This window comes from Devosia sp. GW821-FHT12F11 (assembly GCF_058806655.1).
Genome location: NZ_JBXAPX010000009.1, coordinates 104,424 through 161,250, shown reverse-complemented (window position 1 = coordinate 161,250; position 56,827 = coordinate 104,424). Strand labels below are relative to the sequence as shown.

The 56,827-nt window shown below is 65.5% G+C and carries 56 protein-coding genes (2 of these 56 only partly in view); 21 read left to right on the top strand and 35 right to left on the bottom strand.

From position 1 onward, the window contains the following. The 3 genes from AC1ROK_RS24060 to AC1ROK_RS24050 form a co-directional block, all read right to left on the bottom strand. Window positions 1–507: the 5' portion of a YqiJ family protein gene (locus tag AC1ROK_RS24060; RefSeq protein WP_492851996.1), read on the bottom strand. 147 nt of this gene lie to the left of the window's left edge; only the first 507 of its 654 coding nucleotides appear in the window; it begins with the start codon at window positions 505–507; the stop codon falls past the left edge of the window. 398 nt (window positions 508–905) lie between these two features. Then, the gene (locus AC1ROK_RS24055) at window positions 906–2,222 is read right to left on the bottom strand and encodes a replication-associated recombination protein A (RefSeq protein ID WP_492851663.1); all 1,317 of its coding nucleotides are present in this window, start codon (window positions 2,220–2,222) and stop codon (window positions 906–908) included. Next, window positions 2,222–3,682, bottom strand: a complete 1,461-nt coding sequence (locus tag AC1ROK_RS24050) for a DegQ family serine endoprotease (RefSeq protein ID WP_492851661.1) — start codon at window positions 3,680–3,682, stop codon at window positions 2,222–2,224. The genes AC1ROK_RS24055 and AC1ROK_RS24050 overlap by 1 nt, the downstream gene beginning before the upstream one ends. A 232-nt stretch (window positions 3,683–3,914) precedes the next feature. Here AC1ROK_RS24050 and AC1ROK_RS24045 point away from each other — a divergent pair, with 232 nt between their 5' ends. Continuing rightward, the gene (locus tag AC1ROK_RS24045; protein ID WP_055881439.1) at window positions 3,915–5,093 is read left to right on the top strand and encodes a type III PLP-dependent enzyme domain-containing protein; all 1,179 of its coding nucleotides are present in this window, start codon (window positions 3,915–3,917) and stop codon (window positions 5,091–5,093) included. 321 nt (window positions 5,094–5,414) lie between these two features. On the opposite strand, the gene AC1ROK_RS24040 is transcribed toward AC1ROK_RS24045, so the two are convergent. From AC1ROK_RS24040 to tpiA, 8 genes are all read right to left on the bottom strand, one after another. Then, window positions 5,415–5,894 (bottom strand): glutathione peroxidase, encoded by a 480-nt coding sequence (locus AC1ROK_RS24040; protein WP_492851659.1) that lies wholly within the window; start codon window positions 5,892–5,894, stop codon window positions 5,415–5,417. Between the two features lie 89 nt (window positions 5,895–5,983). Continuing rightward, on the bottom strand, window positions 5,984–6,649 hold the full coding sequence (locus AC1ROK_RS24035; protein ID WP_492851657.1) for a LuxR C-terminal-related transcriptional regulator: 666 nt from the start codon (window positions 6,647–6,649) through the stop codon (window positions 5,984–5,986). A 34-nt stretch (window positions 6,650–6,683) separates the two neighbouring features. Then, window positions 6,684–6,875 carry a DUF4169 family protein gene (locus AC1ROK_RS24030; RefSeq protein WP_492851655.1) on the bottom strand — a complete coding sequence of 64 codons (192 nt, stop codon included), beginning with the start codon at window positions 6,873–6,875 and terminating at the stop codon, window positions 6,684–6,686. Window positions 6,876–6,971: 96 nt separating this feature from the next. Further along, window positions 6,972–7,475, bottom strand: coding sequence for a GNAT family N-acetyltransferase (locus AC1ROK_RS24025; protein ID WP_492851653.1), 504 nt, complete (start codon window positions 7,473–7,475; stop codon window positions 6,972–6,974). A 26-nt stretch (window positions 7,476–7,501) separates the two neighbouring features. Then, on the bottom strand, window positions 7,502–7,999 hold the full coding sequence (locus tag AC1ROK_RS24020) for a GNAT family N-acetyltransferase (protein ID WP_492851651.1): 498 nt from the start codon (window positions 7,997–7,999) through the stop codon (window positions 7,502–7,504). Continuing rightward, window positions 7,999–9,627, bottom strand: a complete 1,629-nt coding sequence (gene pyrG / locus AC1ROK_RS24015; protein ID WP_492851649.1) for a CTP synthase — start codon at window positions 9,625–9,627, stop codon at window positions 7,999–8,001. Before pyrG ends, AC1ROK_RS24020 begins: the two co-directional genes overlap by 1 nt. 127 nt (window positions 9,628–9,754) lie before the next feature. Beyond that, window positions 9,755–10,255: a preprotein translocase subunit SecG gene (gene secG / locus AC1ROK_RS24010; protein ID WP_492851647.1), complete on the bottom strand. Its 501-nt coding sequence runs from the start codon at window positions 10,253–10,255 to the stop codon at window positions 9,755–9,757. A 103-nt stretch (window positions 10,256–10,358) separates the two neighbouring features. Continuing rightward, window positions 10,359–11,114, bottom strand: a complete 756-nt coding sequence (gene tpiA / locus AC1ROK_RS24005) for a triose-phosphate isomerase (RefSeq protein ID WP_492851645.1) — start codon at window positions 11,112–11,114, stop codon at window positions 10,359–10,361. A 133-nt stretch (window positions 11,115–11,247) separates the two neighbouring features. On the opposite strand from tpiA, the gene AC1ROK_RS24000 reads away from it, so the two are divergent. The 9 genes from AC1ROK_RS24000 to AC1ROK_RS23960 all read left to right on the top strand — a co-directional run bounded on the left by AC1ROK_RS24000 (window position 11,248) and on the right by AC1ROK_RS23960 (window position 20,787). After that, window positions 11,248–13,122 carry a peptidylprolyl isomerase gene (locus tag AC1ROK_RS24000; RefSeq protein WP_492851643.1) on the top strand — a complete coding sequence of 625 codons (1,875 nt, stop codon included), beginning with the start codon at window positions 11,248–11,250 and terminating at the stop codon, window positions 13,120–13,122. Further along, window positions 13,119–14,630 (top strand): anthranilate synthase component I, encoded by a 1,512-nt coding sequence (gene trpE / locus AC1ROK_RS23995; protein ID WP_492851641.1) that lies wholly within the window; start codon window positions 13,119–13,121, stop codon window positions 14,628–14,630. The genes AC1ROK_RS24000 and trpE overlap by 4 nt, the downstream gene beginning before the upstream one ends. Window positions 14,631–14,727: 97 nt before the next feature. Beyond that, entirely contained in the window at window positions 14,728–15,324 is a 597-nt protein-coding gene (locus AC1ROK_RS23990) for an anthranilate synthase component II (protein WP_492851639.1), read from the top strand. Continuing rightward, window positions 15,321–16,340, top strand: coding sequence for an anthranilate phosphoribosyltransferase (gene trpD / locus AC1ROK_RS23985; protein ID WP_492851637.1), 1,020 nt, complete (start codon window positions 15,321–15,323; stop codon window positions 16,338–16,340). Before AC1ROK_RS23990 ends, trpD begins: the two co-directional genes overlap by 4 nt. A gap of 3 nt (window positions 16,341–16,343) precedes the next feature. After that, complete coding sequence (gene trpC / locus AC1ROK_RS23980; protein WP_492851635.1) at window positions 16,344–17,135, top strand: indole-3-glycerol phosphate synthase TrpC; 792 nt, start codon at window positions 16,344–16,346, stop codon at window positions 17,133–17,135. Next, entirely contained in the window at window positions 17,135–17,599 is a 465-nt protein-coding gene (moaC, locus tag AC1ROK_RS23975; RefSeq protein ID WP_492851633.1) for a cyclic pyranopterin monophosphate synthase MoaC, read from the top strand. Before trpC ends, moaC begins: the two co-directional genes overlap by 1 nt. Then, complete coding sequence (locus AC1ROK_RS23970) at window positions 17,596–18,801, top strand: molybdopterin molybdotransferase MoeA (protein WP_492851631.1); 1,206 nt, start codon at window positions 17,596–17,598, stop codon at window positions 18,799–18,801. Before moaC ends, AC1ROK_RS23970 begins: the two co-directional genes overlap by 4 nt. A gap of 64 nt (window positions 18,802–18,865) precedes the next feature. After that, window positions 18,866–19,312, top strand: coding sequence for a Cu(I)-responsive transcriptional regulator (cueR, locus tag AC1ROK_RS23965; protein WP_492851629.1), 447 nt, complete (start codon window positions 18,866–18,868; stop codon window positions 19,310–19,312). Window positions 19,313–19,401: 89 nt separating this feature from the next. Continuing rightward, entirely contained in the window at window positions 19,402–20,787 is a 1,386-nt protein-coding gene (locus AC1ROK_RS23960) for an MFS transporter (RefSeq protein WP_492851627.1), read from the top strand. Window positions 20,788–20,827: 40 nt separating this feature from the next. Here the strand turns inward: AC1ROK_RS23960 and cysW are convergent, their stop codons facing one another. The 8 genes from cysW to AC1ROK_RS23920 form a co-directional block, all read right to left on the bottom strand. Continuing rightward, entirely contained in the window at window positions 20,828–21,673 is an 846-nt protein-coding gene (gene cysW, locus AC1ROK_RS23955; protein ID WP_492851625.1) for a sulfate ABC transporter permease subunit CysW, read from the bottom strand. Then, window positions 21,654–22,499: a sulfate ABC transporter permease subunit CysT gene (gene cysT, locus AC1ROK_RS23950; RefSeq protein ID WP_492851623.1), complete on the bottom strand. Its 846-nt coding sequence runs from the start codon at window positions 22,497–22,499 to the stop codon at window positions 21,654–21,656. Before cysT ends, cysW begins: the two co-directional genes overlap by 20 nt. Window positions 22,500–22,565: 66 nt before the next feature. Continuing rightward, on the bottom strand, window positions 22,566–23,564 hold the full coding sequence (gene cysP / locus AC1ROK_RS23945; protein ID WP_492851621.1) for a thiosulfate ABC transporter substrate-binding protein CysP: 999 nt from the start codon (window positions 23,562–23,564) through the stop codon (window positions 22,566–22,568). 187 nt (window positions 23,565–23,751) lie between these two features. Next, entirely contained in the window at window positions 23,752–23,907 is a 156-nt protein-coding gene (locus AC1ROK_RS23940; protein WP_492851619.1) for a hypothetical protein, read from the bottom strand. A 93-nt stretch (window positions 23,908–24,000) separates the two neighbouring features. Then, complete coding sequence (locus AC1ROK_RS23935) at window positions 24,001–25,518, bottom strand: tripartite tricarboxylate transporter permease (protein ID WP_492851617.1); 1,518 nt, start codon at window positions 25,516–25,518, stop codon at window positions 24,001–24,003. Then, the gene (locus AC1ROK_RS23930; RefSeq protein ID WP_492851615.1) at window positions 25,518–26,072 is read right to left on the bottom strand and encodes a tripartite tricarboxylate transporter TctB family protein; all 555 of its coding nucleotides are present in this window, start codon (window positions 26,070–26,072) and stop codon (window positions 25,518–25,520) included. The genes AC1ROK_RS23935 and AC1ROK_RS23930 overlap by 1 nt, the downstream gene beginning before the upstream one ends. Window positions 26,073–26,080: 8 nt before the next feature. After that, the gene (locus tag AC1ROK_RS23925; protein WP_492851613.1) at window positions 26,081–27,031 is read right to left on the bottom strand and encodes a Bug family tripartite tricarboxylate transporter substrate binding protein; all 951 of its coding nucleotides are present in this window, start codon (window positions 27,029–27,031) and stop codon (window positions 26,081–26,083) included. 254 nt (window positions 27,032–27,285) lie between these two features. Next, window positions 27,286–28,353 (bottom strand): ABC transporter substrate-binding protein, encoded by a 1,068-nt coding sequence (locus tag AC1ROK_RS23920; RefSeq protein ID WP_492851611.1) that lies wholly within the window; start codon window positions 28,351–28,353, stop codon window positions 27,286–27,288. An 89-nt stretch (window positions 28,354–28,442) separates the two neighbouring features. Here AC1ROK_RS23920 and AC1ROK_RS23915 point away from each other — a divergent pair, with 89 nt between their 5' ends. The 9 genes from AC1ROK_RS23915 to AC1ROK_RS23875 all read left to right on the top strand — a co-directional run bounded on the left by AC1ROK_RS23915 (window position 28,443) and on the right by AC1ROK_RS23875 (window position 38,078). Next, on the top strand, window positions 28,443–29,114 hold the full coding sequence (locus AC1ROK_RS23915) for a response regulator (protein ID WP_492851609.1): 672 nt from the start codon (window positions 28,443–28,445) through the stop codon (window positions 29,112–29,114). Continuing rightward, a complete protein-coding gene (locus AC1ROK_RS23910) occupies window positions 29,114–30,487 on the top strand; it encodes a sensor histidine kinase (protein WP_492851607.1) in 1,374 nt (457 codons plus the stop codon). Before AC1ROK_RS23915 ends, AC1ROK_RS23910 begins: the two co-directional genes overlap by 1 nt. A gap of 58 nt (window positions 30,488–30,545) precedes the next feature. Then, window positions 30,546–31,304: a DeoR/GlpR family DNA-binding transcription regulator gene (locus tag AC1ROK_RS23905; protein ID WP_492851605.1), complete on the top strand. Its 759-nt coding sequence runs from the start codon at window positions 30,546–30,548 to the stop codon at window positions 31,302–31,304. Between the two features lie 25 nt (window positions 31,305–31,329). Beyond that, window positions 31,330–32,490 carry an MFS transporter gene (locus AC1ROK_RS23900; RefSeq protein ID WP_492851603.1) on the top strand — a complete coding sequence of 387 codons (1,161 nt, stop codon included), beginning with the start codon at window positions 31,330–31,332 and terminating at the stop codon, window positions 32,488–32,490. A 198-nt stretch (window positions 32,491–32,688) separates the two neighbouring features. Beyond that, entirely contained in the window at window positions 32,689–33,411 is a 723-nt protein-coding gene (gene lexA / locus AC1ROK_RS23895; protein WP_492851601.1) for a transcriptional repressor LexA, read from the top strand. A 311-nt stretch (window positions 33,412–33,722) separates the two neighbouring features. After that, window positions 33,723–34,628, top strand: coding sequence for a 2-dehydro-3-deoxygalactonokinase (locus tag AC1ROK_RS23890; protein ID WP_492851599.1), 906 nt, complete (start codon window positions 33,723–33,725; stop codon window positions 34,626–34,628). A gap of 3 nt (window positions 34,629–34,631) precedes the next feature. Then, window positions 34,632–35,243, top strand: coding sequence for a 2-dehydro-3-deoxy-6-phosphogalactonate aldolase (locus AC1ROK_RS23885; protein ID WP_492851597.1), 612 nt, complete (start codon window positions 34,632–34,634; stop codon window positions 35,241–35,243). Then, complete coding sequence (locus AC1ROK_RS23880) at window positions 35,240–36,112, top strand: SMP-30/gluconolactonase/LRE family protein (protein ID WP_492851595.1); 873 nt, start codon at window positions 35,240–35,242, stop codon at window positions 36,110–36,112. The genes AC1ROK_RS23885 and AC1ROK_RS23880 overlap by 4 nt, the downstream gene beginning before the upstream one ends. A gap of 7 nt (window positions 36,113–36,119) precedes the next feature. Further along, window positions 36,120–38,078 (top strand): beta-galactosidase, encoded by a 1,959-nt coding sequence (locus AC1ROK_RS23875; RefSeq protein WP_492851593.1) that lies wholly within the window; start codon window positions 36,120–36,122, stop codon window positions 38,076–38,078. Here AC1ROK_RS23875 and AC1ROK_RS23870 read toward each other — a convergent pair. Then, on the bottom strand, window positions 38,047–40,182 hold the full coding sequence (locus tag AC1ROK_RS23870) for a ComEC/Rec2 family competence protein (protein ID WP_492851591.1): 2,136 nt from the start codon (window positions 40,180–40,182) through the stop codon (window positions 38,047–38,049). The genes AC1ROK_RS23875 and AC1ROK_RS23870 overlap by 32 nt on opposite strands. A 140-nt stretch (window positions 40,183–40,322) precedes the next feature. On the opposite strand from AC1ROK_RS23870, the gene gltX reads away from it, so the two are divergent. After that, the gene (gltX, locus tag AC1ROK_RS23865; protein WP_492851589.1) at window positions 40,323–41,738 is read left to right on the top strand and encodes a glutamate--tRNA ligase; all 1,416 of its coding nucleotides are present in this window, start codon (window positions 40,323–40,325) and stop codon (window positions 41,736–41,738) included. Window positions 41,739–41,953: 215 nt separating this feature from the next. Next, complete coding sequence (locus AC1ROK_RS23860; RefSeq protein ID WP_492851587.1) at window positions 41,954–43,246, top strand: citrate synthase; 1,293 nt, start codon at window positions 41,954–41,956, stop codon at window positions 43,244–43,246. Here AC1ROK_RS23860 and AC1ROK_RS23855 read toward each other — a convergent pair. The 15 genes from AC1ROK_RS23855 to dnaE form a co-directional block, all read right to left on the bottom strand. Then, complete coding sequence (locus AC1ROK_RS23855) at window positions 43,222–44,367, bottom strand: lipid-A-disaccharide synthase (protein WP_492851585.1); 1,146 nt, start codon at window positions 44,365–44,367, stop codon at window positions 43,222–43,224. The two genes, AC1ROK_RS23860 and AC1ROK_RS23855, sit on opposite strands and share 25 nt — an antisense overlap. Beyond that, the gene (gene lpxI, locus AC1ROK_RS23850) at window positions 44,360–45,178 is read right to left on the bottom strand and encodes a UDP-2,3-diacylglucosamine diphosphatase LpxI domain-containing protein (protein ID WP_492851583.1); all 819 of its coding nucleotides are present in this window, start codon (window positions 45,176–45,178) and stop codon (window positions 44,360–44,362) included. The genes AC1ROK_RS23855 and lpxI overlap by 8 nt, the downstream gene beginning before the upstream one ends. Further along, window positions 45,178–45,987 (bottom strand): acyl-ACP--UDP-N-acetylglucosamine O-acyltransferase, encoded by an 810-nt coding sequence (gene lpxA / locus AC1ROK_RS23845; protein ID WP_492851581.1) that lies wholly within the window; start codon window positions 45,985–45,987, stop codon window positions 45,178–45,180. Before lpxA ends, lpxI begins: the two co-directional genes overlap by 1 nt. Next, window positions 45,984–46,421 carry a 3-hydroxyacyl-ACP dehydratase FabZ gene (gene fabZ / locus AC1ROK_RS23840; protein ID WP_492851994.1) on the bottom strand — a complete coding sequence of 146 codons (438 nt, stop codon included), beginning with the start codon at window positions 46,419–46,421 and terminating at the stop codon, window positions 45,984–45,986. Before fabZ ends, lpxA begins: the two co-directional genes overlap by 4 nt. Before the next feature lie 47 nt (window positions 46,422–46,468). Then, window positions 46,469–47,497, bottom strand: coding sequence for a UDP-3-O-(3-hydroxymyristoyl)glucosamine N-acyltransferase (gene lpxD, locus AC1ROK_RS23835; RefSeq protein ID WP_492851579.1), 1,029 nt, complete (start codon window positions 47,495–47,497; stop codon window positions 46,469–46,471). A 91-nt stretch (window positions 47,498–47,588) separates the two neighbouring features. Next, window positions 47,589–49,757 carry an outer membrane protein assembly factor BamA gene (gene bamA / locus AC1ROK_RS23830; protein ID WP_492851577.1) on the bottom strand — a complete coding sequence of 723 codons (2,169 nt, stop codon included), beginning with the start codon at window positions 49,755–49,757 and terminating at the stop codon, window positions 47,589–47,591. A 254-nt stretch (window positions 49,758–50,011) separates the two neighbouring features. Continuing rightward, on the bottom strand, window positions 50,012–51,145 hold the full coding sequence (gene rseP, locus AC1ROK_RS23825) for an RIP metalloprotease RseP (protein WP_492851575.1): 1,134 nt from the start codon (window positions 51,143–51,145) through the stop codon (window positions 50,012–50,014). A gap of 84 nt (window positions 51,146–51,229) precedes the next feature. Further along, complete coding sequence (locus AC1ROK_RS23820; protein WP_492851573.1) at window positions 51,230–52,117, bottom strand: phosphatidate cytidylyltransferase; 888 nt, start codon at window positions 52,115–52,117, stop codon at window positions 51,230–51,232. Further along, on the bottom strand, window positions 52,114–52,875 hold the full coding sequence (gene uppS / locus AC1ROK_RS23815) for an undecaprenyl pyrophosphate synthase (protein ID WP_492851571.1): 762 nt from the start codon (window positions 52,873–52,875) through the stop codon (window positions 52,114–52,116). The genes AC1ROK_RS23820 and uppS overlap by 4 nt, the downstream gene beginning before the upstream one ends. Before the next feature lie 36 nt (window positions 52,876–52,911). Next, window positions 52,912–53,472: a ribosome recycling factor gene (gene frr / locus AC1ROK_RS23810; protein WP_055881578.1), complete on the bottom strand. Its 561-nt coding sequence runs from the start codon at window positions 53,470–53,472 to the stop codon at window positions 52,912–52,914. Window positions 53,473–53,498: 26 nt separating this feature from the next. Next, entirely contained in the window at window positions 53,499–54,212 is a 714-nt protein-coding gene (gene pyrH / locus AC1ROK_RS23805) for a UMP kinase (protein WP_055881581.1), read from the bottom strand. Between the two features lie 110 nt (window positions 54,213–54,322). Beyond that, window positions 54,323–55,249, bottom strand: coding sequence for a translation elongation factor Ts (gene tsf, locus AC1ROK_RS23800; protein ID WP_492851568.1), 927 nt, complete (start codon window positions 55,247–55,249; stop codon window positions 54,323–54,325). Between the two features lie 74 nt (window positions 55,250–55,323). After that, window positions 55,324–56,106, bottom strand: a complete 783-nt coding sequence (gene rpsB, locus AC1ROK_RS23795) for a 30S ribosomal protein S2 (protein ID WP_055049206.1) — start codon at window positions 56,104–56,106, stop codon at window positions 55,324–55,326. A gap of 197 nt (window positions 56,107–56,303) precedes the next feature. Then, window positions 56,304–56,561, bottom strand: a complete 258-nt coding sequence (locus AC1ROK_RS23790) for a hypothetical protein (RefSeq protein ID WP_492851565.1) — start codon at window positions 56,559–56,561, stop codon at window positions 56,304–56,306. Window positions 56,562–56,649: 88 nt separating this feature from the next. After that, on the bottom strand, window positions 56,650–56,827 hold the end of the coding sequence (gene dnaE, locus AC1ROK_RS23785) for a DNA polymerase III subunit alpha (RefSeq protein WP_492851563.1). 3,296 nt of this gene lie beyond the right edge of the window; the window shows 178 of its 3,474 coding nt (coding positions 3,297–3,474); its start codon lies off the right edge, out of view; its stop codon occupies window positions 56,650–56,652.

Below are 56,827 nucleotides of genomic sequence, written 5' to 3'. Positions count from 1 at the left end.
GGTCTTGGCTTCGGCGGGCTGGCCCTGCCTGGCCTCGCCGCGAATGATGGTGGCGTAACTGCCGACCAGTTCGGCGCGGCTGGCCGCCTCGGATTGATCCCGGGGAAAAATGTCGCCGAGCCAGCGCCCGAGATAGCGCGTCGCATAGCCGGCGCCGATCAGCGCCGGGACCGCGGCGATCCACGGGTTGAGAGCGCTGCCTGTGGCGCTATTGGCGGCCCATTGGACGATGTAGCCGCTCAACCCGAAGCCGGTAAGGAAAATCACCAGCAGCGCCAGGAACGGTAGCCGCCCGACCGAGAACCAGCTGAGCACATGCGAGAGCGGGCCGACTTCGGCGCCGCTGAGTTCCGGCGCTTCGAGGTCGGGAACATCGACGCCGGGCAGCGCCGCCTCGATCGAAGCGGAGGGCGAGAAGCCGATGAGAAGGGATAGCAACTCGATCACGCCGATCGCCAGCATGACGATCAATGCAACGGTGAACGGTGCGAATTCCGGCGCGAACAGTTCTATCTTGCCCCTCCCCTGATCCCTTCAGGTCATATGGGACTGTTGTGACAGTTTTCCATGGGGCGCAAGGACTTCAGGGCACCGTTTTTCGGTATGGCTAATCTTGGTTGCTCAGATGGCGCCAAGCAACGGCGGGTACGCGGGATCGTTTCGCGGTCGAGCGGCCAAGCTGTGGGCTTGATCTTTGACCACCCACCGGCTGTCATCCCAGCGAAAGCGGACCCAACTCCCAGCCCGCGCAAATGGATGCCGGACGAGGGCAGAGCCCTCTCCGTGGGGTCCCAGCTTTCGTTGGGATGACATCGCAACTTGGGGGGGCGGGGCGCAGTGGATCAGTTCGGCGACAGCGCCCCACCTATCCAGCAGCAAGGTGGTTCAACTCAATCCGTGAGTTGCTAGTTGTCGCCTTCGTCCTCGCGGCGCTGTTCGCGGCGGCCGGACCAGAAGTCGAGGCGCTTGATTACCTCACGCTCGAAGCCGCGCTCGTTCGGTTGGTAGAACTCGGGGCGGCGATCGCCGGCCAGTTCGTCCGGGAAGAACTCCTGCCCCGAGAACGCGTCCGGATAGTCGTGGTCGTAGCGGTAGCCCTTGTTGTAGCCGAGCTCTTTCATCAGCTTGGTCGGGGCGTTGAGGATGTGCTTGGGCGGCGGCAGCGAGCCCGTCTGCTGGGCCAGCGCCTTGGCATTGGCGAAACCAACCATGGCGGCGTTGGATTTCGGCGCCGTGGCCACATAGGCGATCGCCTGCGCCATGAACAGCTCGCCCTCCGGCAGGCCGGTACGTTCGAAGGCGTTCCAGGCAGTGATCACCTGCACCATGGCCTGCGGGTCGGCCATGCCGACATCCTCCGAGGCGGCGCAGGCGAGACGGCGGAAGATGGTGTCGGGGTGCTCGCCACCCACCAGCATGCGCTGCGCCCAGTACATCGCCGCCTGCACATCGGAGCCGCGCAGGCTTTTGTGGAAGCAGCTGAGCAGGTTGTAATGCTCCTCCTGCCCCTTGTCGTAGACCGGTGCCCGCTTCTGCACCGTCTCGGCGAGGCCGGAGACATCGAGCATCGCGTCCTCCGGCAAGGCGAACAGCTCCTCGGCCAGGCCGATAAGGTAGCGGCCATCGCCATCAGCCATCTCGAGCAGCGCGTCGCGTGCTTCGGCGGTGATCGGGAGCTTCCTGCCGACATGCGCCTCGGCCCGCTCGGCGAGGATGGCGAGGTCGGGCTTCTCGAAGCGGCGGAGCGTGTAGACCTTGGCGCGGGACAACAGCGCCGCCACCATCGAGAAACTCGGGTTCTCGGTGGTAGCGCCGATCAGGATCACGGTGCCGTCCTCAACATGCGGCAGCAATGCGTCCTGCGTGGTGCGGTTGAAGCGGTGCAGCTCATCGACGAACATCACCGTCTGCCGCCCTGCCCCGAGGCGCAGCGCCTTGGCGTCAGCGATCACCTTGCGGAGGTCGGCCACGCCGGACAGCACCGCGCTCAGCTGTACGAAATCGAGCCCGACTTCCTTTGCCACCAGCCGCGCAATGGTGGTCTTCCCCACGCCCGGCGGCCCCCACAGGATGAACGACGAGACCCGGCCGGCCGTGACCATGCGGCCGATCGGGCCATTGGGCCCGAGCAGATGATCCTGTCCGATGACGTCGGCGAGCCGCTGCGGCCTCAGGGCCTCGGCGAGCGGACGCGGCGCGGCATCATCGAACAGCGAAAGCATCAACCACTCACCTCGGCCCGGACAATCCGGCCGCCCCGCTGTAGCACAACGCGCCAGCTCTGCGGACGGTCATTGGCGAGCTTGCCGAAGCGCTCGGCATCGTCGGTCGCCTGGCCGTTGAGGCTGATGATCAGGTCACCCGCCCTGAGGCCCATATCGTCGGCCGGCGAACCGGACTCGACGCGCCGCACCAGCACCGCGTGGGTGTCGTAAGGCAGCCCCAGCTCCTGCGCTACCGCTGGCGTCACGGTTTCCACCGTGGTCCCGGCGAAGCGGGTATTGCCGGAGACGCTGACTGGCTTGCCGGCACCCGGAGGCGCTTCGAGGGTGATGACCTTGTCCTCGGTCTTGCCGGCGCGGAAATACTGCAGGTCCGCCGTGGCACCGACCGGCTTGGTGGCAAGGCGGAAATCGAAGGCGCTGGGCTGCTCGATGTTGAAGCCGTCGACGGCAAGGATCACGTCGCCATCGGCGAAGCCGGCCTTCTCGGCCGGCCCACCCGGGGCGATCTCGCTGATCAGTGCGCCCCGCGCCTGGCCAAGCCCGAGGCTGTCGGCGAGATCGGCGGTCACCGGTTGCATGCGGGCGCCGAACCATGGCCGCACCAGCGCGCCACCGGCAATGCCGGTTTCGGCGACGAGCTTGGCCATGTTGGCAGGGATGGCAAAGCCGATGCCGACCGACCCGCCGGAGCGCGAGACGATGGCGGTGTTGACCCCGACCAGCCGGCCCTGCAGGTCGACCAGCGCACCACCGGAATTGCCCGGATTGATCGCCGCGTCGGTCTGGATGAAGAACTCGTAGTTCGAGCTTTCGACGCCGGTCCGCGCCAGCGCCGAGACGATCCCTGACGTGACGGTCTGGCCGACGCCGAACGGATTGCCGATGGCGAGCACCAGGTCGCCAACCTCGAGCTGGTCGGAATCGGCGAAGGCCAGGGCCGGGAAGGTGGCGCCCTTGGGGTCCTTGACCTTAAGCACGGCGAGATCGGTCTTGGGATCGTCGAGCACCAGGTCGACCGGGTACTCGTGTCCGTCATTGGTCGAGATCCGAATATCCGTCGCGCCTTCGATGACGTGATGGTTGGTGAGGATGACGCCGGCGCCATCGACGATGACACCGGAGCCGAGCGACTGTGATTTCTGCGGCCGGCTGTCCATGAACGGGCCATCGCCCCCGAAGAAGCGCTGGAAGAATGGATCATCGAGGAACGGCGAGGTGGCGCGCTGGCTGATCGTCGTGGCGTAGACATTGACCACCGAGGGGGTCACTGACTTGACCACCGGCGCGAAGCTGAGCTGCATCTCGGTGCGGGTGGCGGGAACGGTCCGCGTTTCGGCAGTGGCCGGTTCGGTGGCGTGCGCGGCGCTGACCATAGCCGGTGGCTCAACTGTGCGACTCGAAATCTCGGCGTAGCCGAATACCAGCGCGGCGCCGGCGGCGACGCCTCCGAGAGCCAAGATCAACCCCTGTTTCGACATCGTCATATCCTCAGGCGATAATGCGCCGCGAACCGTGGGCGCGATGGCCCGACAAACGCCGCGAATCTGGCGCCTTTTAGGTGCTGGGCTTACCGATTGGTAATCCGCGAAATATGACGTTGCCCAGTAGGTCAATCGACCCTATATGCAGCGCTCACTTTTCTGCCCCGAGGACCTTCTCGTACAAGACCCCTGAAAGGTTAGCCGCCCAATGACTGAGCCGACCACGGTCTACACCAACACGTCGCAGCTTATCGCCAGCGAGGAGCCGGATTTTCCGAGCTTCCTGTTCTCCAAAAAGGAACTGCACCGGGCGACGAAGGTGTTCAAGAAGGGGTTCGACGGCCTGCTGACCTATGCGGTCAAGTGCAACCCGTCGCCGCACATCATCCGCCAGCTGCACGAAGAGGGCCTGAAGGCCTTCGACGTCGCCTCCAACATGGAGATGGAGCTGGTGCGCGACCACGCCCCGGGCGCGGCGATGCACTACAACAACCCGATCAAGAACAAGCGCGAGATCGAACGGGCCTACGAGGAGTTCGGGGTCCGCTCGTTCACCATCGACCACCCGCAGCAGCTCGACCAGTTGGCGGCGGTGGTGTCGCCGTCGCGCGACATCGAGGTGACGACCCGCTTCAAGGCCGGCAAGGCGCTGAAATCCTACGATTTCGGCATCAAGTTCGGCGTAATGCAGGACGGCGCCGCCGAGATCGTCCGGCTCGTCGACCAGATGGGCTACACGCCGTCGCTCTGCTTCCACGTCGGCTCGCAGTGCGAGGACGTTTATGCCTATGAGCGCCACATCGCGGCGGCGGCCAAGATCGCCGAGGAGAGTGGGATCGAGCTCAAGCGCCTGAATATCGGCGGCGGCTATCCGGCCCCCTACCCGACCTCCGAAGCCCCGCCGATGGACTATTATTTCGAGACCATCTCGCAGGCGGTGAAGGACAACTTTGCCAGCTCCAAGCCCGAGCTGATCATCGAGCCGGGCCGTGCGCTGGTGACCTCGTCCACTTCACTGCTGTTGCGTGTAAAGCACCAGCGCGGCGGGCAGTCAGTGTATCTGAACGACGGCGCCTACGGATCGCTGATGGAAGTGAAGTTCATGCACTTCACCCCGCCGACCCGGGTGTGGCGTGGTCCGCGCCTGCACGACAATGACGGCGAGTTCTCCGATTTCACCGTCTGGGGCCCGACCTGTGACAGCTACGACGTGCTGCCGCAGATCTTCACCCTGCCCTCGGACGTCGATGAGGACGACTGGATCGAGTTCGGCCTGATGGGTGCCTACACCCAGGCTTCGCTCACCCCGTTCAACGGCTTCTGGCGCCGCGACCAGTACTGGGTAGACGAGGTCTACACCGGCAAGGACATGCAGCCGGCCGAGTGATCACGGTTCGCTGAGAAATTTGAGCCCGGCATGCGCAAGCTTGCCGGGCTTCTTGTTTATGGGTCTCGATGATGCCCTTTCACCGGCCGTCATCCCGACCCCCTACCCAGCCGCGCGCATCAAGCATATCCTCCCCCTCAGCAACCAAACGAGGTGGCGAAGATGCCGGGTGGGGTGGTCTTGGCTGTGGTGGTGCTCCTGGGCTTCGTGGCCTGGGGCGCGGTGCTGTTCTGGCGTGGACGCATTGTCGACCGCAAGGCGCTACACGAGGAACGTCACGAAACGCGTAGCGAACGACGACGCCTGCACCACAAAGGTTAGCTAGAGCAACTTCTCGATTGCAGGCACGAGGTCCGCCGGCTCTGTCGCCGAAGCGAAGCGCTGGACGTTCCTGCCGCTGCGATCGACGAGGAACTTCGTGAAGTTCCACGGGATCAGTTGCACTCCAAGCAGGCCCGGCGCCTTGCGGCGCAGCCACTGGTAGAGCGGCAGCGCGCCGCGGCCATTGACCCGCACCTTGCCGAAAATCGGGAACGTGACGTTGTAGTTGAGGTCGCAGAAGGCCGCGATCTCCGCCTCGGTGCCCGGCTCCTGCTCGCCGAACTGGTTGCAGGGGAAGCCGAGCACGACGAGGCCGCGATCCTTGTAGGTTTCGTAGAGCTTTTCGAGCCCGGTATACTGCGGGGTGAAACCGCATTTACTGGCGACGTTGACCACCAGCACGACCTTGTCGCGATAGGCTGACAGCTGCTGCTCAGCTCCACCGAGCAACGGGGCGGAAAAGTCATAAAGTGAGGTCAAGGCAATAGCTCCGGTCAGGGCAACATCCCTGCCCTAACCCGATAGCTGCATCATGCAGCGGCACTTTTCAAGGAACAGGCATGTAACCGTCAGGCCGGCGGGACCTGGCACATGATGCCCAGCGGCCGCCCCTCGTTGTCGGCGAAGAACGCCATCCATTCCTCGGTGCCGTCGGCATGCCGATGAATCATGTGGGGCGCCGCCTGGAACACCGCCCCGCGCTGCTGCAGTTCACGATGCGCGGCATGAATGTCGGGCACGCGGAAATAGATGACGTAGCTGTCGGTCTCGGCCCTTTCGCCGGCGCTCAGCATCAGCCGGGTGCCGCCGCAATCGAAGAAGGCGAGATTGCCAAAGGTATAGAGGTGCGGCAGGCGCAGCACGTCGCGATACCACGCTTCGGCTGCCGCGATGTCGCGGACCGAGCGGGCCAACTGCCCGATCGTGCCCCAGCGGACATCGTCGCGCTTCAGGACTTGTGCTGCCACCGACATATCATCTCCCCTTTGCCTGCGTTGCCCGAGCGCGCTGGCCTGCGGCACGCCGGCCCATTGCCGGAGCGCACGGCGGTTGGCGAAGCCGAGCTTGCCCAGGATGTTACCGACGTGGAACTTCACCGCGTCGCTGCTGATGCCAAGGCGTTTTGAGATCGTGCGATCGGTGCCGCCATGCCGGATGGCATCGGCCACCCGCCATTCGGCGGGCGTCAGGCTATCGGCATAGGGCGGGCGGCCACGCGACCTCGTTACGCTCATGAGACGAGGCTAACGCATGGCGGAGCGAATATCCCTACCCCTCGGTGCCATCGGGGTTGCGCAGATGCGCGTCGATCCGCCGGGTCTCGAGCGCGTCCTGCGCCTTCTCGAGCTGCCGCTCCGCCTTGGTGCGGCCGAACTTCACCCGGTTCGCGGCGGCTGTCTGCTCCTTGGCGACGCGCGCCTTGGCCTTGCGGGCTTTCGAGAGGGAGAGAATTTCGGCCACGATTGACACTCCGGTTAGCTGGCTATTGTGCAGCAGCAGGCGTCCGGGTCAATTGCACCGACACGGTAATAGGCCGGCCCCACCTGTGAGCGCGCTCTAGGCGATGGGGCGCGGCAGCGCCAGATAGACGCTGTGGCACCACTCATCGCCGACGAGGAACGTGTTCTCAGCGGTGCCGGTGACGGCGAAGCCGAGGCGCTGCAGCAACTTCAGCGAGGCCGCATTGCGCGGGTCGACGTCGGCGGTTACCGCCTCGATCGGATAGGCCGTGAATGCATAGGTGAGGAAGGCCGTGGCAGCCTCCGTCGCGAGACCTCGGCCCCATGCATCGGGGTGCAGGATGAAGCCCATCTCGGGCATCTTCCAGATGCCGATATTGCCGATCACCCGTCCGTCCTCGACGATGACCCATTCGTCGCGCGCCGGGTCGCCGCTGAAAAACTGCGCCTCGAACCAGGTTTCGGTCTCCGCCATCGACACGTGCGGCAACGTCGCCCAGTAGCGCATGGCCTCAGGCGAACTGAGGATGGCGTGGATCGCGAGGATATCGGAGGCAATGGCGCGGCGCAGCACCAGCCGCGCCGTTCGAAGCTGGGTCATCTGGGAACTCCCGATATCGCCGGAGCTTATCGCGGGCGAGCGAGCGTTAGATAGATGCTGTCGCACCATTCGTCGCCGAGCAGGAACGTGTTCCTCGCTTCGCCGGTCCTGGCAAAACCCAGCTTCTCCAGCACCCACAGCGATGCGAGGTTTCGCGGATCGACATCGGCCAGCAACTGGTCGGTGAGCTGGCGCGTGAACGCATAGTCGATGAAGGCGGCCGCCGCCTCGGAGGCAATCCCTCGCCCCCAATACTCGGGGTGGATCATGAAGCCAAAATCCGGCAGGCGGCCGGCGCCGACGTCACCAACCACCCGGCCCTCGAATTCGATGGTGAAATCCTCGCCACCTGCGGCCGTGCGCTCGATCTTCCGGTCGAGCCAGGCGCGGGTCACGTCACGATCGGCGTGCGGCAGCGTAGACCAGTAACGCATCCCCCGCGCGTCCGACATCATCGTGAAGAATGCATCCAGATCGTCAGGCCGTGGGCGGCGCAGCAGCAGCCGCGCCGTTTGGATTTCCATCAGACCAGCCGGCTCTGTTCCTTGGCCGCTTCGATGAAGCTGGCAAAGAGCGGGTGCGGCTCGAACGGCTTCGACTTCAGCTCCGGGTGGAACTGCACGCCGATGAACCACGGATGATCGGTGCGTTCGACGATCTCCGGCAGCTTGCCATCCGGCGAGACGCCGGAGAACAGCAGCCCGTTGGCCTCGAGCACCTTGCGGTAGTTCATGTTCACTTCGTAGCGGTGGCGGTGCCGCTCGGTGATGCGGGTCGAGCCGTAGATGTCGGCCACGCGCGACCCCTTGGCGAGCTGCGCCGGGTAGGAGCCGAGACGCATGGTGCCGCCAAGATCGGTTTCGGCGCTGCGCGTAACCTGCTCGTTACCCTTGACCCATTCGGTCATGATACCGACGATCGGTTCCTTGGTCGGGCCGAACTCGGTGGAATTGGCATTCTTGATGCCGGCGGTGTTTCGCGCCGCCTCGATGCAGGCCATCTGCATGCCGAAGCAGATGCCGAAATATGGCACGTCCTTGAGGCGCGCAAAGCGGGCCGCCTGGATTTTGCCTGCCGACCCGCGCTCCCCGAAGCCGCCCGGCACCAGGATACCGTGGATGTGCTCGAGATAGGGCGCCGGATCCTCGTGCTCGAAGATCTCGGAGTCGATCCAGTTGAGGTTGACCTTCACCCGGTTGGCGATGCCGCCATGCACCAGGGCTTCGCTCAGCGATTTGTAGGCGTCCTTGAGCCCGGTATACTTGCCGACGATGGCAATGTTGACCTCGCCCTCCGGATTGTGGAGGCGCGACGACACGTCTTCCCAGGCCTTGAGGTCCGGCGCCGGGGCGTCTTCGATGCCGAAGGCGGCCAGCACTTCGCGGTCGAGGCCTTCCTTGTGATAGGCGAGCGGCACGTCGTAGATCGATGCGACGTCGAGGCCCTGAATCACGGCGCTCTCGCGCACGTTGCAGAACAGCGCCAGCTTCTTGCGCTCGGAATGCGGGATCGGGCGATCACAGCGGACCAAGAGGATATCGGGCGAGATGCCGATCGAGCGCAGCGTTGCCACCGAATGCTGCGTCGGCTTGGTCTTCAGTTCCCCCGCGGACGGAATGAACGGCATCAGCGTCAGGTGGACGTAGATGGCGTGGCCGCGCGGCAGGTCGTTGCCGAACTGGCGGATCGCCTCGAAGAACGGCAGCCCCTCGATGTCGCCGACCGTGCCGCCGACTTCCACAAGCACAAAATCGAAATCTTCATTGCCCTCGCGGACAAAATCCTTGATGGCGTCGGTGACGTGCGGGATCACCTGCACCGTGGCGCCCAGGTAGTCGCCGCGGCGCTCTTTGGCGATGATGTCGGAATAGATGCGCCCGGTAGTGACGTTGTCGCGCTTGTTGGCGTGACGACCGGTGAAACGCTCGTAGTGACCGAGATCGAGATCGGTTTCCGCCCCGTCGTCGGTGACGAACACCTCGCCATGCTGCGTGGGCGACATCGTGCCCGGATCGACGTTGAGGTAAGGGTCGAGTTTCCTCAGGCGGACTTTGTAGCCGCGAGCCTGCAGAACCGCGCCGAGAGCTGCGGAAGCGAGGCCTTTACCCAAAGAGGAAACCACGCCACCGGTGATGAAAACGTACCGTGCCATGGGCTTTTACCTTAAGCGGTCGAAATTCTGATTCTCAAGGGCGCTGCCGATCACGTTGGCATGGCCCCACACAAAAAGAAGAAGGGGATGTTGCCATCCCCTTCCCCGGTTCGCTGTCGCGGCGGCCTCAGTTGGCAGGCGCCGCTGGTTGTTCTGTCGTCGCCGGAGCCGCCGGAGTTTCGGTAGCGGGCGCCGTTTCGGTGGGCACCGGCAGATCGGAACCGGCTGCCGGGGCCTCTGTGGTCGTCGATGGGGTATTCGTCGCCGGGGCGGTGGTCGTGTCGGTCGGAACCGGCAGATCGCCCCCGCTCTGCTGCTGCAACTGCTGCAGCGCGTCGAGCACGGTGGTCGGCGCCGCGTCACCACCCTGGGCAGCGCGGTCGAGGATGGAGCTCGTACCGCGATCAACCGAAGAGAGAATCGTCAGGCCGATGGCCGAAGCAAAAAACAGAGCCGCCAGGATGGCTGTGGTGCGGGTCAGCAGGTTTGCCGAACCACGGACCGAAATCAGGCCGTTGGCATTCGAGGAACCCATGCCGAGCCCGCCGCCCTCGGACCGCTGCAGCAGGATCACTGCAATCAGCGCGAGCACGATCAGGAGATAGGCGACGATCAGGACGTTGGCCATTGGACCTTCAGGCTTTCGATATCGGTTTGGCGCGCTTCTACACGCGCGCCAACACAAATGCCAGCGCCATCCGCCGCCTTTCGATCGGCGCCGGATGCCTCTTCTAGAGAGCCGAGATAATGGCGTGGAAGTCGTTTGCCAAGAGGCTTGCCCCGCCGACCAGCCCGCCATTGACGTTGGCGATGCGCAGGATCTCACTGGCGTTCGACGGCTTCATCGAGCCGCCATAGAGGATGCGCACTGCCGCACCGCGCTCGCCAAACCGGGATTTCAGCTGGTCGCGAATGGCATTGTGCATCTCAGCGATGTCGGCCGATGTCGGGGTACGGCCGGTGCCAATGGCCCACACGGGCTCGTAGGCGATGACGATGTCGTGACCCGACCAGTCGTCCGGCACCGAGCCTTCGAGCTGACCGATGACGACGCTTACAGCCCTGCCCGCATCGCGCTCAGCCTCGGTTTCGCCCACGCATATGATCGGCACGAGGCCGGAGGCGTGTGCGGCAAGTGCCTTCTGCTGCACCAGCCCATCGGTCTCGCCGTGGTTGCTGCGGCGCTCCGAATGGCCAACGATCACGAACTGGGCGCCGGCATCGGCCAGCATCTGCGCGCTGACATCGCCGGTATGGGCGCCGCCGGCGGCCGGATGGCAGTCCTGTCCGCCGGTGACGATGCCGGCTGGAGCCGCCAGTTCGTTGAGCCGTTCGAGCAGCGTGGCAGGCGGGCAGATCACCACCGTACCCCGCGGGCCTCCGCCATTGGCGAGCAGCGCGGCGAGCTTCTGCACCTCCCCCAGGGAGGCCGTGGTGCCGTTCATCTTCCAGTTGCCCGCGATCAGCGGCGTTATCTCTGCCGTCACCTTGACGCTCCTTCTACTTGCCTATTGTGGGAGTTTCCCATAACCCCCGTCCCGATGTGCCTTGCGGCACAAACTCGACCCTGTCTAGTATCCGCCGCCCGCCGGGGAGGCGGCTGTTGTTGGATTTGTCTCGATGCTCGATAGCTTTCGCCACCTGACCAAGACCTGGTTCGGCAAGATTCTCGGCGCCTTTCTGATTGTCGGCCTGGCGGGGTTCGGTATTTCGAACGTCATCACCGGCTTCGGCACGAACACGGTAGCCACCGTCGCCGGACAGGATATTTCGGTTCGCGACTATCAGCGCGCCTACAATACCCAGATCAACGCCGTCGCCCAGCAGATCGGCCGTGTGCCGACCGTCGAGGAAGCCAACGTCTTCGGCGTGCCGGGGGCTGTGCTCGACCGGCTCGCCGGTGAGGCTGCCGTCAACAAGCTCGGCGAGGATCTCGGCCTCGGCGTCTCCGAGGACCGCCTCGGCAAGATGCTGCGCGAGGACCCGAGCTTCTCCAGCGCGCTCGGTTCGTTCGATCGCAGCAATTTCCTGCGCGTGCTGCAGCAGAATGGCTTCACCGAAGCTGAGTATTTCGACCTCCAGACTAAGGCGGCGCGCCGCCAGCAACTGGTGAGCGGCTTGCTCTCCGGTGCACCCGCGCCTGCGACCGCCACCGACCTGCTGTCCCGCTTTTCCGGCGACACGCGTACGGTTGATTACTTCATCCTGAACGCCCAGGCCCTGCCCCCGGTTGCCGAACCGACGGAAGAAGAGCTGGCGACCTATCTCAAGGACAACCAGGCCAAATTCCGCACCAAGGCGACTCGTACGATCGAGCTGCTGGCGCTGTCGCCCGAGGCGATCGCCGCCACCAAGACCATTTCGGATGAAGACGTCGCGGCCGAATATGAACGCACCAAGGACAGCCGCGTGAAGATCGAGCGGCGCACCGTCAAGCAGGTGGTGCTCAACACGCCCGAGCTCGAGAAAGCCTTCACCGACGGCAAGGCCGCCGGCACGCCGTTCGCCGACGTGCTCGCCGCCAGCGGTGCGACGGCCCAGGATCTGGGCAACCTCAGCAAGACCGAGATCACCGACAGCAGCCTGGCTGACGCGGCGTTCGGATTGGCGCTGAACGATTACGTCATCATCGAGGGCATTGGCTCGAAGCGCGCCGTCAGCGTTTCGGCGATCGAGCCTGGCGGCGTCATCAGCCTCGAGGACGCCAAGGCCGATATCGCCAAGCAGTTGGCGCTCACCCAGGCCCGCAACGAATATACCGACGTGCTCGACCAGATCGAAGAGCTCCGCGCTGCGTTCAAGCCGCTGCCGGAGATCGCCGAACGCTTTGGCCTCCACACCGTGACCGTCCCGCTGACCGAAACCGGCGCGGAGCTTGCCAACAGCCCGGACGTCGGCCCTGAGGATGCGCAGCGCATCGCGACCGCGGTGTTCAAGGCCGAGCAGGGCAACCTTGCTCCGACCATCCAGCTGAGTTCGACCCGCAACCTCTGGTTCGACCTCAAGCAGGTCGAGGACGCGCGTGACCAGACGCTCGACGAGGTCCGCGACGCGGTGATCGCTGCCTGGACCAACGCCAAGACTGACGAAGCCGTCACCGCTGAAGTGGCGAAACTTCTCGAGCAGGTGAAGGCCGGCACCGCATTTGCCGACGTCGCCCGCAGCATCGGCCAGTTTCCGATCCTCAGCCAGCCGCTGAAGCGCTCGGGCGACGGCACCACCGTGCTGAACCAGGCGGTTGCCAACGAGATCTTCAACGGCGGCCCGACGCATTTCGGCTCGGCGGTGAACGGCGACGGCGACCACGTGGTGTTCCAGGTGGTCGAAGTGAACCAGGGCACTACCGACCAGACAGCGGACATCAAGAAGTTCGTCGAGGAATCGAGCCGTGATGCGCTCTACAGCGATCTGCTGACCGGGCTGAAGTCGGAAGCCGGCCTCAGGATCAACGAGCAGGTCCTCAAGCAGCTTACCGATACCGGCGCCCTGCAATGACCGCTGACGACCAGTACGGCGCCTTCGCGGCGGGATACGATGCCGGCCGCGCCCAGATCGTCTTCCGGCGCGTCGTCGCCGATCTGGAAACGCCGATCGGTGCTTACCTGAAGCTCGCCGAGGGGCGGAAGAACACCTTCCTGCTCGAAAGCGTGCAGGACGGCGCCACGGTCGGGCGCTACTCGATGATCGGGTTCGATCCGGACATCATCCTCAAGGTCGAGAAGGGCCAGGCCAGCATCAATCGCAATGCCGGCCTGACGCCCGACGCCTTCACTCCGGTCAGCGAGCCGCCGCTCGATGTGCTGCGCGCCCTGGTCGCGGAGAGCCAGGCCGAAGTGCCGCCCGGGCTGCCCTCGACCGCAGCGGGCATCTACGGCTATCTGGGCTACGACATGGTGCGGCTGATGGAGGTGCTGCCGGACCGCCACGAGGATCCGCTCGGCTTCCCCGAGGCGATCCTGATGCGGCCGACCGTGCTCGCCGTGTTCGACACCCTGAAGGACGAACTCTATCTCACCGCGCCAGTCTACGTCCGCCCAGGTGTGACCGCGAAACAGGCCTGGGAAGGCGCACAGAGTCGCATCGACGACGCCGTCGGCCGTATGGGCCGTACCCTGCCCTACACCTCGACGCCGCCCGATATCGACTCCATCGCGGTCAAGTCCAATACGAGCGTCGAGCAGTATGCCCGCATGGTCGAGGACGCCAAGGAGTACATCCGGGCCGGCGACATCTTCCAGGTGGTGCTGAGCCAGCGTTTCGAGGCCGAGTTCACTCTGCCGCCGACGGCGCTCTATCGCGCGCTGCGCCGCACCAACCCTTCGCCTTACATGTACATGCTGGATTTCGGCGATTTCGCCGTCGCGGGTTCGAGCCCGGAAATCCTGGTCAAGGTGCAGAATGGCAAGGTCAACATCCGCCCCATCGCCGGCACCCGCAAGCGCGGCGCCACGCCGACCCGCGACAAGGAACTGGCCGACGAGCTGTTGAGCGACCCCAAGGAACTGGCCGAGCACCTGATGCTGCTGGATCTCGGCCGCAACGACGTCGGCCGGGTGGCCAAGATCGGTAGCGTCGAGGTTACCGACAAGTTCTTCCTCGAGTACTACTCGCACGTGATGCACATCGTCTCGAACGTCGTGGGCGACCTCGACCCGAAATACGATTTCGTCGATGCGCTGGCTGCCGGCTTCCCTGCCGGCACCGTTTCGGGTGCCCCGAAAGTCCGGGCGATGGAGATCATCGACGAACTCGAGAAATCGCGCCGCGGCATCTATGGCGGTTGCGTCGGCTACTTCGGCGCCGACGGCACGATGGACACCTGCATCGTCCTGCGCACCGCGATTGTCTCGAACGGCAAGATCTACGTACAGTCGGGCGCCGGCATCGTCGCTGACAGCAAGGCCGAGCTCGAGCAGCTCGAGTGCGAGAACAAGGCCCGCGCCCTGTTCAGCGCCGCCGAAGAGGCGCTCCGCTACGCCGGTGAAGCGCGGGTCGGCCAATGAGCACTCTACGATGGCGGGGGCAGCTCTGATTCTGAGATTTCCGCTTTCGCGGGAATGACCCGGTGTTTACATAACGTCCGAGCCTGGAACCTGAGACATGCGCCTCCTCGTCATCGATAACTACGATAGCTTCACCTACAACCTCGTCCACTTCCTGGGCGAACTGGGCGGCCAGTCCGAGGTGTGGCGCAACGACAAGATCACCCTCGATCAGGTCGCGGCGATCGCTCCCCAAGCCATCGTGCTGTCGCCGGGTCCCGCCACCCCCGATACGGCCGGCATCTGCCTCAGCCTGATCGAGCGCTTTGCGCCGACGACGCCGATCCTCGGGGTGTGCCTGGGGCACCAGGCGCTCGGCCAGGCGATGGGCGGTGAAGTGATCCGCGCGCCGCACCTGATGCACGGCAAGACCTCGAAGATCAATCACAGCGGCAAGGGCCTGTTCCGTGGGCTGAATTCCGGCTTCGAGGCGACGCGCTACCACTCGCTGATCGTCAGGCCGCAGAGCCTGCCGGACGTGCTGGAGGTCACCGCCTCTACCGATGACGGGCTGATCATGGGCATGCAGCACCGGCACTACCCAAGCCACGGCGTGCAATTCCACCCCGAGAGCATCGCGTCGGAAAACGGGCACGCGATCCTGCAGAACTTCCTCAACCTCGCCCGCGACTTCAACCTCAGGAAGGCCGCGTGATGGATATCAAGGGAGCTCTCAACAAGATCGCCTCGCGCCAGGATCTGACCGGCGAGGAGATGCGCTCGGTGATGACCACGATCATGGATGGCGAGGCGACGCCCAGCCAGATCGGTGCGTTCCTGATGGGCATGCGGGTGAAGGGCGAGACGGTCGGCGAGATCGCTGCAGCCGTCTCGATCCTGCGGGACAAGATGGTGCCGGTGGCGGTCGACGCCCCGGACAGCATCATCGATATCGTCGGCACCGGTGGCGACGGCGCGGAGACGCTGAACATCTCGACCGCCACCTCGATCGTCGTGGCGGGCGCCGGCGTTCCGGTGGCCAAGCATGGCAACCGCGCACTGAGCTCGCGGTCGGGAGCCTCCGATGTACTGCAGGCGCTCGGCATCAAGACCGATATCGGGCCCGACAAGATCAGCCAGTGCATCCGGGAGGCCGGAATCGGCTTCATGTTCGCGCCGGCGCACCATCCGGCGATGAAGCATGTCGGCCCCGCTCGCATGGAGATGGGCACCCGCACGATGTTCAACCTCCTGGGGCCGCAGTCGAACCCGGCCGGCGCGCGTCGCTACATGCTGGGCGTCTACGACAAGAAGTGGGTTGAACCGGTCGCGGCGGCGCTGCTCGCCAACCGCGCCATTTCGGCCTGGGTCGTGCATGGCGCCGATGGCATCGACGAGCTCTCGACCACCGGCCCGAGCTTCGTCGCCTCGATCAAGGGCGGGGACCTGCGCAGCTTCGAGATCACCCCGGAAGATGCCGGCCTGCCGCGCGCCACCATGGCCGACCTCAAAGGCGCCGATCCGGCTTACAACGCCTCGCGGCTGCGCGGGCTGCTGGATGGGGTGAAAGACCCCTATCGCGACATCGTGCTGCTCAACGCCGCCGCCGCCTTCATCGTCGCCGGCCGTGCCGACACGTTGAAGCTGGGAGCGGACCTTGCGGCCCGCGAGATCGATTCCGGCCGCGCCAAATTGACGCTCGACAAACTCATTTCCGTATCGAACAGCTGATCCATGTCCGACATCCTCTCGCAGATCGAAGTCTACAAACGCGAGGAGATCGCCGCGGCGAAGACCCTCCGGCCCTGGAACGAGGTGGTCGCCGAAGCGCATGACGCGCCGCCGGTTCGGCGGTTCCTCTCGGCGCTGAAAAAGAAGCGGGCCGAGAACCAGTTCGCGCTGATCGCCGAGGTGAAGAAGGCGAGCCCCTCCAAGGGCCTGATCCGTCCCGATTTCAACCCGGCCGAGATCGCCCGGGCCTATGAACTGGGTGGCGCCTCTTGCCTCTCCGTGCTCACCGACCGCCCGAGCTTTCAGGGCGCGCCGGGCTACCTGATCGAGGCGCGCAACGCCACCAAGCTGCCGGTGCTGCGCAAGGATTTCCTGTTCGAGACCTACCAGGTGGCCGAGAGCCGCGCCTGGGGTGCGGATTGCATCCTGATCATCCTCGCGGCAGTCAACGACGACACCGCGCGCTACCTGCTCGATGCCGCCGAGGAATGGCGGATGGATGCGCTGGTGGAAGTGCACGACCAGATCGAGCTCGACCGGGCGCTGGGGCTGAACGCCGAGTTCATCGGCATCAACAACCGCAATCTCCGCACTTTCGAGACGACGCTCAACACCTCGGTGACCCTTGCCGGCGGGGTGCCGCAGGGCGTGCACCTGGTATCGGAAAGCGGCGTCAACACCCATGCCGACCTGGTGAAGCTCGAGCATGCCGGCATCGGCACGTTCCTCGTCGGCGAGAGCCTGATGCGGCAGAGCGACGTCACCGCTGCAACCATCAAGCTGCTGCACGGCTGATGGCGCTCACCCACCTCAACCAGCGGGGGGAAGCGCATATCGTCGATATCGGCGACAAGGCCGTGACACGCCGCCGGGCGGTGGCGACGGCGCGGCTGGAAGCCAAACCCGAGACAGTGGCTCTGATCCTTGGCGGCGCGCTGAAAAAGGGCGACGCGCTGGCCGTTGCCCGTATCGCCGGCATCATGGCCGCGAAGAAGACCTCCGAGCTGATCCCGCTCTGCCACCCGATCCCGCTGACCAAGGTGAGCGTCGAGATCGAAGGCGACGGCCCTGCCCTGGTGGTGACTGCTACTGCCGAGACGACGGCGCAGACCGGCGTCGAGATGGAGGCGATGACGGCGGCCTCGGTCGCCGCGTTGACCCTCTACGATATGGCCAAGTCGCATGACCGCGCCATGCGGGTGACCTCGATCCAGCTCGAGGAGAAATCGGGCGGCAAGTCGGGTGATTTCCACCGATGATGCCGGTCGACGAAGCCATCGAGCGGATCTTCAGGAAGCTCCCGAAGCTCGGCAGCGAGGCGGTGCCGCTGGCCCGGGCGCATCGCCGCGTGCTCGCCCAGCCGCTGGTGGCGCGGCACAGCCAGCCGCCGTTCGATGCCAGCGCCATGGACGGCTACGCCGTACGCGCCGCCGAGGTGGTTCCCGGCCGGCCGCTGAAACTGGCCGGAACCTCACAGGCCGGCGCCCGCTTTGTCGGTATGATGGAGCACGGCCAGTGCGTCCGCATCTTCACCGGTGCGCCCCTGCCGATCGGCGCCGATGCGGTGATCATGCAGGAAGAGGCGACGGCCAAGGGTAACCAGATCAGCTTCGAGAAGGTGCCAAAATCCGGCCAGAGTGTCCGCAAGCAGGGCTTTGACTTCAAGCGCGGCGCCGAGCTGTTGCCGGCGGGCGTCGCATTGACGCCGGCCATGCTCAACCTCGCGGCCTCCGCCAACCACCCGACGCTGACCGTGACGCGCCGCCCCAGGATCGCCGTACTGGCGACGGGCGACGAGTTGGTGGCCCCGGGCACGCCGCTCGGGCCCGACCAGATCATTGCTTCCAACACCTACGGGCTGATCCCGCTGCTGGCGCCCTGGGCCGAAGAAGTGATCGACCTCGGCATCGTGGCCGACGACAAGCTGAAGCTCGAGGCGGCCCTGTTAAGCGCCTTCGACCAGGGCGTCGACATGCTGGTCACCACTGGCGGCGCCAGCGTCGGTGAGCGCGATTACGTCCAGGACGTGCTGCGCGACCTCGGCGTCGAAGTGGATTTCTGGAAGCTCAGGATGCGACCGGGCAAGCCTTTGATGTTCGGTACCCGCGGTAAGACGCTGGTGTTCGGCCTGCCCGGCAATCCGGTCTCGGCACTGGTGACCGCGACGGTCATCCTGAAGCCGGCGCTGAGGGCGCTGACCGGCCACATCGATCCGTTCTGGCCCCGCATCGGCGTGCCCACCCTGCTCGGCCTGCCGCCCAACGGGCCGCGCCGCCACTTCATGCGGGCGACGCTCAGCCGCAACGATATCGGCTTCCTGCAGGTCGAGCCGATCTTCGAGACCGACTCGAGCCACTCGACCTCGCTGGCGCTGGCCGACGCGTTGATCGTGGTGCCGGAAGACTCGCCGGGCGTGCCGCCGGGCGAGATCGTCGACGTGATCCCGCTCAGCTGGGGCTGAGCCGGCGCTTGACCTTCCCATTATGGGAAGGTGTACCCGCCTCCTGCTGAGAAGGAGGCACAGTATGAACATCGGACAGGCCGCCAAGGCCACCGGCATTTCGACCAAGATGATCCGCTACTACGAATCGATCGGGCTGGTCGCCGCACCGCACCGGACCGAGTCCGGCTATCGGGTCTATCTCGACGACGATCTGCATACGCTGCGCTTCATCAACCGCGCCCGCGACCTGGGCTTCTCGGTCGAGCAGATGCGCGACCTGCTGACGCTGTGGCGCGATCGTGACCGGGCCAGCGCCGACGTCAAGGCGATCGCCCGCTCGCATATTGCAGTACTGGCCGAGAAAGCGCGCGCCCTCGCCGCGATGAGCGAGACGTTGCAGCACCTGGCCGACACCTGCCACGGCGACGACCGACCGAGCTGCCCGATCATCGAGAAGATCGCGGCTGCGGTCCCGCTAGCGGGCCGTCCGGCGCAACGCCCACGCTTCGGCGTTGCCTCGTTGCACTGAGGCTTGACCCTCCAAACATTGGAACCCTTAGGCACCTCGATCGATGCCGCGCGACTCCCCGCGCGGGAACAGTCGAAAGGACCTTTCCAATGCAACCCGATCCACGGCGGTGGTGGGGCCTGGCGCTGCTGAGCGCCGCCCAGTTCATCGTCATTCTCGATACCTCGATCGTCGGCGTCGCCCTGCCGGCGATCCAGACCCAGCTCGGCTTCTCGGCCGAGAACCTGAGCTGGATCTTCAATGCCTATGTCGTCGCCTTTGGCGGCCTGTTACTGCTCGGCGGCAAGCTGAGCGACGTGTTCGGCGCGCGCCGCATGTTCGCGCTCGGCTTTGTCATCCTGACCGCAGCCTCGATTCTTGCCGGTGTTGCGAGCTCTCAGGCCGTGCTGATCGCCGGCCGGGCTATCCAGGGTGTTGGCGCCGCGCTCATCGCGCCATCCGCGCTGGTGCTGCTGATGCAGTTGTTCGCGCATGATGGGCGCGAGCTCGGCAAGGCCTTCGGCGTCTGGGGCGCGGCCGCTGCCGCCGGTGGCACGGCCGGCGTGTTCCTTGGCGGCGTCATCACCGAATGGCTGAGCTGGCCGTGGACCTTCCTCGTCAACGTGCCGCTCGGCGCTTTGGTGCTGCTGCTGACCCCTGCCCTGTTGCCGCGGGTGCATGGCGGCATCGGCCGGATCGACTGGCTCGGCGCCATCACCATCACCGGGGCACTGTCGCTGGCGGTCTACGCCATCGTCACCACCGGACCAGGCCAATGGTCCTCGCCCACGACACTGAGCCTGTTGGGCGTCGCGGCGCTGCTGTTCGTCGGCTTCATCGTGCTGCAGGCCGTAGGTCGGCAGCCGCTGCTGCCACTGTCGATCTTTGCGACGCCCAATCTTGCCGCGGCCAACCTGCTGATGGCGCTGCTCGGTGCGGCGTGGATCCCGCTGTGGTTCTACCTCAACCTCTACCTGCAGCAGGTGCTGGGCCTCACGGCGCTCTATAGCGGCCTGGCGCTGGTGCCGATGACCGTCACCATCATGGTGCTGATGGTCTGGTTGTCGGGCCGGCTGGTCGGCCGCTTCGGCATCAAGGCGAACCTCGTCGCCGGGCTGCTCGCCATGGCCGTCGCGCTGTTCCTGTTCACCCGCGTACCGGCCGACGGCGACTTCTGGACGGATGTGCTGCCGGCCTCCATGCTGGCCGCTCTCGGCATGGCGCTCGCCTACATCCCGGCAACGATGGCGGGCATGTCGGGCGTTCGCCCTGAACAGACCGGCCTCGCTTCGGGCCTGATCAGCACCACCTACCAGATCGGCTCGGCCATCGGCCTCGCTGCCATGGTGGCGGTAGCCGCTGGAAGCGGCTCGGACCTGCTGGCCGGCTTCCAGGCGGCATTCTTCGGGGCAATGATCGTCGCGGCGGTCGCCGCGCTGGCCGCGCTGCTGTTCATCAGCGGCACCCCGGCCACGCAGGCGGCAGCCGCGGAGTAGCGAGAATGGGCCCGGCGTCGCGCCGGGCCTCAATCCACCGCTAGTGCCTGGTCTTCCGCTCCAGCACCGACTTGAGGACGATGGTGAGCACCGCGAGCAACGCCAGCGTCGAGGCGGCGGCGAAGGCGCCGGTGACGTTGAAATCGTTGAACAGCAGCTCGATCTGCAGCGGCAGTGTGTTGGTCTGGCCCCGGATGGCGCCTGAAACCACCGAGACCGCACCGAACTCGCCGATCACCCGGGCGTTGCACAGCACCGCGCCATAGAGCAGCGCCCAGCGGATGTTGGGCAGCGTCACGTGCCAGAAGATCTGCCGGCCGTTGGCGCCCAGCGACAGCGCCGCCTCCTCGTCTTCGCCGCCCTGCTGCTGCATCAGCGGGATCAGCTCGCGCGCCACGAACGGCGAGGTGACGAACAGCGAGACGAGGAAGATCGCCCACACCGTGAACATCAGTTTTACGTCGAACTGTGCGAGGAACGGGCCGAGCAGCCCCTGCCCGCCATAGAGGAACAAGTAGATCACACCGGCGACGATCGGGCTGACCGAGAACGGGATCTCGATGAAGGTGATCAGCAGCCGCTTGCCGCGGAATTCGTAGCGCGTCACCAGCCATGCGGCGGCGATACCGAACCCGACATTGATCGGCACCACGACGATCGCCGCCAGCACGGTGAGAAAGATCGCGTGCACTGTTTCGGGTTCGACGATGTTGCCCAGATAAACGCCGACGCCCTCGCGAAACCCGGTGACGACGATCAGCACCAGCGGCACCAGCAGCACGACGCCGGCCATCAGGTAGGCGAGCCCGATCAGCCCCCACGCCACCGCGGATTGCGGGCGGCGCGGATCGGCCGGGAGCGACGCGTCAGCGGGATTTATCTGCATAGCGGAGCTGCCAGGCCTGAAGCAGGTTGGTGAGGAACAGGGTAACGAACGCGGTCGCCAGCAGCACGGTGGCGAGCGCCGCCGCGGCTGGGTAGTTGTGCTCGTCGAGCCGGATGAAGATCAGCAACGAGACGATCTCGGTCATCCCCGGCAGGTTCCCGGCGATGAACACCACGGCGCCGAACTCGCCGATGGCGCGGGCGAAGCACAGCACCACACCGGTGGTGAAGGCCGGCAGGATCAACGGCAGGATGACCCTCGAGAACACCTGGAACGGCGTCGCGCCGAGCAGCCGCGCCGCCTCCTGCACGTCCTCGGGAATGTCCTCGAGCACCGGCTGCACCGTGCGCACCACGAAGGGCAGCGAGGTGAAGGCCATGGCGACGATGATGCCGAGCTGCGCGTGGGTGACAGTGATCCCCAGCGGCACGAGGATCTGCCCGTACCAGCCGGAGGGACCGAACAGCGTCACCAGCGCCAGGCCGGCGACGGCGGTGGGCAGTGCGAATGGCAGGTCGACCAACCCATCGATGATGCGCTTGCCGGGGAACTCGTAGCGCACCAGCACCCAGGCCAGCAGCAGGCCGAAAAAGCCGTTGAATACGGCAGCAGCGGCGGCGGAGGAGAAGGTGATCCAATAGGCCGAGATGGCGCGCGGCGACGAGACGATGCGCCAGAACTCCGGCCAACCGAGGCTGAAGGTCTTGAGCAGCATCGCTGCAAGCGGCAGTGCCACGATCAGGACGAGATAGAGCGCGGTGATGCCGAAGGTCAGCCCGAAGCCCGGCAGCAGATGCCTGCGACCGGGCTTTCGCGCCTTCGGCAAGCGCGTTCCAAAGGCAACGGCGCGGGGAGTTTCCCGCGCCGTATCGAGGCTGGTCAAAGCCCGGCCCTACTGGTTGACGAACACCTTGTCGAGCAGGCCGCCTTCGGCGAAATGGTCGGCCTTTATCTTGTCCCAGCCGCCGAACACGTCCTCGACGGTCACGAGGCGCACCTCGGGGAACTGCGCCTTGTACTTTTCGACGGCCGCTGCCTCGTGCACACGGTGGAACAGCGCGGCGGCGATATCCTGCCCCTCGGGCGAATAGAGGTAGTTGAGGTAAGCGGTGGCGATCTCGCGGGTGCCGCGCCTGTCGACCACCTTGTCGACGACGGCGACCGGGAACTCGGCGAGCAGGCTGACCGACGGGATTGCCGCGTCATACTGGTCGTCGCCCAGTTGCTTGATGGTGCCGAGCACTTCAGCCTCAAAGGTGATCAGCACGTCGCCGATCTTGTTCTCGACGAAAGTGGTGGTTGCTGCGCGGCCGCCGGTCTCGAACACCGGAACGTTCGAGAACACCTTCTTGAGGTATTCCTCGATCTTGGCCTCGTCGCCGGCAAACGCCTCGGTCGCCCAGGCGCGGGCGGCGAGATAGGTGTAGCGGCCATTGCCCGAGGTCTTGGGGTTGGGGAAGATGATCTTGACGTCATCGCGGGCAAGGTCTGCCCAGTCCTTGATGCCCTTGGGGTTTCCCTCACGCACGAGGAAGGCCGGCAGCGAGTAGAACGGCGAGGCGTTGTTCTCGAACTTGGTCTTCCAGTCGGCGGCGACGAACTCGCCCTTGGCGAGGGTGTCGACGTCGATCACCTGGTTGAAGGTCACCACGTCGGCCTCAAGACCCTCGAGGATCAGGCCGGCCTGCTTGGACGAGCCCGCATGCGACTGGTTCACCTTCACGTCGGCGCCGGCCGAGGCCTTGTAGGACGGGACGAACTTGGCGTTCACCGCGTCGAACAACTCGCGCGAGATATCGTAGGAGACGTTGAGGATTTCGGTGGTCTGCGCCAGCACCGGCGCGGTGCCCAGCAGGATGGCGGCAACGGCCGCGGTGAAAAGCTTGTTCATTATGCCCCAGCGGAAAAATCGGAATGAACCGAGGATTCGGTGAGGCGAGAAACACGAAACCGATGGCTCGCGTCAAAGCCTAGTGCATTGATCCGGAGGACTTATTCCCCGCGGCCGAGGCGAATAGCATCGCGTTGCGTGGGACGGACCGGCAGCGCAACGTCATTTCGGAGGGATTGGCCGGTCGTCAGCGACCAATGGCGCGGAACTGCTTCGGCTCGATGCCGAGAGTCCGCAGGTCACGGGCGCTGGGAGCACGATGCTCGTGCGTCGCGGCCGCGGCGGCATTTGCAGCGCCGAACATCTCGAACAGGTCGCGGAACAGGCTCGGTTTGCGGGTCATCGGGAGGTCCTTTCGTTCCTCCTCAGATGGGGAGTCTCGCCTGCCTACAGCAGTGGGCGTGGAGGCAGGCAAGCCATGCGCGTGTTGCAGGCGTCAGTCGTTGTCGGCAGCAACCGCCGCGAGCACCTCGCCCTTGCCGCGGGCCCTCAGGATCAGCGGCACGATCAGCGCCAAGGCCGCAAGCGCCAGCAGCGTCGCCGAGATCGGCGAGGTGAACAGCACCAGCACGTCGCCCTGCGAAATGGCGAGGGCTCGCCGCAACTGCTGCTCGGCCATCGGACCGAGAATCAGACCCACCACCACCGGCGCAATCGGGAAGTGGAACAGCCTGAGGCCATAACCGAGCAGGCCAAAGGCCAGCAGCATGCCGAGCTCGAACACCGAGGGGTTGGCGCCGATGGTGCCGAGCGTCGCGAACAGCAGGATGCCGGCATAGAGCCAGGGTTTCGGGATGGTGAGCAGCTTCACCCACAGCCCGATCAGCGGCAGATTGAGGACGATCAACATCAGGTTGGCGATCAACAGGCTGGCAATCAGGCCCCAGACCAGTTGCGGGTTCGAGGTGAACAGCAGAGGGCCGGGCTGCAGGCCGTATTGCTGGAAACCAGCCAGCATGATGGCTGCGGTGGCCGAGGTCGGCAGCCCCAGCGTCAGCAGCGGCACCAGCGTGCCGGCGGCGGACGCATTGTTGGCAGCCTCCGGGCCGGCCACGCCTTCGATGGCGCCGTGCCCGAACTCCTCGGGGTGCTTGGAAAGCTTCTTTTCCGCCGCATAGGAAAAGAACGTGCCGATCTCGGCGCCGCCGGCTGGCATGGCGCCGATCGGAAAGCCAATGACAGTGCCGCGCAGCCACGGCTTCCAAGACCGGGCCCAGTCCTTGGCGCTCATCCACAGCGAGCCGCGCACCGGCTCCACCGTTTCGGGAGCGCGCTTTCCCTGTGCGGCGACGAACAGCGTCTCGCCGATGGCGAACATGGCGACCGCCAGCGTCGTGACTTCCACGCCGTCGAGCAGGTCGGGGATGCCGAAGCTCAGCCGCGCCTGCCCGGTCTGCAGGTCAATGCCGATAATGCCGAGCGTCAGGCCGATGAACAGCGAGGTCAGTCCGCGCAAGGCGGAATCGCCGAACGCCGCCGAGACGGTGACGAAGGCCAGCACCATCAGCGCGAAATACTCGCGCGGCCCGAAGGCCAGCGCAAACTTCACCACCCCCGGGGCGAGGAAGGCCAGCGCGATGGTGGCGATCAGGCCGGCAACGAACGAGCCGATGGCGGCGGTGGCGAGGGCCGGCCCGCCCCTGCCCGCCTTGGCCATCTTGTTACCCTCGAGCGCCGTGACGATCGAGGCGCTTTCACCCGGGGTATTGAGCAGGATCGAGGTGGTCGAGCCGCCATACATACCGCCGTAGTAGATTCCGGCGAACATGATCAGCGAGCCCGCCGGATCGAGCTTGTAAGTGACCGGTAGCAGCAGCGCCACGGTGGTCGCCGGTCCGATCCCCGGCAGCACGCCGACGGCGGTGCCGAGCGTCACACCAACCAGCGCGTAGAGCAGATTGATCGGCTGCACGGCGACCGCGAGGCCCTGCCAGAGCAGCATGAAGGTATCCATCAGGCGAAGCTCCTGAAGAAGCCGAGAATGCCGGTAACTACCAGCGTGACGAACTGCACCAGCGTTTCCATCAGACCGGTCAGCGCCAGCTCAAGCGGGCCGGTCGGCAGGGTGAGCGACAGCGCGCGGGCGAAGATGAGCCACACCAGGCCCGACAGCAGGATGCCGACAGGAACGCTGAACCAAAGCCGCCGGGCTCCGAAGGCGCGGGCGGTCATGGCGAACAGAATGCCGGTGGCGATCGAGAAGCCGGCGTATTTGATCAGCGCCATCTGCGCGACCAGCCCGCCGACGATCCATAGCACGGGCGGCAAGTCCTGCTGCTCGCGCTCGGGGAAATCGTGCCGATAGGCGGCGATAACCGTCCACACTGCGAGGCCGCCGAGGCACGTCGCGATCACATACGGAATGGTCTGGGGTCCGATCCGGGCATAGGCGCCACCGGCACCCAGCCGCGAGGCGTCCCACGCAATCAACAGCGCGAGAGCCATGAGACCCGCAGCGATGACCAGCGCCGCCCAGTCAGGGCGGCGCTGCTTGTTTGCCTGAGCCATGGGCTCGATCATTGCACGAGACCGACGTCCTTGAGAATTGCCTCGGTGGCGGCGATCTCGGTGGCCAACTGGGTCTTGAACGCGTCGCTGGCAAGGTAGGTATTGGTCCAGCCCTTGGTCTCGAGGATCTTCGTCCACGATGCCGAGTTCACCATCTTCTCGATGTCGGCGCCGATCGCGGCGGTCTGTTCGGCGCTGAGGCCCGGACCGGCCCACACGCCGCGCCAGTTCTGCACCACCAGGTCGACGCCGCCTTCCTTGAAGGTCGGCCCGTTGATGATCGCCACCTTCTCCGGCGACGAAACGCCGATGACGCGCAGCGCACCGGCTTCCACCTGCGACTGGAATTCGCCATAGCCGGAAATGCCCACCGTCACCTGGCTGCCGAGCACGGCGGCGAGCGCTTCACCGCCGCCAGAGAAGGCGACGTAGTTGACCAGCTTGGGATCGACCCCGACGGCCTTGGCGAAGAGGCCCGCGGTGATGTGGTCGGTGCCGCCGGCCGAGCCGCCGGCCCATGATACCGAGCCGGGATCGGCCTTCAGCTTGGCGACGAGACCGGCGAGGTCCTGGATGTCGGAAGCCGCCGGTACGACGATCACTTCGTATTCGCCGGTGAGGCGAGCAATCGGCGTCACTGCGTCGAGGGTCACCGGGGCCTTGTTGGTGAGGATGGCGCCGACCATCACATAGCCACCGACGATCAGCTTTGACGGGTTACCATTGGCCTCCTGCACGAACTGCGCAAGGCCGATGGTGCCACCGGCGCCCGGCACATTGGTAACCTGCACGTTGCCGGAAATGCCCTCGGCGGTCAGCGCCTCCTGCATCGAGCGGGCGGTCTGGTCCCAGCCGCCGCCGGGCGCGGCCGGCGCCATGATCGAATAGTCGGCGGCAAAGGCCGCAGTCGGCAGCGCCAAGGCGCCAGCCAGCAAGGCAGTCGCGACGAGATGCTTCATTGCTTGTCCTCCAATGCGGCCGGCACGCTGCCGACCGTCGTTATTTCAATCCTGGGGAATGCCCCGCGATGAAACAGCACGAGCTGCCGCACGGTTGCGGCAACGCTGATCAAAACTGCGGGGTCCTCCCAGACTCCTCGGCCGGACGCTGTTGCGCCTCGGCCAGGCTCGACCAGACCACAGCAAGCTGTCGTGAAGCTGACGCGCCCTGCACCTTGAGGGCGGAAGGCGGAGGCGATGTGGGTGCGCCCTACCTACTGGATGCTGAGCGCGTCGTTCCAGCGCCGGATCAGCCGGGCCCGCTTCACCTGGTCGAGATAGACCATCAGCCCGGGGCTGACCGGCACCGGCCGGAGCTGATTGCCCAACGCCTGCTGCATGGCGTTGGCGGTGTTGTCACCGGTAACGCTGGGGTTGAGCGCCGCGATCTGCAGCTGTTGCGCCATGATCGTCTGCCCTTCGGCCGACATGAAGAAGGCGAGATAGCGGCGGCCCAGGTCCGGGTTGGCCGCGGCCTTCGGCACCAGCCCGATGCGCGAGGTGACGATGGTGTAGTCGGCCGGCAGGACAATGCCGAGATCGGGGTTCCGCGCCGCCGCCTCGGCTGCATAGGAGCCGAGGATATTGTAGCCGAAGACGAACCGGCCATCGGCGACGCGATCGACGATCGCCGAGGTGGTCGAGTAGAGCTTTACCCCCGCCGCGCCCATGGCGCCGACCAGCGTCCAGAGGTCCGAATACTGCTCCTGGTCACGCGAAAAGAACATGAAGCCGACGCCGGAGCGCTCGATGTCGTAGGTGCCGATGCGGCCATGGATCGCATCGGCATTGGCCTCGAGATACTGGATCAGTTCGGCCCGCGTCGTAGGCGGCTTCGACCCGGCAAAGCTCGGCTTGTGGTAGATGAACACCGCGGGCTCGTAAGTCAGCGCATAGGCGGTGTTGCGCCAATTGGCCCAACGCGGCCAGCTCGCCGACAGCGGCACGCTGCTCTCCTGCGCGTAACCATCGTTGGCCAGCTTCACCTGCAGGTCCATCGACGAGGAGAAGGCAAAATCGGCGGTAGGACCGCCGGCATCGGATTCGGCGACGACGCGGTCGTAGATATCGACGGTCTGAAGGTCTTCGTAGGCCACGGCAATGTCGGGGTTGGCCGCCTGGAATGCTGCGATCATCGGACGCGCCAGCGGCTCGTCGAGCGACGAGTACACCGTCACCGTTCGCGCATCGGCCGCTCCGCCGAGCGCCGGAAACACCTTCATCCCCTGGGCCAGGGCTGGAGAGGTAACGAGCAGCAGGAGAATGGCGACCAGACGCAGCATGGCGCGACCATGCCCGCTCCCCTGCCCGCTCCACAAGGGCTATGGGCAACACGCCACGCTCAAACTACCGTGGGCGCGGGGAGCGAGTAATGCGTATCTTGGTGGTGGAAGACAACCGGACCTTGGCCGACGGCCTCGCCGCGGTGCTGCGCGTCGCCGGCTATGCCGTCGATGTGGTGCATGACGGGGTCTCTGCCGATGCGGTGCTGACCACCGAAACCTTCGATCTCGTGGTGCTCGACCTGAGCCTGCCCGAAATGGACGGGCTCGACGTGCTCCGTCGCATGCGAGGCCGCCGAAACCCCTCCTCGGTGCTGGTGCTCACCGCCCGCGGCGCGCTCGACGAACGGGTGCGCGGCCTCGATCTTGGCGCCGACGACTACATGACCAAGCCGTTCGAAGTGTCGGAACTGGAGGCCCGCATCCGCGTGCTGCTGCGCCGGCAGGCCGGGCTGCACAACTCCAGCATCGCCTACGGCAGCATCGAGCTCGATACCGTATCGCGCACCCTGTCGGCCTTCGGGCAGACGCTCGATATCCCGGCGCGCGAGCTGAGCGTGCTCGAAACACTGCTGCGCAAGGCCGGCAAGGTGGTGGCCAAGCAATCGATCATCGAGTCGCTGGCCGCCTTCGACGACGACCTCAGCGAGAACGCGGTCGAGCAGTACATCTCACGACTCCGCCGGCGGCTGGCGCCATATGCCCTCACGGTGCGCGTCGCGCGTGGGCTCGGCTACTATCTCGACCGGATCGTCGATTGATGGCGCGGCCCTATTCGCTGCGCCGACGCCTGCTGCTGTGGCTGATGGTGGCGCTGCTGGCCGTGGCGGCGCTGGCCGTGGTCGATACCTGGCGCGAAGCCCGGGACACCGCCACCTCGCTGTCGGACCGCGTGCTCGCCGGCTCGGTGCTGGCGATCGCCGAGCGGGTGATCGTTACCGAGGACGGGGCGCTCGAGGTCGACGTGCCCTATGTGGCGTTGGAAATGCTGACCTCGGCGGCGCAGGACCGGGTATTTTACCGAGTCGATGGCCCGGAGGGCTTCATCACCGGCTACCAGACGCTACCGACTTCTGAGAACGCGACGGCCGACATCGCCTATTCCGATGCCAGCTTCCGGGGTGAGCCGATCCGGGTCGCGGTGCTGCGACGGGCGGCATCATCAGGCGTCAGCGCCATCCCCTTCACCGTGACGGTGGCCGAAACCACGATTGCGCGCACCCAGCTGACCCAGACCCTGCTGGTGCGCTCCGCCATCCGCCTCGCCCTGTTGATTCTCGCAGCGGCGGTGATCCTGTGGCTGGCTGTCGGGTTCTCGCTCGCCCCGCTCTACCGGCTGCGCGACGCCATCTCCCGGCGAGCGCTCGACGATCTCAGCCCGATCGAGCAGGAGGTGCCGCGCGAGGTGCAGGGGCTGGTCGATACCATCAACTCGTTCATGACGCGGCTGTCGGCGGCGCTCGAGGCGCTGCGGCACTTCACCGGCAATGCCAGCCACCAGCTCCGCACACCGCTGACCATCATCCGCACACAACTGGCGCTGGCGCTTCGCGCCGAGACGCCCGCCGCGGCGCGCGAAGCTGCGCGGACCGCCGACGCCGCGGTGGTGCATGCCGAGCGCGTCCTGGCGCAGCTCCTGTTGCTCGCCCGCATTGACGAGGCCGCCTCCGACCGCCTGCAGTTCCCGATCGTCGATCTGCACGAACTTGCACGGGAACGCACGGGCGACTACGTCGTCCGCGCTCATGCCGCCGAAATCGACCTCGGCTTTGACGGCAACGGCCCTGCCCTGGTCCGCGGCGACCCGATGCTGCTGGGCGAATTGCTCAGCAACCTGATCGAGAACGCCATCGCCTATGCCGGCCCGGGTGCCGAGGCGACGGTGCGTGTCGTCGCCGCGGAAGACTTGCTACTCGAGGTTGCCGATACCGGCAAAGGCGTTGCGCCCGAACAGCTTGCCGCCGTCCGCAAGCGCTTCAGCCGTGGCGATAGCGACAAGCCCGGCGCCGGGCTCGGCCTGCCGATCGTCGAAGAAATCGCTACGCTGCTCGGAGGCGAGCTCACCGTGGCCGCACCGCCCGGCGGCGGCTTCAGAGTCCAACTCCATCTGCCAGCCGCGAGCCAAGATCGGTAGCTGTTGCCGATCGTGCATATTCGTGCAATATCGTGCATGAACATGCATGGAGTCGCACATGCTCACCGATGAACGCCACGATGTGATCCGCGCCCTGCTGCTGAGCGATGGGCGCGTCGTCGCCACTGAACTTGCTGCACGGTTCGGCGTGTCGGAGGACACGGTCCGGCGCGACCTGCGCGAACTCGCCAAGGCCGGCTACTGCCGGCGCGTCCATGGCGGCGCTCTCGCCCCGGCACCGGTGGCGCTGCCGATCTCGGCCCGGGTGGAGAAAGATGCCGATGCCAAGACCCGGCTGGCGGCTGAAGCCGTGAAGCTGCTGCAGCCGCGGCACACCGTGTTCATCGACGCCGGCAGCACCAACTACGCCATCGCCCGCGCCATTCCCCGCAGCATGGAGCTGACGGTCGTCACCAACGCACCTGCCATCGCCGCGGCGCTCGCTGACCACGAGCACGTCACCATCATCATGCTCGGCGGCATCTACAACGGCGAACTGGGCAGCGTCAGCGGCAACACCACGGTCGAGGCAATCGAGGCCATCTACGCCGATCTGGTGTTCCTCGGGACTTGCGCCATCGACCTGACGTTCGGGGTCTCCGCCCTCGATGCCGTCGAGGCCGAAGTGAAGCGTGCCATGGTGATGCAGAGCCGCGCCCTGGTGGTCGCCGCGACCGCCGACAAGCTTGGCCTCGCTGCGCCGTTCCGGATCGCGAGGCCCGAGGCGCTGACCCACCTGGTGGTCGAAGGCGACGCCGATCCCGGCCTGCTCGAGGACTTCGCGACGCAAGGCACCACCGTCCACCACGCCACCTGATTTCAAGCCGCACTGGATCTCCGCCGTGACCGCCACCACGATCGCCACTCACCGCCTCCCATCTGCTCGCCGCGAGCAGATCGCCACCCGGGTGATCTTCCTCGTTGTCGGCATCGTCATGGCTGGCTTCGCCCCACTGGTGCCGCTGGCCAAACTCCGCCTCGGGCTCGACGAAGGCGCGCTCGGGCTCTTGCTGCTGTGCCTGGGGCTGGGCTCGATTCTCGCCATGCCGATCACCGGCATCCTGACTGCCAAGTGGGGCTGCCGCGCCGTGATCGCCGTCGCCTCGATCATCATGATCGGGGCTTTCCCGTTCCTCGCTATCGCCGACAGCTGGCTCAGCATGGCGGTCGCCATCGCCGTGTTCGGCGCCTCGCTGGGCACCGTCGACGTGGCGATGAACATCCAGGCGGTGAGGGTCGAGCGCGACAGCGGCCGACCGATGATGTCCGGCTTCCACGGCCTGTTCAGCCTCGGCGGCATCGCCGGGGCCGGTGGCATGAGCGCCTTGCTGGCGCTGGGCGGCCTGTCGCCGCTGGTGGCGGCTATCGCCGTCAGCGTCGTGTCGCTGCTGCTGGTTGGCTTGTCGCTGGGCGGGCTGCTGCCCTATGGCGACAATGGGCAGGAGAAGTCGCCGCTGTTCGTTCTGCCCAAGGGCGGCGTGCTGCTGCTCGGCATCCTGTGCCTCTTGACCTTCCTCGCTGAGGGATCGGTGCTCGACTGGAGCGCGGTGTTCCTGACCTCGGTCCGCGGCGCCGATATCGGTCTCGCCGGGCTCGGCTATGCCGCGTTCGCGGTAGCGATGACCGGCGGACGGCTCGCCGGCGATCGTATCCGGATGGCGCTGGGCGAGCGGCGCGTCATCGTGCTTGGCGGCTTGATCGGCGCCATCGGCTTTGCCGTGGTGCTGCTGGTTCCCTCAGCCCATGCCGGCCTCGTCGGCTACTTCCTCGTCGGCGTCGGCGCCTCCAACCTCGTGCCGGTGCTGTTCTCGGCTGCCGGTCGCACCAGGGACATGTCGCCCGGCCTCGCGATCACCGCAGTCAGTACGCTGGGCTATCTCGGTCTGCTCGCCGGTCCCGCACTGATCGGGTTCGTAGCGCACCTTGCCACTCTGCCCTTCGCCTTCGTACTGCTCTCTGCCGCCATGCTGATGGTGGCGGCAAGCTACAAGGTCGCGAAATAGCGACGGCCGCGGACCGGCAGACCGTCCGCGGTCACCGGTCCGAGTGCTGGGAGCCCTTCTTGCCAACAGCTCTCACGAGGACAAAAGCCCCCAAATCGGCGGGCTCGTAACGCAATATTCACCGCTCGATTGCAGAACATAACTGGAACACGTATAACACGTTCAGTCTTTGTTCCGATTCTGCTCACGGAGCCGCCCATGCTGACGCGCAAGCAACACGAACTGCTGATGTTCATCCACGAGCGGATGAAGGAGTCCGGTATCCCGCCCTCGTTTGATGAGATGAAGGACGCGCTCGACCTGAGGAGCAAGTCCGGTATCCATCGGCTGATCACTGCGCTCGAAGAGCGCGGCTTCATCCGGCGCCTGCCCAACCGGGCCCGGGCGCTCGAAGTGATCAAGCTGCCGGATTCGATGAACCCGTCACTCGGCGGCCGCAAGGCTCGCTTCGAGCCCTCGGTCATCGAAGGCAACCTCGGCAAGGTGGCAACACCTCCGGCGCGCCCATCGGCGCCCGTGGTCAACGCCGACTCCTACCGGGCCGTGACCATCCCGGTGATGGGCCGCATCGCAGCGGGCACGCCGATCGAAGCGATCCAGACCCACAGCCATACCATCATGGTGCCACCCGAAATGCTCGGGCCAGGCGAGCACTATGCACTCGAAGTGCGCGGTGACTCGATGATCGACGCCGGCATCTTCGATGGCGATACCGTGCTGATCAAGAAGCAGGACGCGGCTTCGACCGGCGAGATCGTCGTCGCCCTTGTCGATGACGAGGAAGCGACCCTGAAGCGGCTCCGCCGTCGCGGCAATTCCGTTGCGCTCGAAGCGGCCAACCCGGCCTACGAGACCCGTATCTTCCCGCCCGACCGGGTCAAGGTGCAGGGCCGGCTGGTCGGCCTGCTGCGCAAGTACTGATTTACTGACCCCTCCGCCAACTGGGTCCTTGGGTCGGCAGCTTGCCGGCCCTTTTTCTTTGAAGCTGCGCTGCTTTCTTATGAAACCGCGGTCCTTTCTTGGGAAAACAGATTGGCCGGCCGATTATTGCACTAGGGTCGGCCCGGCAAAGACGGTACGGTCCGCGCCGCCACAGGAGGCCTCAGGTGTCTTCAGGCAGCGCCGCCATGCAAATGGCCGTCGCGATCGTACCAGGAGAGTGGACAACCTTCCCGATCGCGCTTTAGCGGCATGGCGGTGCGCAGCAAACATGCAGCGCCAGGGAGAAGGTTTTGGCAGCAGAGGTCGAATGGGTTGCCGTTGATTGGGGCACTTCCAATCTGCGCGCATGGGGCATCGACGCCGGCGGCGAGATCGCCTTCGCGCGCTCGTCGCCGGATGGCATGGGTCGCCTCAGCCGCGAACAGTACCCCGATGTGCTGACCTCGCTGCTCAGCGGTGTCGCCGAGGACATCGAAGACGTGCTGATCTGCGGCATGGCCGGTGCCCGGCAAGGCTGGATCGAGGCCCCCTATCTCGACGCCCCGGCCGAGCTCGGCCGCCTTGCACAGGGCGCGGTGGCGCCCGACATGCCCGGCCCGCTAACCCCCCGCATTCTTCCCGGCGTCTGCCTGCGTGATGTCGGCGCCGAAGACGTGATGCGCGGCGAGGAAACCCAGTTGCTGGGCCTGTCGTCGTTGCTCCCGGGGTTCTCCGGCCTGGCGGTGATGCCCGGCACCCACAGCAAATGGGCGCTGCTCTGCGGCACCAGGCTGGAGCGCTTCTCGAGCGCCATGACCGGCGAGATCTTCGAACTGCTGCGCACCCACTCGGTGCTGCGTCACTCGCTGGGTGGCGAACTCGAGGGCGAAGACCGGGAGCGCGGCTTCGAAGCCGGCCTCGATCAGGGGTTGGAACGTCCCGAGCGGCTGACTGCCACGCTGTTCAAGGTTCGCGCCGGTTCGCTCCTCTCAGGACGCAGTGCACCGTGGTGCGCCGGTTTCCTCTCGGGGTTGCTCATCGGCGCCGAGATCGGCGGCCAGCGCGACTGGATCGGCGAAGCCGAGATCCCATTGGTCGGCAGCGTCGGCCTTTGCGGGCTCTACCAGATGGCTTTCGCCCGGCTGGGCGCCAGCACCCGCATCATCGATGCAACCGACGCCACCCTCGCCGGCCTCAAGGCTGCAAGACAGGCATAGACCATGACCCACCGCCACATCATCGCGATCCTTCGCGGCATCACCCCTCCCGAAACCCTCGAAGTCTGCGACGCCCTGGTGCTCGCCGGCATCACCATGATCGAGGTGCCGCTGAACTCGCCGGAGGCGCTGCGCTCCATCGAGGACGCCGCAAAAGTGTTCGAGGGCCGCGCGCTGATCGGCGCCGGCACCGTGCTGAGCCGCGCCGATGTCGACGCCGTTGCTGATGCCGGCGGCCAGTTCGTCGTCTCGCCAGACACCAATCCGGCCGTGATCGGCGCCACGATCGAGCGCGGCATGACCTCGTATCCGGGCGTGTTCTCGCCCACCGACGCTTTCACTGCCATCCGCTCTGGCGCCACGGGCCTCAAGTTCTTCCCGGCCGAAGTGCTGGGCCCCAAGGGCATCAAGGCGATGAAGGCCGTACTGCCATCAGACATTCCGCTCTACGCCGTCGGGGGCGCCAATCCCGATAATTTCACCGAGTACTTCGCCGCCGGCTGCGCCGGCTTCGGTCTCGGCACCTACATTTTCAAACCCGGCATGTCCGCCGCGGATGTGGCATTGCGCGCCACCGCGGCCGTCGCTGCCTATGACCAGGGAAAACCGCGATGAACACCAAGGCCGAGCTCTTTGTCGACAGCCGCTGCGAGCTGGGCGAAGGCCCGTTCTGGCACCCGCTGCTCGAACGCCTGTTCTGGTTCGATATCCTCAACCAGACCATGCTGAGTGCCGGGACCGATGGCCACATCGTCGACCGCATCACGTTCAAGGACACGGTCAGCGCCGGTGCGGTGATCGACAAACAGAGCCTTGCCATCGCCCAGTCGGGCGCCCTGCTCCGCTACGACTTCGCTACCGATACGACCTCGGTCATCGCCGAGATCGAAGGCGACGTTCCGACCAACCGCACCAATGACAGCCGCGTCGACCGCGCCGGCGGCTTCTGGATCGGCACCATGGGCCGCAAGGCCGAAGCCGGTGTCGGCGGCGTCTACCAGTATCGTGCCGGGCAGACCACCAAGGTGATCGAGAGCATCCGCATCCCGAACTCGATCTGCTTTTCGCCCGACGGCCGGACCGCTTACTTCACCGACTCCGGCAAGATGATCGTCAAATGCGCCACCGACCCGGCGACCGGCCTGCCGATCGGGCCGTGGGAGGACTTCTTCACCATGGAGAGCCCCGGCGGCGCCGATGGTTCAGTGGTCGATTCCGAGGGGTATCTGTGGAATGCGCGCTGGGGTGGCGGCAAGGTCATCCGCATCTCGCCCCACGGTAAGCTCGACAAGGTTGTCGAGGTCCCCGGCGTCAGCCAGGTGAGTTGTCCGGCCTTTGGCGGCAATGACCTCAAGACCCTCTACATCACCACCGCGCGCGAGCACATGACGCCCGAGCAGCTTGAACGCGAGCCGCACGCCGGCAGCGTCTTCGCCGTGGCGCTCGACGTGCCCGGCATCGCCGAACCCTTCCTCAAGCTCTGAGTCTCACGTGTCGTTTCCTGCTGTCGGCGTCTGCTACTACCCCGAACACTGGCCCGTCGAATGGTGGGAGGATGACGCGCGCCGCATGGCGGAGATCGGCATCCAGTATGTCCGCATCGGCGAGTTCGCCTGGTCGAAACTCGAGCCCCGGCCGAACGAGATGGACTTCGGCTGGCTGGTGACGGCGATGGATGTGCTCGGCAAGCATGGGCTGAAGGTCATCGTGGGCACGCCGACGGCCACGCCGCCGCGCTGGCTGCTCGACAAGATGCCCGACATGCTGGCGGTCGACCGCGATGGCCGGCCGCGCGGCTTTGGTTCGCGGCGACACTACGACTTCTCGCATCTGGGCTATCGGCGTGAGTGCGCCCGCATTACCCGGCTGCTGATCGACCACGTCGGCCAGCACAAGGCGCTCGCCGGCTGGCAGACCGACAACGAGTATGGCTGCCACGACACCGTGCACTCCTACTCGAAAGCCGCCGCGTTCGGTTTCCGGCTCTGGCTGAAGGACAAGTACAAGTCCATCGATGCGCTGAACGCCGCCTGGGGCAACGTGTTCTGGTCGATGGACTACAACAACTTCGAGCAGATCGACCCGCCGAACCTGACGGTGACCGAGGCTGCGCCGGCAGCCTGTCTCGATTTCCGTCGCTACTCCTCCGCACAAGTCGCAGCGTTCAACAAGACGCAGTACGACCTGATGAAGGCCGCACGTCCTGATCTACCCGTGATCCATAATTTCATGGGCCGCTTCACCGAGTTCGACCACTACGAAGTGGCCGAAACCCTCGATGTGGCGAGCTGGGACTCCTACCCGATCGGCCACCTCGCGGTTTCCAATGAATCCGACGAGGTGAAAGCCGCCTATTTCCGCCAGGGCGAGCCGGACGCGCAGGGCCTGCAGCACGACATCTACCGCGCCGTCGGCCATGGCCGTTGGTGGATCATGGAGCAGCAACCCGGTCCGGTGAACTGGGCCGAGTACAACCCCGATCCCCTGCCCGGCATGGCCCGCCTCTGGGCGTGGGAAGCGTTCGCGCACGGCGCCGAGGTGGTGTCTTACTTCCGCTGGCGGCAGGCGCCGTTTGCACAGGAGCAGATGCATGCCGGCCTGCTGCGCCCCGATAGCCAGCCGGCCCCTGCCTACCACGAGGCCAAGCAAGTTGCAGAGGAACTCAAGCGGCTCGGCATCGATGGGGTGGCCAACAAGGGCCGCGTCGCCATCGTCTATGACTACCAGAGCGAATGGGCATGGCGGATCCAGCCACAGGCCAAGGGGTTCTCGCACCACCAGCATGTCCGCAACGTCTATGTGCCGCTGCGCAAGCGGGGCGTCGACGTCGATATCCTGTCTCCTTCGACCACCGATTTCTCTGGTTATGACCTGGTGGTGATTCCGGCGCTGTTCGCCTGGAACGACGAGCTTCGCACCGCCATCGAGAACTTTGGCGGCCACCTGCTGATCGGTCCGCGCACCGGCTCGAAGACCGAAAACTTCTCTATCCCTACCGGTCTTGGTCCGGATCTGCCGCAGAATCTGCTCGATGCCAAAGTGGCGCGCGTCGACAGCACCGATCCCCGGCGCACTGTTTCGGTCAAGGGTGGCGGCGCTGTCGGCCACTGGCGTGAGCGGCTGGACACCGGGGCTGAGATCGTCATCGAGGACGAAGAGGATTTCCCGGTGCTGGTGGCGCAGGGAAAGCTCAATTACCTGGCAGCCAGCGGCGATCGCGCCCTGATGCAGCGGATCGTCGATCACCTGCTCGCCGAAGCCGATGTCCCGACGCTCAACCTCCCCGCGGGCGTGCGCTGCCGCACCAGAGGTAAATGGCGCGTTTACTTTAACTACGGCGATACTGTGGCAAACCTGACTGCGGCGCCCGATGAGAACGGCTACGTGCTAGGCGGCACCCAGATCGAAGCCGCCGGGGTCACGGTAGCGTTGCTCGCCACGGCCGGCTGAGTTGCGGAATAGCGGGGCGGACTTCGAAACCGCCCCGCGCCGCATCCCAGCGCAACCACTGCACGCCACCTCGGGCCAGCGCAGCTGCGTCGATCACCGTATCGGCCGCGCAGGTGGCAGGGACGGTCCGGCGGGCGATCAGCAGATCGGCCATGCCGCAATCCTCGTAGAAGCCCGCAGGGTCTCGCACGATCGCTACGGTGAAGCCCCGGCTGCTGGCGCCAAAGCAGCCGATACTGTCGCAAGTGAGCAACGAGCGAGGCTCAATGGCCTCGCCGTAGGTCTCGCGCCACACGTCGACGGCGAAACTGTCGGCCTTGCCGGCCACAAGCTGCAGGCCCGCGTCGCCCCGTAGAGCCACCGCCTGCGTGGTGTCGGCGATCAGGACGTCAGGCGGACGGTCGACGGCGAACAACAGAACCGCCGGCACCAGCAACACAGGCGCTATCAGCCGGTGCCAGCTCGAGAGGAACGTGAACCAGGCGAGCGCCGCGAGCCCGAGCAGCAGGGCGACGGGCGCCAGCAATGGACTGGCATCGAGGCCCGAACTCCAACTGGCGACGAGCCCGCCAAGCTCGAGCATCCGGTCGATCGACCACCCCATCACTGCGAGGAACGGCGCCTCCCAGCCGAACGGCATGGCAAGGGTTGCCAGCACCGCGAAGGGCATCATCACGAAGCCGACCAGCGGCAGCGTGAACAGGTTGCCCAGCACGCCGAGCGGCGAGGTCTGCTGGAAGTGGTAGACGGAGAACAGCAGCGTCGCCGCACCGGCGATCAGGCTGGTCAGCACGATACCCCACAGATACTCGCCGGTACGCACCAACAGGGATTTCTCTCGTCCCTCTGGCGGCCGCATCAGCTCCCACGCGCCGATCAGCGCCACAACGGCCGCGAACGACAGCTGGAAGCTCGGCCGGAACACGCTGGCCGGGTCGGTGGCGATGACGATCAGCGCCGCAATCGCAACATTGCGCATGGTGAGCGCGCGTCGGCCGAACACGATGGCGCCGAGCACCAGCACCAGCATGATCGTCGAGCGCAGGGCCGCGACATTGCCGCCCGAGATGGCGAAATAGGCAAGCGCTGCGAGCACGGCGCCCGCCGCAGCGACGCGCTTGACCGAAACGAAGCGGTGGATGCCGCTCACCAGTGCCAGTCCGCCCCGCAGCGTCACCAGCACCAGTCCAGCGACGATCGTCAGGTGCAACCCGGAAACCGACAGCACATGCGCCAGCCCGGCCGCGGCCATGGTCTCGCGCGCCTCGTCGGACACGGCGCTCTGGTCGCCGGTGATCAAGGCCCGCGCGATGCCGGCGGTCGGCTGTTTGAGGTCGGCGTCGATACGTGCCGCGATGCCACGGCGGATGCCGTCGATCACCCGTTCCGGCGCCGAGTTGCTGCCGGTCGATACCCGCTCGACCGCGCCGGTGGCGTTGCCATAGGCGCCCACCCCATCGAAGAAGGCGTGGAACTGGCTATCGAAGCCGTTCGGAACCACCGGACCGGGCACGGCGTAGAACCGCACCGGCGCCCGAACGATGTCGCCCGGGGCCAACGATGGCCCCTCGGCGATGACGATCCGAGCGCGCCGCATCGGCACGCTCCGCGATGTCCCGGTCGGGGTGATCGACGAAACGATAGCCCGTGTCCCGCTCTCGAGCTCCGACACAATCTCGTCGACGCGCATCTCGTAGGTGCCGTAGGCCGGCCGGGCCAGCATCGTCGTGCCGAACAACGCGGCATGGATGGAGAGCAGCGAGACGCCGACCCAGAACGCACCGGTCAGGGTCAGGGTGCGGAAGACAAATGCGTGGCCACGCGAGAGAAGCAGCCCGATCACGATCGCTGCAGCGATGAGCCCAAGCACCCAGGGCTCGGGCTCGGTCGGCGCCACCAGCGAAACCATGAGGCCGGTGATGATTGCAAATGGCCAGAGCAGGAACAGTCGGCGGTGCTCGAGCGCCGTCGCAACGCTGGTGCGGAAGGCTTGCCAGGGCGTCAGGCGAGGCCGCAGGCTGGCGGGCAAAGACGACGGTAACGCCGGTTCGGCATATGCCGGAACCAGCCGCTCGGCCACCGCCTTTCCGACAGTCACGGTCATTCGCCGAGCCCCCGCTCCGCCCGATCGCGGCAGCGATGCTAGCTGCACGGTGCCGCCATGCCAACTGCCGCGCTTGCGCTTCGGCCCCGGGGTGCTTACACACCGCCAAACGCCAATTCTCCGGGATGTTTCACCGACCCATGGCTACCCCAGTCGTCACTCGCTTCGCTCCCTCGCCCACCGGCTATCTCCATATCGGTGGGGCCCGCACTGCCCTGTTCAACTGGGCCTTTGCCCGCCACACCGGCGGCAAGATGCTGCTGCGCATCGAGGATACCGATCGCGAACGTTCGACCGAAGGCGCCGTCAAGGCGATCTTCGAGGGGCTGAGATGGTTGGGGCTGGATTGGGACGGCGAGCCGTTCATGCAGTTCTCCCGTGCGACCCGGCATGCCGAAGTGGCCAACGAGCTGCTGGCCCGCGGCCAGGCCTATTATTGCTACTGCTCGCCCGAAGAACTGGCCGAGATGCGTGAGACCGCCCGCGCCAACGGCCTGCCGCCGCGTTACAATGGCTACTGGCGCGATCGCGATCCGTCCGAGGCGCCGGTTGGCGTCGCGCCAGTCATCCGCATCAAGGCCCCGCAGTCCGGCGAGATCCGGGTGCAGGACCACGTGCAGGGCGAGGTCGTGTTCAAGGCCGAGAACCTCGATGACTTCATCATCCTGCGTTCGGACGGCACGCCGACCTACATGCTGGCCGTGGTGGTCGATGATCATGACATGGGCGTCACCCACATCATTCGCGGCGACGACCACCTGACCAACGCCGCGCGCCAGATCGTCATCTACAACGGCATGGGCTGGTCCGTGCCGGAGATGTCGCACATCCCGCTGATCCATGGTCCGGATGGCGCCAAGCTCTCCAAGCGGCACGGCGCCCTGGGCGTCGAAGCCTACCGGCAGATGGGCTACCTGCCCGAGGCGCTACGCAACTACCTCGCTCGCCTGGGCTGGAGCCACGGCGACGAAGAGCTGTTTTCGACCGCACAGATGGTCGAGTGGTTCACCCTCGAGGCGCTCAACAAGGGCGCGGCGCGTTTCGACTTCGTCAAGCTCGAGAACATCAACGGCCACTACATCCGCCAGGCGACTCCTCAGCGGCTCTATGAGGTGATGCTGGAGACGGCGACCGAGCTGAACCGGGTGTTCGACATGGATGGCCTCGCCGCCAACAAGGACACAGTACTGGCCGCCCTGCCCGAGTTGCAGCCCCGCGCCAAGACGGTGCTCGAGCTGATCGATCTGGCGCAGTTCATCTATGCCGTCCGCCCGCTCAGCATCGATGCCTCGGCGGCCGACCAGCTGACGCCCGACGCCCGCGCCAATGTCGGGGCCTTCGCCGATATCCTGAAGGGGCTCAACGACTGGTCTGTGGAAGCCATCGATGCGGCCGCCCGCACCTTCGCCGAGGCGCGCGGATTGAAGCTCGGCAAGGTTGCGCAGCCGCTGCGCGCAGCGCTGACCGGACGCACGGTCTCGCCCGGCATTTTCGAGGTCATGGTGCTGATTGGACGCGACGAAACGCTGGCCCGGCTCGGTGATCAGGCCGGCTGATACATATTGGGAAAAGTGATTAGGTCAGCGTTGTTCACCCACCTGTTGCAGTGCTGGGGTATATGAGTTACGCCAGCCGAACCTGCCTCTCTGGAGCGTGATCAGGAAAAGTTCTGAGACTTTCTGGTTCGATCTCGCGACCAACTTGGACGACCATACGGCCTTGCCCGCTCCCACCTTCCGCGGGCCATTGAAGGCCATCAAGGAGTGCGAAGATGAGCGATACCGTCGCCAAACTCACCATCGGGGACCAGACTTTCGAGTTCCCGGTGCTTTCGGGCTCGGTTGGGCCGGATGTCATCGATATCCGCTCACTCTACGCCAAGACCGGCATGTTCACTTATGACCCGGGCTTCACCTCTACCGCTGCGACCGACAGCGCCATCACCTATATCGACGGCGACAAGGGCGAGCTGATGTATCGGGGCTACCCAATCGAGCAGTTGGCCGAGAAGTCGAACTATCTCGAGGTCTGCTACCTGCTGCTCTACGGCGAGCTGCCCAACAAGGCGCAGATGGCCGATTTCGAACAGCGCGTCACGCGCCACACCATGGTGCACGAGCAGATGCACTACTTCTATCGCGGCTTCCGTCGCGATGCGCACCCGATGGCCATCGTCTGCGGCGTGGTCGGCGCCATGGCCGCCTTCTACCACGACTCGATCGATATCAATGATCCCGAGCAGCGCGAGATCGCCTCGATCCGCATGATCGCCAAGATCCCCACGATCGTCGCCATGGCCTACAAGTACTCGGTCGGCCAGCCCTTCGTGTACCCGCGCAACGACCTCGACTACGCTTCGAACTTCCTGCGCATGTGCTTCTCGGTGCCGGCCGAAGATTACGTGGTGAACCCGGTCGTGGCCCGCGCCATGGACCTGATCTTCACCCTCCATGCCGACCACGAGCAGAACGCCTCGACCTCGACCGTGCGGCTCGCCGGCTCGTCCGACGCCAACCCGTTCGCCTGTATCGCGGCGGGCGTTGCCTGCCTCTGGGGCCCCGCACATGGCGGCGCCAACGAGGCGGCGCTCAATATGCTCAAGCAGATCGGCACCGTGGATCGCATCCCGGAGTTCATCGCCAAGGCCAAGGACAAGAACTCGGGCTTCCGCCTGATGGGCTTCGGTCACCGCGTCTACAAGAACTACGATCCGCGCGCCAAGGTGATGCAGCAGGCCGCCAACGAGGTGCTGGCCCAGCTCGGCGCCGACAACCTGTCGCCGACCCTGCAGGTGGCCAAGGAGCTCGAGAAGATCGCGCTCTCCGACCAGTACTTCATCGACCGCAAGCTCTACCCGAACGTCGATTTCTATTCGGGCATCATCCTCGATGCGATCGGCTTCCCGACCTCGATGTTCACCGCCATCTTCGCGCTCAGCCGCACCGTCGGCTGGATCGCGCAGTGGAAGGAAATGATCGCCGACCCGCAGAAGAAGATCGGCCGCCCGCGCCAGCTCTACAACGGCGCACCGGTTCGCGACTACGAGCCGATCAGCGGCCGCTGATCAGTGTAGGCCAGCACCCGCTCGGCGGGATCGACAAGGGGCGCCTCGGGCGCCCCTTTCTGCATCAGGGCGCGAAGCTCCTGGAAGGCAGCGACCTGCGTGGCGATCGCGTCCGGATCATCCAGCAGCGTGCTAAGCGGCGCCAGCGAGCGCTCGGCCTTGGGATCGACGAACTGCAGTTCCGGCACCACCTCGCGCCCGAGGACGATGTTGGGCAGCGCGATCTGCAGGGGGTGGCCAATCCTCGCGGCGCGCTTGGCCTGCTGCGGATCGGCGACATAGGTAACGACCATCGGCACGCCCGACATGGCGAGTTCAAAGGTGACGGTGCCGCTGACCGCCAGGGCGGCATAGGCGACGGCAAAGGCGGCAGCGCGATCCTCGCCGGCAACCACCTCGACCGGGACCGGCCATGTCGCCACTTCGGCCCTGAGGCGGTCGGCCAGCGACGACAGGGTCGGCATGATGAAGCCGGTGACGCGCGGATGCGCCTGCAGCAGCGTCGCCGCTTCGCGCATCAGCGGCAGGTGCCGGCGCAACTCGCCCTCGCGGCTTCCGGGCAGCAGCAGCAGCGGACCAAGCTCCGGCTGCACCGGTCGCATCGGGAACCGCATGAGCGCAGGATGCCCGACATAGCTGGTCGGCGGTCCGCCCAGTTCCGCCATCACCTTCGGTTCGAACGGCAGCACCGCCAGCACCTCGTCGAACAGCGGCTTGAGTTCGGCGGCGCGTTCCGGTCGCCAGGCCCAGACGCTGGGGGCGACGTAGAGCAGCATCGGCACGCGCACCCCGGCGCGGCGTACACGTTTCGCAACGGCCTGCACGAAGACCTGCGAGTCGATCAGCACAACCACGTCAGGACGCTGCCTGATGATGGCATTCGCCGTCTGCCGAACCCGCCACAGCAGCAGCGGCAGCCGCCGCAGCACATCGCTCCAGCCCATCACGGAGAGGTTCTCCATGGGGAACAGGCTCGCCAGCCCCTCTGCCCTGAGCTCGGGCCCACCCACGCCGCTGAGCGTGAACTGCGTTCGCCGGCGCAGCCGTTGGACCAGGTCGGCGCCGATGCGATCGCCCGAGGCTTCTCCGGCGAGAACAAACAGGCGCAGCGGCTCAGCCATCGATGCTGAGGCCGATGACCGCGATGCCGTGCCGATCGGCTGCGGCTGCGAGGCCCGGACGGTCAAGCACCAGCGACCTGCCCGCTTCGACGGCAACCACGCTGATCCCGGCCGTGGCAGCGTTCGTGATGGTGTCGGGGCCGATCGCTGGTAGATCGACATAGAGCGGCTGCTGCGGCTTGGCGGCCTTGGCGAGGACCAGCGGCCCGGCTCCATTGCCAATGCGGCCGGCGGCGCGGTGCACCGCCACCCGCGCCAGCAGTTCATCGGTGCCACCGACATCCTCCGCAGCAACGACGCGCCGGCCCGCGACCACCACGGCTTGTCCGAGGTCGAGGCGGCCGACCTCCCGCGCCGCGATCAGCCCCTGGTGCGCTGCAGCCAGCTCGGCGTTCGTTGGCAGGCGCCCGGCAATCTGGCCTGCGCCGGCCAGAATATCCGCCGCCACCTCATGCACGCCGATCACCTTTGCGCCTGAGAACTTTTCGATCGATGCAGTGACCGAAGACAACGCGGCGTCGCCTTGAGCCGCGCCAGGTGCACCGCCGGCGAAACCAGCCAACGCTTCGCGATCGCTGTCCGAAATCATCACCGCACCGGCGAGCACGACGTGTGTCGCCTTGAAAGCGACGATCGCCGCGATGGCGGCAGCTGGGCGGGCAAGCTCGCCCGCGACGAGCGGAACGCCCGGGCGCTCCGGCTGCGGCGCAAAGCCGACCACCTGCACGGCATCGCCCGCCGCAAGCGCGGCCTCCACCACGCGGGAGACAAGGGCTCCCGATCCGGCAAGGACGGAGAGCCGGCGAGGCATCACTCCTCGCCCGGCACGTTGATCGCCAGGTTCCCCGGCAGCGTCAGCGGTCGCTCGGCGGCGGCGACGAACTTCACCACGTCCTGCACCAGTTCCTCATCCGGGAACATGGCGGAGGCATCGTCGACCCGTTCGCGTAGCGTGCCCTCGCTGGCGAAGATCATCCGATAGGCTGTGCGCAGCCGGTGGATGGCCTCGCGATCAAAGCCGCGACGCTTGAGGCCGACGATGTTGATGCCGGATAGCGCGGCCGGGTTGCCCAGCACCGTGCCATAGGGGATCACGTCCTTCTCGACCTTGGTCATGCCGCCGATAAAGGCGTGCGCACCGATATGGACGAACTGGGCCGAGCCCGAGTGGCCGCTCATGATGACGTAATCGTCGATCACGCAGTGCCCGGCGATGCCGGTGTTGTTGGACAACACGATGTGGTCACCCAGGATACAGTCGTGCCCGATATGCACACCGATCATCAGCAGGCAGTGGTTGCCGATAACCGTCTTCATCCCGCCGCCGGCCGTGCCCGGGTTGATGGTAACGTGCTCGCGGATGACGCAGTCGTTGCCGATCGACAGCGTCGATGGCTCGCCCGCGTATTTGAGATCCTGTGGGCGGTGTCCGATCGACGCGAACGGAAACACCACCGTGCGGGCGCCCACGCTGGTGCGGCCGGTGACCACGGCATGCGAGATCAGCTCGACGCCGTCCCCCAGCGTCACCTCGCTACCGACCACACAGAACGGCCCGACCTTGACGCCGGTGCCGATCCTGGCACCGGGCTCAACGATCGCAGAGGGGTGGATGGTCATTGCTCGCTGGGGCTCACCATGGCGCCGACCTCGGCCTCGGCAATGACGACACCGTCGACGATCGCCTTGGCCTCGAACCAGCCCATGGTCATCCGCCGGCGCAGCTTCCTGATATGGTACTCGATCTGATCGCCCGGCTTTGCGGGCTTGCGGAACTTGCACTTGTCGATCGTCAGCAGATAGACGATGTGCTTCTCCCCGCCGGCAGTACCAGCGGCGATCGCCATCGCCCCCGCCGTCTGGGCCATCCCCTCGATGATCAGCACGCCCGGGAACACCGGCGCGTCCGGAAAGTGCCCCTGGAAGATTGGCTCGTTGAACGTGACGTTCTTGATGCCGATACCGGAGTTGTCGCCGTCGATCTCGATGATTCGGTCGATCAGCAGGAACGGATAGCGATGGGGCAGAACCTGAAGGATCCGACCGATGTCCATCGAGGAGAGTTCTCTCGTCTCACTCGCTGGCGCCTCGTTGGTAACCGTCACTCTCGTCCCCTTTTGTTCAGTCGCCGTAACATGGCTATCTCGCGCTGCCAGGCCTTGAGGTCCTGCGCCGGATAGCCTCCGACTCTCGCGCCCGCCGGCACGTCTTTCGTCACCAGGCATCGGGCCGACAATATGCTGCCATTGCCGATCCGCAAGTGTCCCGCCGTTCCGGCACCGCCGCCCACCAGCACGTTATCGCCGATGATCGTGCCGCCGCCGATACCGCAGGTACCAGCGATGAGGCAATACCGTCCGATGCGCGAGTTGTGGCCAATCTGCACAAGGTTGTCGACCTTGGTGCCCTCGCCGATCACCGTGTCGCCCAGGGCGCCGCGATCTACTGTCGAATTGGCGCCGATCTCGACCCCGTCCTGTACGATCACCCGCCCCAACTGCGGGATCTTGCGGTTGGAGCGCCCCTGCCCCAGCCAGCCGAATCCCTCGCTGCCGATCCGCACGCCTGCGTGCAGCACGACGTTGTTGCCCAGATATGCACACTCGATCGAGACATTCGAGGCGATCACCGCATTCCGGCCGATCGTCACGCCCCGGCCGATGACTGTATTGGGCCCGATGATCGTGTTGCGGCCGATCTCGACGCCGGGAGCGATCACCACATTGGCGCCGATCCGCACCCCCTCCTCGACGAATGGAGCTGGTCCGCCGGCCTCGAACAGTCCTGCTGCGACACCGCGGGTGCCGAGCGGATAGAGCCGTTCCAACAGGTCGACGAACAGCTCATGCGGTCGCTCGTCGACAATGGGCACGGCCCCAGCGGGCACATCGGCAAGGAACCTCGGGTGGACGATCACAGCGCCGGCGCCGGTCTCGGTGAGGGCTGCGCGGTACTCCGCCTGCGCGGCGAGGGCCAGATGGCCGGGTCCCGCCAGGGACAGCTCTTCGGCCCCGCTGATCACCAGTTCGGCTGCTCGCCGCTCGTCGACATCGACCTTCCGGCCCAGCGTCGACAGCACGACACCAAGCGAAATCGGTCCCGACGAGGAATGGAAGCGCGTATCGACCATGGCTGTCATTACACAACAAAGAGGCCGCGGGGCAACCGCGCCGCGGCCTCGAGAACCAGGAGGAAGGCCGGCGATCGCGCCGGCCGACCGATTACAGCAGCTGCTGCAGCGTGAGCGAGAAGACCTGGGTCTTGTCGTCGGTCGCCTTGTTCAGCACGTGGGCGAAGTCGCCACGCAGCGGACCGAACGGGCTGTCCCAGATGATCGAGGCGCCAACCGACGACTTGAAGTTCTGATCAATGGTACCCGGATCGATAATGCCCATGCCGCCGACACCGCCGTTGCCGTCGATGAGAGCCGCGTCAGCCCACACCGAGCCGCGCACACCATAGGTCTCGGGCAGGATCGGGATCGGGAACTCGATCTCCGCCGAGGCCGCAACATACGACGTGAAGCCGAGGAGTTCGCCCGTGCTGTCGAGCTTGGGACCCATGCCACCGCTCTGGAAGCCGCGGACCAGCGAACCGGCGCTGCGGAAAGCCTCGAGCGGGTGCACCTGGCCACCATCGAGTGCGGCGATGTAGCCGGCCTGCCCCTTGACACTACCGATGACGTTCCAGTCGGACAGCAGCGGCATGAAGTAGCGCGCCTTGGCCTCGGTCTTCAGGAGGTTGTAGTCCCAGCCGATATACTGCTGCGAGAACGTTGCGTAGATGCCCTCAGTCGGATGCTTCGTGTCGTCGAGCGTGTTGTACGCGAGCGAGTAACCAACCCACGCCTTCTCACGAACCTCACCATCAGTGACGATTGCCGAGTGCGGAAGGTGCGGCACCTCGGGCGTAGCGTCGTTGTTGTCTTCATCCCACATCAGGTTGTCCGCGATCGTCTTCTGCTCGAGACCCACGAACACGCTGCCGCTGAGGTCGGTGGTGATCGGAGCGCCGAAGCGAATCTGCCCACCAGTTGCAGTCGTGCCGTAGATGTTGCTCGTCGTCTCACCAACGATGCGGTGGTAGACGTCGAAGCCAGAGGACATGCGCAGGCCCATGAAACGGGGCTCAGTGAACGAGAAGTCGAAGCTCTGGCCAGACTCCGAGGCGCTCACTGCGGCGCGGACATACTGGCCGCGACCGAGGAAATTGCGCTCGGTGACCGACACTTCGCCCAAGAGGCCGGAGCTCGAGTCGAAGCCCGCGGTCAGGCCGTAGTCGCCGGTCGACTGCTCTTCGACAGTGATGTTGATGACCACCTTATCGGGAGCGCTCCCCTGCTGCATGTCAAAGGCGACCGTCTTGAAGAAGCCGAGGCCCTCGATGCGGGTCTTGCCGCGCTGCACCATCGAACGGTTGAAGGGGTCGCCTTCACCGAAATCCAGCTCGCGACGGATGACGGCGTCACGGGTCTTGGTGTTGCCGCTGATGTTGATGCGCTCGACATAGATGCGGGCGCCCTCGTCGACCAGGTAGGTCACGTTGAAGGTGCTGTTGGCCACGTCGCGATCGACACGCGGACGAACGTCGGCGAAGGCGTAGCCCTGCGCGGTCGCCTCGAAGGCCAGGTCTTCCTGCGACTTCTGCAGGTCGGCGAGCGAATAGGTACCGCCCTTGCCGGTGCGGATCGCACCCGTCATGGCGTCGGGGTTCAGACCCGGGATCGAGGTCTCGACACCGATCTGGCCAAAGCGATAGCGCTCGCCCTCGGAGATGGTGAAGTTCACGAAATACGCGTTCCGCGACGCGTCGTACTCGCCGACGGCCGACGTCACCTGCGCATCCGGGTAACCGTGGTTCATGTAGTAGAGCTCGATCAGCCCACGGTCGACCGTCAGCAGATCTTCGCTGTAGGTGTCGTCGCGGAACAGCCAGCTCAGCAGGCTCGTCTCATGGGTCCGGATGATGGACTTGAGCGTGCCCGAGCTGATCGAATTGTTGCCGGTGAAATTGATCGCCGCGATGCCGGTGCGCTGCCCTTCGTTGACCACGAAGGTGATGCGGGCGCGGCCGCTCTCGGACTGCTCGACCCGCGGCGTGACCGTCACCCCCATATAGCCCTTGCCGACATAGGCGAGGCGGATCGACTCGGCGTCAGCCGCGAGGCCGCCTTCGGTAAAGGTTCCCTGCTCCGCAACGTTGACCATCGCGAGCAGTTGGGCGTCGGAGAAGCCACTATTGCCTTCAAACAGCACCGCCGAGATGAGGCGTTGCTGCTGAGCCTGGGCCGCATCGACCCCGATGAATGTACCGCTGACGCCAGCAAGCGGCGCTGCCACGAGGGCGAGCGCTACAAAGATACCGCGCATCAGCTTTTTCGGGTTCGTCATGATTCTTATTGCCTCGTGCGACCTACGCCGGGAATCGCCATGCACAGCGTCCCCAGCTAACTCCATCAAAAGCTTTTACTGGAATTTTAACCACGGACAAGCCGCGAAGGGCTTCGAGGTTAGCGAAAGATTGGCCCTCGTGTATTCCTGCAACACCTAGAAAACTAAGCTTATCCAAGGGTTAACGGGAATGTAGGGGCATTCGAGCAAATGCGTCGGAGGCGCGGCGACAATGTGGCTATGCCGCGCCGCTCTTACCCCAGACTGCGGAAGTAGCTCAGGATGGTGTCGTTGAACGTCGTGAAGACCATCAAGGTGAAAACGACGGCCAGGCCGAAGCGATTTCCGATGTCCTGGACCCTCTGGCTCAAGGGTTTCCCGCGCGCCGCTTCGGCCAGGTAGTAAACCAGATGACCTCCATCGAGCACGGGAATCGGCAACAGGTTGAAGATGCCGATGTTCAGCGACAGCAGCGCCATCAGGTTGATCAGCGCCACGATGCCGAGACTAGCAACCTCCCCCGAGACCTTGGCCACCTTCACCGGACCGCCGAGTTGTTCGACGTCGCCCCGACCGACAAAGAAATCGCCGAGGAACGCCACCGTGCGATCGACGATGAAGCGAACCTCCTCGAACGTCATGCCGATCGCCTCGACCGGGTTGGGCCGGTAGAGCACGACTTCGGACTGGTCGACGTTCTTCGTGACCCCGAGACGTCCGATGCGATGTGAGTTGCCGAACCGGTCGGTGGTCGTCACGGCCTGCGGCACGGCGGTGACGGTTTCGGTCTGCCCGGCGCGATCGAAGGTAATGCGCACCTGACGCTCGGGCGCAGTCGCGATCAGACGTTGGAAATCCTCGAAGCCACGCACCGCATAGCCATCGACAGAGACAATGCGGTCGCCCTCGGCGAGCCCCGCCTGCCCGGCTACCGATTCCACCGGCACGGTGTCGAGGACCGCCGGGATGGTGTAGCGGCCATAGCCGAGCAGCAGTGCGTACAGCACCAATAGAGTGAAGATGATGTTTGCGACCGGCCCGGCGATCACCACAGAGATGCGCTGCCAGACGTTCTTGTTGACGAACAGTTGCCGGCTCAGCTCGGGGCCGGCGCGCTCAATGAACGCCTCGTCCGGCATGCTCGCGGCATTCATGTCGCCGACGAAGCGGACATAGCCCCCGAGCGGGATCGCCGAGAGCTTCCAACGCGTTCCGTGCTTGTCGTTGAAGCCGATCAGCTCCGGACCGAAGCCGATCGAGAAGGCCTGGATGGCAATGCCGTTCCAGCGCGCCACCAGATAGTGTCCCATCTCGTGCACGAACACGATGATGGTGAGCACCACCAGAAACGGCACCACATAGGAAAGCAGCCAGAAAACAAAGTCCATGTCGTCGGTTCCGAACGCCCCGCAGCGGATTAGAGCCTAGGGGCCGAATGCGTTAAGATTGCGATATGGCGCGGCGTTGCGGTGTCACCAGACCAGGAAACCGGACGCCACCGCGCCGAAGCCGCTATGTAGGATGCCCACCACACAAAGGAAGATCGAGCTCAGCGTCAGGCTGTCGAGCCGGTCCATCAGACCACCATGCCCGGGGATGATGTCGCCGGAATCCTTGATCCGGAAACGCCGCTTGATGGCACTCTCCGCCAGATCGCCGACCTGCCCCAGAATGCTGAGGGTGGCGCACAACGCCAGCCCGATCCACCACGGCGATTGCGGCACCACCAGCAGCCAGACCACCAGCCCGACCAGCGTGCCCAGTGCAAAGCCGCCGATGGCGCCGGACCAGGTCTTGGACGGCGAAATATCCGGCGCCAGCTTCTCGCCACCGACCTGGCGGCCGGTGAAGAAGGCGCCGGTATCGGTGGCCCAGATCACGCAGCCGAGCAGCAGGCCGGCCCAGAGCCCGCTGTCGAACACTCCCGGCTGGTTCCAGGTTGCGTCGCCGCGGATGAGCAGCAGCGCGATGATGACGATGCCGTAGAACACCACGCCGCCGATACGCCACAGGCGGGTACCTGGACTACCGAACGCGGCAACCACGGCAGCCGCCGCCACTGCACCGAGCGACGCCAACGGCCCGAACGCAGGATAGATCAGCGCGGCGATCAACAGCAGGCCGATCAGCGCACCGCCGACTGCGGTCAGCGGCTTCAGCGTCACCATCCGTTCCCACTCGCGATAGCAACCGGCGAAGACGACGGCGACGAGCGCAGCGAAGACGTAGGAGCCGAAATAGAGGCCCACACCGGCCATGACGAGCAGGACGATTGCCGAAGCAAAACGGGGACCGAGGTCGGTCCAGGACCGACGGGCAAGCGGGTTGAACTGGGGACGCTGGTCCTCCGGTGCGCTCACTGGCTCCTCGACTCGATCCCGCCAAAGCGTCGGCTGCGCGAGGAATATTCGTCGAGCGCCTTCAGGAAGACCTGCTCGCCGAAATCGGGCCAGTTCTCCTCGACGAACACCAGCTCGGAATAGGCGCCCTGCCAGAGCAGGAAGTTCGACACGCGCTGCTCGCCGCTGGTGCGGATGATCAGGTCCGGGTCCGGCGTGCCGGAGGTGTAAAGCGCCCGCGCGATGGTCTCTTCGGTGATGTCCTCGACGCGCAACTTGCCGGAGGCCACCGCCTGGGCGATCGCCTTGGTCGCCTCGGTGAGTTCGGATTTGCCGCCATAGTTGAAGGCGACGATCAGCTCGAGTCCGGTATTGCGGGCGGTCTTGGACTGCACCTCATCGATCAGCCGCTTCAGCGCCTCGTCGAGGCCGGTGCGGGTGCCGATGATCCGCACCCGGACATTGTTCTGGATCAGCGTCGCCAGGTCCGAGGCGACGAACCGGTGCAGCAGCCCGAAGATGAAGTTCACTTCATCGCGCGGCCGGCTCCAGTTCTCCGATGAGAAGCTGAACACCGTCAGGTGCTTGACGCCGTAGCGGATCGAGAGGTCGACCAACCGGCGGAGCGCCTTGACGCCCTCGACATGCCCTTCCGTCCGCACCTTGCCGCGTGCCTTCGCCCAGCGGCCATTGCCGTCCATGATAACCGCCAGGTGGGCGGGAATCTTGAGGCCAGGCTTCTCGTTGAGCGTCGTGGCGACGGCAGTATCGGCGGACATAGACGCCCTCCAGGGGCAGCGCGTTACAGGCCTATACTAGACCTGCATGATTTCCTGTTCCTTGACGGCCAGCACGTTGTCGATATCGGCCACGGCGGCGTCGGTCGCCTGCTGTACCTGATCGCCCAACTTGCGGCTGTCGTCCTGGCTCAGGTCGCCGTCCTTTTCGAGCTTCTTGAGCAGATCCATACCGTCGCGACGGATATGGCGGACGGCGACGCGCGCCTGCTCGGCATAATTATGCGCAACCTTGGTCAAGTCACGGCGGCGCTCTTCATTGAGCTCCGGCAGCGGCACGCGTATCACCACGCCTTCGGCCGCCGGGTTGAGGCCGAGGCCAGAATTGCGAATGGCCTTCTCCACGGCGCCGGCGAGGGTGCGGTCCCACACCTGCACGCTGAGCATGCGGGCTTCCGGCACGGTGACCGTCGCCACCTGGTTGAGCGGCATGCGACCGCCATAGGCCTCGACCGTTACGGGCTCCAGCAGGCTGGCGCTTGCGCGACCGGTCCTGAGGCCAGCCAGTTCGTCCCTGAGCGAGACGATCGACTTCTGCATCCGGTCCTTGAGTGCGGGCAGCGAGAATGCCTCGGCCATCGTAAAACTCCTTGATATCCCGCGCCTTAGCCGACGCGTGTACTCCTTGCCCGACCGGCCAGGACGCCTTTGAGGCCTTCCTTGTCGTCGAGCGCATAAACAATTATCGGCAAGCCGTTGTCGCGGGCAAGCGCGAAGGCCGCGGTATCCATGACCCGCAGGTCCTTGGCGATCACTTCTTCATGGCTGATCGTCTCGAAGCGCAGCGCCTTGGGGTTCTTCTTGGGGTCTTCGGAATAGACCCCATCGACCTTGGTGCCCTTGAGCAGCACGTCGCATCTGAGCTCGATCGCCTTGAGCGCGGCCGCCGTGTCGGTGGTGAAGAACGGGCTGCCGGTGCCGCCGGCGCAGACTACGACGTAGCCGTCGGCCAGGGCCAGGTTGGCGTCGCGGGCCGTGAACGTATCGGCCACGGTTTCCATCGGCACGTTGGAATAGACTTTGACCTTGAGGCCCTTCTGCTCGATGGCGTCGCCGAGCGCCAGCGAGTTGATCACCGTGCCCAGCATGCCCATCAGGTCGCTGGTGACCCGGTCGCCGCCCTTGGCGGCCACGGCCATGCCGCGGAAGATATTGCCCGCGCCGATGACGATCGCCACCTGGACGCCGCTCTTGGCGACTTCCGCGATCTGGTCAGCCATGGCGTGGAGGAATTTCGGCTCGATGCCGAAGGATTGGTCGCCGGCAAGCACTTCGCCGGAGACTTTCAGCAGAATCCGTTTGTAGGCGGATTTGGCCATTCGTCAGTCTCCCGAGGTGCGCAACAATGCCCGAATCTAGGGGCGTCGCCGGCGGTTATGGCATATTCGGACGGGCTGGTGACCAGCCCGTCCGAAACTTATCCCGCGTCTTACTTCACGCCGGCTGTGGCAGCAACTTCGGCAGCGAAGTCGGTCTCTTCCTTGGCGATGCCTTCGCCGAGCGCATAGGCAACGAAGCCCGTCACCTTGATCGGGGCGCCGACATCCTTCTCGGCGTTCTTGACCACGTCGGCGATCTTGGTCTCGCCGTCGATCACGAACACCTGTGAAAGCAGGGTCACTTCCTCGTAGAACTTGCGCACGCGGCCTTCGATCATCTTCTCGATGACGGCTTCCGGCTTGCCGGATTCCCTGGCCTGCTCTGTGAAGATGGCGCGCTCGCGGGCCACCACGTCCTGATCGATGTCGTCGGGCGACACGCTCAGCGGCTTGGTGTTGGCGATGTGCATGGCGAGCTGCTTGCCCAGGGCATTGAGCGCCGCCTTGTCACCGGTCGACTCCAGCCCGACGATCACGCCGAGCTTGCCGAGGCCGGGAGCCACGGAGTTGTGCACGTACGAGCCGATTACGCCGTCCTTGACGGTGAGCGTGCCGGTGCGGCGCAGGTTCATGTTCTCGCCGATCTTGGCGATCGCATCGGTCAGTTCCGCCGAAGCGGAACGGCCCGAACCCGGATACGGCATCTCGCTGAGCTTGCTCACGTCACCGTTGGCGTCGAGGGCGAGCTTGGCGATGTTGCCGACGATGGTCTGGAACTGGTCGTTGCGAGCAACGAAGTCGGTCTCGGAGTTCACCTCGACGATCGCAGCGCGGGTGCCGTCGATCGATACGCCGACCAGGCCCTCAGCCGCGACGCGGCCAGCCTTCTTGGCGGCCTTGGCCAGACCACGGGTGCGCAGCCAATCGACTGCCGCTTCCATGTCGCCACCGGTCTCCTCGAGGGCCTTCTTGCAGTCCATCATCCCCACGCCGGTCAGTTCGCGGAGCTCTTTAACCTGCTGAGCGGAAACAGCCATTTGATATCACCTTTCCGCGGCCCCTTGCCCGGAGCCGCGCCATTGTTCGAATGCGTAACCCGGAGGGAACCGGATTAGTTGGCGGACGACGTGTCGGCGTCTTCGGCGCTGAGCGCCGGCTCTTCCGGAGCCTCGGCGGAAGCGCCCAGGTCGGCGCCACGGCCGGCGGCCGAACGGCCAATGCCGTCGATGGCTGCGCGCGACACCAGCGAGCAGTAAAGCTCGAGCGCGCGGGCCGCGTCGTCATTGCCCGGAATGGCGAAATCGACGGTGTCCGGATCCGAGTTCGAGTCGACGATCGCGATCACCGGGATGCCAAGACGCTTGGCCTCCTTGATGGCGTTCGCTTCCTTGTTGGTGTCGATCACGAACAACAGGTTCGGCAGGTTACCCATGTCCTTGATGCCGCCGAGGTCGCGCTCGAGGCGCTCCTGCTCACGGCTGAGGAGCAGCAGCTCCTTCTTGGTCAGGCCGTGGCCGCCCTCGGCCTGCTGGGCCTCGAGTTCGCGCAGACGGGCGATCGAGTTCGAAATGGTCTGCCAGTTGGTCAGCGTGCCGCCGAGCCAGCGCGAGTTGACGTAGTACTGGGCGGACTGGCGAGCAGCCTCGGCGACGACCGGAGCGGCCTGGCGCTTGGTGCCGACGAACAGCACGCGACCGCCGTCAGCGACGGTGTCCGAGATCAGCTGCAGCGCGCGCTGCAGGGCCGGAACGGTCTGCGACAGGTCGAGGATGTGGATGTCGTTGCGGACGCCGAAAATGTGGCGTTCCATCTTGGGGTTCCAGCGGTGCTTCTGGTGGCCGAAGTGAACACCTGCTTCGAGCAGCTGACGCATGGAAAAATCGGGCAATGCCATGGAAGGCTTCCTTTACCGGTTATTGCCTCCGCGAGCGTTTGCGGCGGGATGTCCCGCCACCGGTTGGAACCATCGGCCTTAGTGCCGCGGCGCCGCGCCTCGCGTGTGAATTACGCCCGGTTATCCGGACGCGCCGCGCATATAGGGGGTTTTGCTGTCATAGGCAAGGGTGCGGGGCAAGCGCGTCGAAAGCTGGGCTACCCAGCGTCACGCCAGAACGCGTCCGCCCGCGCCGCATCGCGGCGTTCCCGCAGTCGCGACAAGAGCCGCCAGCATGCAGCCGCCGCGACCAATGACGCTGAACCACCGACCACCGCGACCCTGACCAGATCGTACAGCCCAGCTCCACGCCGGCACATGTCGCTGTTGCAGATCACATCGGGCAGGTTCGTGCCAACCCAGATCGCAGCAAAGACTCCGAACGACAGCGACAGCACCGCGAGCGTACTTTTCAAGCCCGGGACCACAAACATGAGGCCGGCTGCAACGAGACCGACAAGTGGGCTCCGGAACATTCGCCGTCCCCAGTGCGAGTATCCGTGGCTAGTTCAGCCGCACGTCCACCACACCTTCCATCGCCTTGATGCTGCCGGCGATTTCGGCGCTGAGGCGGTAGCCGCCTTTCAGTTCGATCTCGTATTCCTTGGCGCCGGCATCGCGGATGACGATGAAGCTGACCTGACCTTCACCGCCGGGCTTGAGCTGCGAAGCGATCGGGGCG

Bases quoted from the DNA above. Each gene is read 5' to 3' on its own strand.
- tsf (WP_492851568.1), bottom strand. From the start codon at position 55,249: ATGGCTGTTTCCGCTCAGCAGGTTAAAGAGCTCCGCGAACTGACCGGC.
- AC1ROK_RS23915 (WP_492851609.1), top strand. From the start codon at position 28,443: ATGCGTATCTTGGTGGTGGAAGACAACCGGACCTTGGCCGACGGCCTC.
- trpE (WP_492851641.1), top strand. From the start codon at position 13,119: ATGACCGCTGACGACCAGTACGGCGCCTTCGCGGCGGGATACGATGCC.
- AC1ROK_RS23860 (WP_492851587.1), top strand. From the start codon at position 41,954: ATGAGCGATACCGTCGCCAAACTCACCATCGGGGACCAGACTTTCGAG.
- pyrH (WP_055881581.1), bottom strand. From the start codon at position 54,212: ATGGCCAAATCCGCCTACAAACGGATTCTGCTGAAAGTCTCCGGCGAA.
- AC1ROK_RS24035 (WP_492851657.1), bottom strand. From the start codon at position 6,649: ATGAGCGTAACGAGGTCGCGTGGCCGCCCGCCCTATGCCGATAGCCTG.
- rseP (WP_492851575.1), bottom strand. From the start codon at position 51,145: ATGGACTTTGTTTTCTGGCTGCTTTCCTATGTGGTGCCGTTTCTGGTG.
- AC1ROK_RS23960 (WP_492851627.1), top strand. From the start codon at position 19,402: ATGCAACCCGATCCACGGCGGTGGTGGGGCCTGGCGCTGCTGAGCGCC.
- cysP (WP_492851621.1), bottom strand. From the start codon at position 23,564: ATGAACAAGCTTTTCACCGCGGCCGTTGCCGCCATCCTGCTGGGCACC.
- frr (WP_055881578.1), bottom strand. From the start codon at position 53,472: ATGGCCGAGGCATTCTCGCTGCCCGCACTCAAGGACCGGATGCAGAAG.
- AC1ROK_RS24000 (WP_492851643.1), top strand. From the start codon at position 11,248: ATGCTCGATAGCTTTCGCCACCTGACCAAGACCTGGTTCGGCAAGATT.
- pyrG (WP_492851649.1), bottom strand. From the start codon at position 9,627: ATGGCACGGTACGTTTTCATCACCGGTGGCGTGGTTTCCTCTTTGGGT.
- trpC (WP_492851635.1), top strand. From the start codon at position 16,344: ATGTCCGACATCCTCTCGCAGATCGAAGTCTACAAACGCGAGGAGATC.
- AC1ROK_RS23940 (WP_492851619.1), bottom strand. From the start codon at position 23,907: ATGACCCGCAAACCGAGCCTGTTCCGCGACCTGTTCGAGATGTTCGGC.
- AC1ROK_RS23970 (WP_492851631.1), top strand. From the start codon at position 17,596: ATGATGCCGGTCGACGAAGCCATCGAGCGGATCTTCAGGAAGCTCCCG.
- AC1ROK_RS23990 (WP_492851639.1), top strand. From the start codon at position 14,728: ATGCGCCTCCTCGTCATCGATAACTACGATAGCTTCACCTACAACCTC.
- lexA (WP_492851601.1), top strand. From the start codon at position 32,689: ATGCTGACGCGCAAGCAACACGAACTGCTGATGTTCATCCACGAGCGG.
- AC1ROK_RS23930 (WP_492851615.1), bottom strand. From the start codon at position 26,072: ATGGCTCAGGCAAACAAGCAGCGCCGCCCTGACTGGGCGGCGCTGGTC.
- AC1ROK_RS23880 (WP_492851595.1), top strand. From the start codon at position 35,240: ATGAACACCAAGGCCGAGCTCTTTGTCGACAGCCGCTGCGAGCTGGGC.
- gltX (WP_492851589.1), top strand. From the start codon at position 40,323: ATGGCTACCCCAGTCGTCACTCGCTTCGCTCCCTCGCCCACCGGCTAT.
- AC1ROK_RS24055 (WP_492851663.1), bottom strand. From the start codon at position 2,222: ATGCTTTCGCTGTTCGATGATGCCGCGCCGCGTCCGCTCGCCGAGGCC.
- AC1ROK_RS23920 (WP_492851611.1), bottom strand. From the start codon at position 28,353: ATGCTGCGTCTGGTCGCCATTCTCCTGCTGCTCGTTACCTCTCCAGCC.
- fabZ (WP_492851994.1), bottom strand. From the start codon at position 46,421: ATGGACATCGGTCGGATCCTTCAGGTTCTGCCCCATCGCTATCCGTTC.
- lpxD (WP_492851579.1), bottom strand. From the start codon at position 47,497: ATGGTCGATACGCGCTTCCATTCCTCGTCGGGACCGATTTCGCTTGGT.
- lpxA (WP_492851581.1), bottom strand. From the start codon at position 45,987: ATGACCATCCACCCCTCTGCGATCGTTGAGCCCGGTGCCAGGATCGGC.
- cysW (WP_492851625.1), bottom strand. From the start codon at position 21,673: ATGCAGATAAATCCCGCTGACGCGTCGCTCCCGGCCGATCCGCGCCGC.
- AC1ROK_RS23910 (WP_492851607.1), top strand. From the start codon at position 29,114: ATGGCGCGGCCCTATTCGCTGCGCCGACGCCTGCTGCTGTGGCTGATG.
- secG (WP_492851647.1), bottom strand. From the start codon at position 10,255: ATGGCCAACGTCCTGATCGTCGCCTATCTCCTGATCGTGCTCGCGCTG.
- uppS (WP_492851571.1), bottom strand. From the start codon at position 52,875: ATGTCCGCCGATACTGCCGTCGCCACGACGCTCAACGAGAAGCCTGGC.
- cueR (WP_492851629.1), top strand. From the start codon at position 18,866: ATGAACATCGGACAGGCCGCCAAGGCCACCGGCATTTCGACCAAGATG.
- AC1ROK_RS23885 (WP_492851597.1), top strand. From the start codon at position 34,632: ATGACCCACCGCCACATCATCGCGATCCTTCGCGGCATCACCCCTCCC.
- AC1ROK_RS24025 (WP_492851653.1), bottom strand. From the start codon at position 7,475: ATGACCCAGCTTCGAACGGCGCGGCTGGTGCTGCGCCGCGCCATTGCC.
- rpsB (WP_055049206.1), bottom strand. From the start codon at position 56,106: ATGGCATTGCCCGATTTTTCCATGCGTCAGCTGCTCGAAGCAGGTGTT.
- AC1ROK_RS23855 (WP_492851585.1), bottom strand. From the start codon at position 44,367: ATGGCTGAGCCGCTGCGCCTGTTTGTTCTCGCCGGAGAAGCCTCGGGC.
- AC1ROK_RS23935 (WP_492851617.1), bottom strand. From the start codon at position 25,518: ATGGATACCTTCATGCTGCTCTGGCAGGGCCTCGCGGTCGCCGTGCAG.
- lpxI (WP_492851583.1), bottom strand. From the start codon at position 45,178: ATGCCTCGCCGGCTCTCCGTCCTTGCCGGATCGGGAGCCCTTGTCTCC.
- AC1ROK_RS23925 (WP_492851613.1), bottom strand. From the start codon at position 27,031: ATGAAGCATCTCGTCGCGACTGCCTTGCTGGCTGGCGCCTTGGCGCTG.
- AC1ROK_RS24020 (WP_492851651.1), bottom strand. From the start codon at position 7,999: ATGGAAATCCAAACGGCGCGGCTGCTGCTGCGCCGCCCACGGCCTGAC.
- bamA (WP_492851577.1), bottom strand. From the start codon at position 49,757: ATGACGAACCCGAAAAAGCTGATGCGCGGTATCTTTGTAGCGCTCGCC.
- AC1ROK_RS24045 (WP_055881439.1), top strand. From the start codon at position 3,915: ATGACTGAGCCGACCACGGTCTACACCAACACGTCGCAGCTTATCGCC.
- moaC (WP_492851633.1), top strand. From the start codon at position 17,135: ATGGCGCTCACCCACCTCAACCAGCGGGGGGAAGCGCATATCGTCGAT.
- AC1ROK_RS23905 (WP_492851605.1), top strand. From the start codon at position 30,546: ATGCTCACCGATGAACGCCACGATGTGATCCGCGCCCTGCTGCTGAGC.
- AC1ROK_RS23870 (WP_492851591.1), bottom strand. From the start codon at position 40,182: ATGACCGTGACTGTCGGAAAGGCGGTGGCCGAGCGGCTGGTTCCGGCA.